34 protein-coding genes and 3 pseudogenes are annotated in these 57,671 nt (G+C 58.3%); 16 read left to right on the top strand and 21 right to left on the bottom strand.

The window, feature by feature from the left end:
• Positions 1-145 precede the first annotated feature (145 nt).
• From AC0L3S_RS30520 to AC0L3S_RS30475, 10 genes are all read right to left on the bottom strand, one after another.
• Positions 146-964, bottom strand: a complete 819-nt coding sequence (locus AC0L3S_RS30520) for a transglycosylase domain-containing protein (RefSeq protein ID WP_259219149.1) — start codon at positions 962-964, stop codon at positions 146-148.
• 885 nt (positions 965-1,849) lie between these two features.
• Positions 1,850-2,014, bottom strand: a complete 165-nt coding sequence (locus AC0L3S_RS30515; RefSeq protein ID WP_259219150.1) for a hypothetical protein — start codon at positions 2,012-2,014, stop codon at positions 1,850-1,852.
• A gap of 791 nt (positions 2,015-2,805) precedes the next feature.
• The gene (locus AC0L3S_RS30510) at positions 2,806-3,120 is read right to left on the bottom strand and encodes a hypothetical protein (protein WP_259219151.1); all 315 of its coding nucleotides are present in this window, start codon (positions 3,118-3,120) and stop codon (positions 2,806-2,808) included.
• Positions 3,121-4,424: 1,304 nt separating this feature from the next.
• Positions 4,425-4,748 (bottom strand): hypothetical protein, encoded by a 324-nt coding sequence (locus AC0L3S_RS30505; RefSeq protein WP_259219152.1) that lies wholly within the window; start codon positions 4,746-4,748, stop codon positions 4,425-4,427.
• Between the two features lie 1,239 nt (positions 4,749-5,987).
• A complete protein-coding gene (locus AC0L3S_RS30500) occupies positions 5,988-7,016 on the bottom strand; it encodes an LLM class flavin-dependent oxidoreductase (protein ID WP_259219153.1) in 1,029 nt (342 codons plus the stop codon).
• Positions 7,017-7,230: 214 nt separating this feature from the next.
• Positions 7,231-8,307: a histidinol-phosphate transaminase gene (hisC, locus tag AC0L3S_RS30495; RefSeq protein ID WP_259219359.1), complete on the bottom strand. Its 1,077-nt coding sequence runs from the start codon at positions 8,305-8,307 to the stop codon at positions 7,231-7,233.
• A gap of 674 nt (positions 8,308-8,981) precedes the next feature.
• Positions 8,982-10,094: a branched-chain amino acid ABC transporter substrate-binding protein gene (locus AC0L3S_RS30490; protein ID WP_204513558.1), complete on the bottom strand. Its 1,113-nt coding sequence runs from the start codon at positions 10,092-10,094 to the stop codon at positions 8,982-8,984.
• Between the two features lie 647 nt (positions 10,095-10,741).
• Positions 10,742-11,461, bottom strand: coding sequence for a MerR family transcriptional regulator (locus AC0L3S_RS30485; protein WP_259219154.1), 720 nt, complete (start codon positions 11,459-11,461; stop codon positions 10,742-10,744).
• A 115-nt stretch (positions 11,462-11,576) separates the two neighbouring features.
• A complete protein-coding gene (locus tag AC0L3S_RS30480; protein WP_204513560.1) occupies positions 11,577-11,780 on the bottom strand; it encodes a hypothetical protein in 204 nt (67 codons plus the stop codon).
• Between the two features lie 2,282 nt (positions 11,781-14,062).
• The gene (locus AC0L3S_RS30475) at positions 14,063-15,007 is read right to left on the bottom strand and encodes a LysR family transcriptional regulator (RefSeq protein ID WP_259219155.1); all 945 of its coding nucleotides are present in this window, start codon (positions 15,005-15,007) and stop codon (positions 14,063-14,065) included.
• Between the two features lie 477 nt (positions 15,008-15,484).
• Between AC0L3S_RS30475 and AC0L3S_RS30470 the strand changes: the two genes are divergently transcribed.
• The 13 genes from AC0L3S_RS30470 to AC0L3S_RS30410 all read left to right on the top strand — a co-directional run bounded on the left by AC0L3S_RS30470 (position 15,485) and on the right by AC0L3S_RS30410 (position 30,933).
• The gene (locus AC0L3S_RS30470) at positions 15,485-15,865 is read left to right on the top strand and encodes a response regulator transcription factor (RefSeq protein WP_473283312.1); all 381 of its coding nucleotides are present in this window, start codon (positions 15,485-15,487) and stop codon (positions 15,863-15,865) included.
• Complete coding sequence (locus tag AC0L3S_RS30465) at positions 15,862-16,494, top strand: NodA family N-acyltransferase (RefSeq protein ID WP_259219158.1); 633 nt, start codon at positions 15,862-15,864, stop codon at positions 16,492-16,494. The genes AC0L3S_RS30470 and AC0L3S_RS30465 overlap by 4 nt, the downstream gene beginning before the upstream one ends.
• Positions 16,491-17,150, top strand: coding sequence for a chitooligosaccharide deacetylase NodB (nodB, locus tag AC0L3S_RS30460; RefSeq protein ID WP_259219159.1), 660 nt, complete (start codon positions 16,491-16,493; stop codon positions 17,148-17,150). The genes AC0L3S_RS30465 and nodB overlap by 4 nt, the downstream gene beginning before the upstream one ends.
• Before the next feature lie 14 nt (positions 17,151-17,164).
• A complete protein-coding gene (nodC, locus tag AC0L3S_RS30455; RefSeq protein ID WP_259219160.1) occupies positions 17,165-18,523 on the top strand; it encodes a chitooligosaccharide synthase NodC in 1,359 nt (452 codons plus the stop codon).
• Between the two features lie 23 nt (positions 18,524-18,546).
• On the top strand, positions 18,547-19,176 hold the full coding sequence (gene nodS / locus AC0L3S_RS30450) for a nodulation methyltransferase NodS (protein WP_204513566.1): 630 nt from the start codon (positions 18,547-18,549) through the stop codon (positions 19,174-19,176).
• An 11-nt stretch (positions 19,177-19,187) separates the two neighbouring features.
• Positions 19,188-20,900 carry a nodulation protein NodU gene (gene nodU, locus AC0L3S_RS30445; RefSeq protein ID WP_259219161.1) on the top strand — a complete coding sequence of 571 codons (1,713 nt, stop codon included), beginning with the start codon at positions 19,188-19,190 and terminating at the stop codon, positions 20,898-20,900.
• A 4-nt stretch (positions 20,901-20,904) separates the two neighbouring features.
• Positions 20,905-21,819: a nodulation factor ABC transporter ATP-binding protein NodI gene (gene nodI / locus AC0L3S_RS30440; protein ID WP_259219162.1), complete on the top strand. Its 915-nt coding sequence runs from the start codon at positions 20,905-20,907 to the stop codon at positions 21,817-21,819.
• 3 nt (positions 21,820-21,822) lie between these two features.
• Complete coding sequence (locus AC0L3S_RS30435; protein WP_204513569.1) at positions 21,823-22,611, top strand: ABC transporter permease; 789 nt, start codon at positions 21,823-21,825, stop codon at positions 22,609-22,611.
• 198 nt (positions 22,612-22,809) lie between these two features.
• Positions 22,810-24,822 carry a carbamoyltransferase family protein gene (locus AC0L3S_RS30430; RefSeq protein WP_259219163.1) on the top strand — a complete coding sequence of 671 codons (2,013 nt, stop codon included), beginning with the start codon at positions 22,810-22,812 and terminating at the stop codon, positions 24,820-24,822.
• 120 nt (positions 24,823-24,942) lie between these two features.
• Positions 24,943-25,962, top strand: a complete 1,020-nt coding sequence (locus tag AC0L3S_RS30425) for a nodulation protein NodZ (RefSeq protein WP_259219360.1) — start codon at positions 24,943-24,945, stop codon at positions 25,960-25,962.
• An 859-nt stretch (positions 25,963-26,821) separates the two neighbouring features.
• A complete protein-coding gene (locus AC0L3S_RS30420) occupies positions 26,822-27,658 on the top strand; it encodes an SDR family NAD(P)-dependent oxidoreductase (protein ID WP_374762390.1) in 837 nt (278 codons plus the stop codon).
• Between the two features lie 247 nt (positions 27,659-27,905).
• Positions 27,906-29,660, top strand: a complete 1,755-nt coding sequence (gene nifA, locus AC0L3S_RS30415) for a nif-specific transcriptional activator NifA (protein WP_456652754.1) — start codon at positions 27,906-27,908, stop codon at positions 29,658-29,660.
• Positions 29,661-30,075: 415 nt separating this feature from the next.
• Positions 30,076-30,933, top strand: coding sequence for an electron transfer flavoprotein subunit beta/FixA family protein (locus AC0L3S_RS30410; protein WP_204513574.1), 858 nt, complete (start codon positions 30,076-30,078; stop codon positions 30,931-30,933).
• A 621-nt stretch (positions 30,934-31,554) separates the two neighbouring features.
• On the opposite strand, the gene tcuC is transcribed toward AC0L3S_RS30410, so the two are convergent.
• From tcuC to AC0L3S_RS30385, 5 genes are all read right to left on the bottom strand, one after another.
• Positions 31,555-32,871, bottom strand: a complete 1,317-nt coding sequence (tcuC, locus tag AC0L3S_RS30405) for an MFS transporter (protein ID WP_259219164.1) — start codon at positions 32,869-32,871, stop codon at positions 31,555-31,557.
• Between the two features lie 336 nt (positions 32,872-33,207).
• Positions 33,208-35,034, bottom strand: a complete 1,827-nt coding sequence (glmS, locus tag AC0L3S_RS30400; protein WP_259219165.1) for a glutamine--fructose-6-phosphate transaminase (isomerizing) — start codon at positions 35,032-35,034, stop codon at positions 33,208-33,210.
• A gap of 229 nt (positions 35,035-35,263) precedes the next feature.
• Positions 35,264-36,226: a GDP-L-fucose synthase gene (gene fcl, locus AC0L3S_RS30395; RefSeq protein WP_374762391.1), complete on the bottom strand. Its 963-nt coding sequence runs from the start codon at positions 36,224-36,226 to the stop codon at positions 35,264-35,266.
• Positions 36,207-37,292: a GDP-mannose 4,6-dehydratase gene (gene gmd / locus AC0L3S_RS30390; protein WP_259219166.1), complete on the bottom strand. Its 1,086-nt coding sequence runs from the start codon at positions 37,290-37,292 to the stop codon at positions 36,207-36,209. Before gmd ends, fcl begins: the two co-directional genes overlap by 20 nt.
• A gap of 347 nt (positions 37,293-37,639) precedes the next feature.
• The gene (locus AC0L3S_RS30385) at positions 37,640-37,816 is read right to left on the bottom strand and encodes a hypothetical protein (RefSeq protein WP_259219167.1); all 177 of its coding nucleotides are present in this window, start codon (positions 37,814-37,816) and stop codon (positions 37,640-37,642) included.
• Positions 37,817-42,255: 4,439 nt separating this feature from the next.
• Here AC0L3S_RS30385 and AC0L3S_RS30380 point away from each other — a divergent pair.
• Positions 42,256-42,720 (top strand): DUF7694 domain-containing protein, encoded by a 465-nt coding sequence (locus AC0L3S_RS30380; RefSeq protein ID WP_456652753.1) that lies wholly within the window; start codon positions 42,256-42,258, stop codon positions 42,718-42,720.
• 427 nt (positions 42,721-43,147) lie between these two features.
• A pseudogene (locus AC0L3S_RS30375) lies at positions 43,148-43,696 on the top strand (biotin synthase BioB); the annotation flags it as partial.
• A gap of 78 nt (positions 43,697-43,774) precedes the next feature.
• Here the strand turns inward: AC0L3S_RS30375 and AC0L3S_RS30370 are convergent.
• The 5 genes and pseudogenes from AC0L3S_RS30370 to AC0L3S_RS30350 all read right to left on the bottom strand — a co-directional run bounded on the left by AC0L3S_RS30370 (position 43,775) and on the right by AC0L3S_RS30350 (position 49,168).
• Positions 43,775-45,050: pseudogene (locus AC0L3S_RS30370) on the bottom strand (IS256 family transposase).
• Positions 45,051-45,288: 238 nt separating this feature from the next.
• Complete coding sequence (gene nolL / locus AC0L3S_RS30365; protein ID WP_259219168.1) at positions 45,289-46,410, bottom strand: nodulation factor fucose acetyltransferase NolL; 1,122 nt, start codon at positions 46,408-46,410, stop codon at positions 45,289-45,291.
• A 1,122-nt stretch (positions 46,411-47,532) separates the two neighbouring features.
• The gene (locus AC0L3S_RS30360; protein ID WP_259219169.1) at positions 47,533-47,805 is read right to left on the bottom strand and encodes a hypothetical protein; all 273 of its coding nucleotides are present in this window, start codon (positions 47,803-47,805) and stop codon (positions 47,533-47,535) included.
• A 199-nt stretch (positions 47,806-48,004) separates the two neighbouring features.
• Positions 48,005-48,400 carry a response regulator transcription factor gene (locus tag AC0L3S_RS30355; RefSeq protein ID WP_085394331.1) on the bottom strand — a complete coding sequence of 132 codons (396 nt, stop codon included), beginning with the start codon at positions 48,398-48,400 and terminating at the stop codon, positions 48,005-48,007.
• Positions 48,401-48,484: 84 nt separating this feature from the next.
• Entirely contained in the window at positions 48,485-49,168 is a 684-nt protein-coding gene (locus AC0L3S_RS30350) for a response regulator transcription factor (protein ID WP_204513581.1), read from the bottom strand.
• A 2,102-nt stretch (positions 49,169-51,270) separates the two neighbouring features.
• On the opposite strand from AC0L3S_RS30350, the gene AC0L3S_RS30345 reads away from it, so the two are divergent.
• On the top strand, positions 51,271-56,820 hold the full coding sequence (locus tag AC0L3S_RS30345) for a trifunctional serine/threonine-protein kinase/ATP-binding protein/sensor histidine kinase (RefSeq protein ID WP_259219170.1): 5,550 nt from the start codon (positions 51,271-51,273) through the stop codon (positions 56,818-56,820).
• Positions 56,821-57,181: 361 nt separating this feature from the next.
• Here AC0L3S_RS30345 and AC0L3S_RS30340 read toward each other — a convergent pair.
• Positions 57,182-57,595 (bottom strand): annotated as a pseudogene (locus AC0L3S_RS30340) (FMN-binding negative transcriptional regulator); the annotation flags it as partial.
• Positions 57,596-57,671: the final 76 nt, after the last annotated feature.

Below are 57,671 nucleotides of genomic sequence, written 5' to 3'. Positions count from 1 at the left end.
GTGGGAGCTCGGGTGTGTTGAGAGATGCAAACGCGATCCAACCGTCCTTTAACTCCTGACCGGGCTAGTGATGCGGCGAAGGTTTATACGTTTGTTGAAGCCACAACGGCCGACGTGCGCTTTGAACGCGCCCAGCTAAATAACCTCACTTTGGACTCTTCAGTGGGGCCTCCTCGGGGTTGTATATCAGGCGTGCCGGATAGTGCTTTGCGCCAAACACCTGGTCATCAGTCATGAATCCGGTCTCGACGAGCTTTTCGAGAACCAGCGTTGCACGCTGACGCGCAGTCCAAACAGCAATGTGCGAAACTTGATCGGGCGGCACATTTACCAGGCCAGCAAGCATGGCCGCTTCGCTAAGGTCGATATCCTGAACCCGTTTTTGGAAATAGAGCCGTGCCGCATCGCTGACGCCGAATATGCCGGCTCCAATCCGCACACGGTTTAAATAGATCTGTAGAATTTGATCCTTCGTGAGTCGAAATTCGAGCCAAATAGCGATAAGTCTCTCGTGAATCCTGTCCTCGAAAGTTCGTCCATTTGACGGGAATAGCATTCTCGCAACCTGCTGGCTAATCGGCGGGTGTACGCCCTCTGTCTCTGGCCTGGCATGGAGCGAACGGGCGATAGCGGCAAGACCGATACCGAAATGGCTGTAGAAGCGATGATCCTGGGTTGCAAGCGTCGCCTTGATTAAGACCTCCGGAAGCTCTTTCAGTGCAATCGTGTTATGTGTCGCGCAAGCGCTGGTCGGACTCGTCCGGCATTCTGCCGGAAAGACTGTGCGATCAAAGCCGTCGCCCCGATCCCGACTCGCGGTTTCACGAAAAGCCGGGATCGCCACGATAAATGACAGTATCAGGCCGACGACCCCAAATGTTAGAGCTTCCGAAAGCGGCTCGACGATTCCCCAACGTAACGATCGGCCAACAAGCCGCGCGCCCCGCATCAGCTCTGTAAGCATAGCGGCAATTGGACGGATACGACTGGCTCTGCCCACTATACGGTCTTGGATCGCGGACGTCCTGCTTCGCGGCATCATCTGACTCACCTGCTTCTTTCATCTATCTGGAGTTCGTGTCGGAAAGGCGTCCCGCTGTCGACATGGCACTCCGTTTTCCTCTTCCAGTGACAGCGCGGTGAAGAAAGGGTTTGGGGGAGCCCCCAGCAATTCTGGACGCGCGAGACGCTGCCACTACGACGCAAAGTAACCGTTACCAATCGCGCGTCAGCTGCACCTTCCCGAGGCCATGAGGTCACCAATCCCGCAGGTAGGAGGGGACCGCGGGCCCTTAATCATTCAGCTCTCACGCGCTATTCTCGAGACCTTGAGTCTGCAACATCCGATACTGGTTGCCAGCACGCGGGTTGCTCGAGCGAGCGTCACCAATCGGCATCACGGCTGAAGTTATCGGTTTGGGTATATGAATGCTCGGCAATCCGGGGACTTTGAATGGCAGTCTCGCAAGAGCAACGGAGTTGGCAGACGCGATGTAAAGCCGCGCACACTCTCGGCGCCTTCGACGACGCCAGCTGTGGACGGCGTAGCCGGCGCAAGAGCCGGCGACAAGGATCAGAGCGAAAACCACGAATGCCATCATCGGGAAATATCCACCTCCGGCGCGGCTCACAGAGCGCAAATGTGCTGTGTAGGAATCATGGTGCAGGCAGGCAATGACTCTGCGGCGAATCGAACTGATAGTTGGTACAACCTGACGCTAGGTGTGATTCAAGTCCGTTTAAGGGGTCTTGAGGGGGATCACCGATCGGGATCACGCGGGACACTCTGTCAGGAGACCAGCCCTCGATTAAATCAGGTGCTCGGTTTTGTAACTAGGGAGCACACGGCCTAGCGTGCTTGCATATGTCCGTTGCGCCAGAGAAGCTGCATAACTCCGGCGTCACTGCCGTAATCGCCGCTAAACTGCGGAAAGCCATGACCGCCGTCCAACTGAAAAGTTTGAGATTGCAGCCGATTGAGAGCGTTCATAGGAATCTGGAAACGAAGAGCCATCCCGCGAAGCTCCTAATAACGGGGCTTGTCAGTCTGCCATCAAGATCGGCCGGAAGTTAATCCTCCGCCGCGATTTGCGGAAGTGGGCCTTCTGTTGCCGGACAAGTCTGCGCCTGCTCACACAATCGATGATTGTGGGTTAAATCCGCAGCCTGCGAATCTGGCCCAGCCCTTGCTCCAGTCAGGGACCAGCGCTGGCTCACCAGAAAATGCGTGAAATCCGATGACTGACTTCAGAAGCGCTGTCGGGAATGATGTCGCTCAGCAGTCGGGCCCGCGCTTTCCAGCAAGGCCGGCGATGATGCTTTGATTTGCGACAGGGTCTATGGACCTGTGAGGATCTTTGCGGATCAGGTTCTAACCGGCCCGCCAAGGTCATCCCGGCAGTTCGAGCTTGAGTCGAAGCCAGCGTCCATTCCGATATAGTAGCTGCTCTATTCGTAGATCGCAGCCGTGACGGCCTGCGGAGGCTTGGTCTATAGACGCTGGACGGCCTGCGCAGGCAGATCAGCGCCGAATGCGGGAGCCACCGCGTCAAGCGCTACAATACTCACGCGAGCAACAATTTGTTCATTTCTGTCCTCACGCCTGGAGTGCCCCGCCCCTCGTGCATCTAAACAACGTCCGCGTGAATTGCTGTACCAGCTTCGAACCAGTTGCGCGTAAAGCAATGTTCGAACCGAACGCTGCGCAAAGTGTCGGACGTTTCAGGTCATCTCCACTGCGCCCCAATGCTTGGTCGCATGCGGGCACAGCTAGCCTTCATGCGGACGAAAAGTGGGCTGCTGATGTCAGCGGATAAAGGACAGCGCAAGCCAGATGATGCCCAGCCAGACTGCAATGCAGAAGAGCAAAGCGCTTTGCAACATCGTCGCTCGTATCTTGTGACGCCATCGAAGGAGTTGCGATGAGCAACCGGTGAAGCGCCGACCGCGTACAACAGCTATTACTTCTTCGTAATCTGCAAACCGAAAGTAAGAGCGATGCTTGCGAATATACGACAGCCGCTCAGTGGGTGAAAGGCACTGTGCCCAAACCTCCCATGCCTCATCATCAAAACACGCTCTATTCTCAAGGACTTCGACGAGGCGTTCGTCACGCTTCATGATGCATCCGCTGTACTGTCTATCGCGGATCGAGTTTTACAAAGGAAGCCTCACCTTCGAAACCTCTCAGGTTAGGTAGGCGAGTTCAGTGAAGCGAGCCCGGCCAAAAGGCATCCGTCACGGCCATCGCAGCGTTGCACGCGAGATGAAAGTCGAAGTCATTGCAAGGGTTCTGGGGGCCCTCTTCTCGTCCAGTGCGGAGGGCAAGCATCGAGGCGCTGTAGATGCCGAAGGAGAGTGAACGGGACTCCTTGTCGGCGCTGCCGCAATCGTGCTCGTCGCGGCATTCAGTTTAAGCGAGCGCCAAACATATCTTCTCCGCGGTTCGCGCCGGCGCTGATTGGATCCGGTTGGGCAGTAGCTTCCGCATATGCGAAGAACACACAGATGTGCGTTGTCACGCCGGGACCGGTTGCGAATTCTCCGCCGCCGATCCCGATGATCGGGGAATGGCCGACGCGCGATCTTCTGCGCAGAAGTCGCGAGTCAAATCGGCTATCAATCTCACGTTCCACGTGCTCTTGAGACTGTTTCCACGTGAGCGCGCGTGCCTTTGCTCTGCCGTGCGAGTCTGCACTGAAAAACTGGCGATGGAGGGGCGTTCGCACTCGCCTGGCGGATCGGCAGTTTCCTTGTTTGAGCAGGGCCGAATGCAGCGTTGGAAACCGCGGCGTGCGGGAACTCGGAGCGGCGGCGGAGCAGAAGTTCCGGAATGAAAGTGAGCACCATAGAACCGGGCGCGTTCACGCCGTTTGCGAGAACGCCAGCTGCGCGCAGCGTAGCCCAATCCAAAGCCGCCGAAGAAGATGATAGTGAGAAAAGGAGTGCTGTTGTCATATCGATGTGTAAACCAGAGGATGCTTTACTGTGGTACGTCACACCGCCGCCATCGGTGGTCGACTAGTTGGCCGCCGCTAGGCGGCTTCTCCCTCGTTCCTACAACGTGACGCAACGTCCGATTCAAGTCCCACTCCAACCAAAATGCATTCTCACTCGAGGTGGCCTGCAGCAGCAGTGTGGGCGAGCCCGGCACATCCTGTCGATGCGCGGAACAGCCCACGCCGTAATCGTTGCAGGAAGCGCCGTTCGTTAGTGCTGATACTGTGGTTGTCAGAGATCTTCGATTCTGCCGGCGGCATTGCCCCATCGCCCCGGGCCGCAACGGAGAAGACCTTCCGTCGGAACTGTAAACGTGGACGAGACTAGAGATCTCACTGCGCAGTCGGCGTGCTGTTACGACGCCTGGACTATTTGCGTCGGGCAGCCGCAGGCGGTCGCGCATCGCAGTGCAAGGGATACCGCATTCATCCTCTGAGATCTCCGCCAAGAGGATCCTGAGTGCGGCGCGGTTCGCTGGTCATGAACATTTTCGTTGCAAAATCGAGCGACCTGTATGCTCGGTCGCGGACCGCCTGCGACAAATCAGGAGTCGCGTCGATCGCGGCGCGCGCGTCGCTCATAATCTTATGCTTTGCAAAAACAAGCTTCGCGTCTAGCATTACATGAAGCGTCTCTCGAACATCAGGTAAGATCAAGCTGTCGCCATCGATCAATTCTCGCAGTTTCCAAAACATGCGCTCGGCTGCTACCAACGACCCGAGGACTGTCATCAGTCTTGGCGACATCATGGACCATCTCCTTCTCCGCCCATATTCTCGCGACCATCCCAGCGAAATGAGATGTGCCTCCGCTTGGCACCGTCGCGCCAGCCGCCCGCTGAAACGCGATGACTGGGATACAATTGTCCTGCTACGCCTCGCGGGCGTGTGACGCCGCCTGCTCAGGGGTGCCCGCAAACCGTGCGATTTGCGAGCAAGGGCATTTATTTTCCCCTGCTCCCCGGGCCGCATTGGGGCGCATGCGCGGGCTCACCTCCAAGACCGACATCGAGGCTGGTTCTGATTACCACAATGCGGCCAGCGCGCATCGGAGTTGGACGTCTCCCGCCAGGCTCTATGCTGCTCCGCTTGTTCACTGGGATCGCTCTGTTAACCAGGCGAAATTGAGTGACTGAACCCGGTCACGCAAAGGTGGTCATTCGATCTCCCGCCGCTCGGCGCGCCCGCGCGCTTGTGATTGCATGAGTGCATCGAGATCGAGCCTCCCGATCTGGCGCGATGGTGTGTCGGTCGCGCGCTACCTTGAGCTCGATCGATTGTTGCCTCTCCATCGGCTGCTTAAACGCACATGCCGTTTCCTTGTGCCGGATCCGTATCTCGGATTCCGTCTCTCTTACTCTTCTCATCACTGCACGGCTATGCTGTGCAAATCGTGCATTTCACCCACCAGCGGCCACCGCGCTTCTCCGCGCGCAACTTGCCGCGGCGAATCCGAGAGAGCACAGCTTCGGGGCTTATGTGGTTCATCGCTGCGAACCGTTGAACAGAGAGGTAGTCCGTATGCAGAAGTGGAGGGGTGCTAATGCCGTGCGCAGCCAGCAGAATGCGCAGCGAAGCCAACTCCGCGAGCACGAGCTCAAGTTTACGCGCGATCTCCTCCGTCTGGTCGGAGCGCTGCCGGGACCGCGTCACGAGCGGCTCGCTCTGGCGATAAGCCACACCTTGGATTCGTGTCGAACGCGATCAGCGAACTGGCGCGCTAAAGCGGGATCGGCGTGAGCTAACTCACCTGTCCAAGCGAGCCGCTGTTGGGGCAATGCCAACGTACGAACATGAGAGTCAGGCCGTTTACTGCCGTTAAGCGTCCCTGTCTGGTGATGTAGTTGAAAGGATCTCATGCGCGTCAAAGACACTTGAACCGTAAGAGTGGCCTGAACGATGCATCCAGCTGCGGGACTCATCGGCCTTGGTGTTGCCATTTGTTGCTAGGTCAAGAGCGAACCTATGGAATCGTAGTTGGGGTCACCATCAGTGCTCGGCCGCTATGAGCTCGGAGTGAATTGCAGTTGCTGTGTTGAGGCAGGCATCCAGTGACAGAGATCCGAAGGCGACCTGACAAAGGAGATAGTTGGCGCCTGCTTCTTCCACATGATCGAGAAGAGTTTGGCGCACCGAAGCGCGCGTGCCGACAACGCACAGTTCACTCTCAATTGCGGCATCCAATGTCAGGGGCAGGTTGGACGGAGGCGGGATGTCATTGAGGTCGTACAGGAACTTAAAGCTCTTGAGCCATGTTTCGTAGGCTGGCGCCGCGAGGGAGCGGGCGACTGCTTCAGAGCCGGAAACTACGACCATGCGGAGCAATGCGAGAAATGATGCTGCGCCGCTGGCAACACCCTTCGCCTCTCGATTAGCGCGATAGACATCGGTTATCTTGCGAACGGCAGAAGAGGGGCCCATGCACGCGAGATTGGCGCCAATTGTCGCAGCCCAGCGGGCTGAATCTGGCCGATTTGTCGCAATCCACGTCGGGGGGCAAGGATGCTGGTGTGGTGATAGCGTCAAAGGGACGTCGCTCAGCGCAAAATGCTGCCCTTCGTATGTGAGCGGGCCGCCATTCATCGCGCCAACGAAGATTTGAGAAGCTTCCTCGTAACGGCTCGAGGCGACATCGGCTCCAATGCCAAAATAGCTCAGTTCGATCGGCAGAGAGCCGCGACCAAGGCCGACCTCAACCCTGCCGCCGCTCAGGTGATCCAACATGCAGATCTCCTCGAATGCACGCAGCGGGTGATAGAGGTTGAGCAGCATGACCAAAGGACCGACGCGAAGTCGCCGTGTGCGTTGTATTACGCTTGACAGAAATAAATTCGGCGACGGACCCAGTCCATGCGGAGTGCAATGATGCTCCGCCAGATGATAGGCATAGAAACCGAGCCGGTCGTAGGCCTCCGCTAGGGTAAGGCGGTCAGCGTACTGCCGGGTGATATCGCGGCCGTCTTCGTCAAGATGATCAAAGATGCCGCAGGTCAGGTTTGAGGGAACAACGTTTCTCACTCAGTTATCTCCTATTTAGACACGACCGGAGTCCGCCGGGTCGGGAGTGCAAGAGGCGCTCGCTGGCAATGCGCTGTATTATTGCGAAGCCGTTCACAAAGGGCGTAATGCGGCGACTGGAGAAAAACTGACTCAGGGCTGCGTCGCGAAGCTGCATCATGTGTGGGTCCGGATCGATTACGACGGAGATCTGTGAGATGAGTGGAAGGGACCACTAGCCACGACATCCCACTTTCCTAAGAATGCTGCCGACGGCCGCAAGAAACGCATCCATCTGACGCTTTGTACCGATGCTAACCCGAATGCACTCTTCCAGGCCGGCATCCGGAAAGAAGGCAACAAGGACTCTCTGGTCTTGCAACGCCGCCTGCCACCATCTGCCACCCTGGCCTACCGGCACACGGGCGAGGAGGAAGTTCGCGTGCGAAGGCGTTACAGAGAACCCAAATTCAGTGAGGGCGGCGGTTACGCGCTGGCGCTCGAGCCTGACGTGGCGATGGTTCTCCTCATATGCGTCGCGATGCGCAAGGACGCTCATCCCCACGGCGTGAGCGACCACATTCATATTGAAGACATTCTGGATGTTGCGAAGCCTCCCGATCAGCTCGGGATGGCCGAAACCGAATCCGACGCGGATGCCAGCGGCGGAATAACTCTTGGAAAATGTGCGCAGGACCACAAGATTCGAATGTTGCTCAACGAGGCGTAGGCCGTCCTCAGGTGCGAAATCGACGTAAGCTTCGTCCAGTACGATCAATCGGTCAGATCGTGTAACGAGGCGTTCGATCTCGGCGAGCGGAACAAAGGTCCCGGTCGGATTGTTCGGATTGGCCAGCAGAATGAACTTGGCATGTTTAGCCGAACCGAAAAGCAGCTCGTCCATCGGCAAGCAGTCCGGTTCAGACCAGGGAATTTCAATGAAACGGGCCCCTTGCAACATGGCAAGCTTGCGATTGAAGGAAAAACCCGGCGACATCATTGCGACCTCGTCGCCCGGAGCAAGAAAGGCTCTGTAAATGAGGCTGAGCAGTTCAGACGATCCATTGCCAGCCATCACGCGATCAGTTGCAATGCCATAGGCAGCTGCGGCCGCTTGCCTCAAGCTGACATTGTCGTCTTCTGGATAGCGGTATTGCAGCTCGAGAGCTGCAATTGCGCTTCGCATCACGACGCCTGGCAAAGGAAAGGGGTTCTCGTTCGTGTTTAGTTTCACGCAATTGTTGTCGGTGGTGGGCCGCCCGGACGGTAGAGCATTCAATTCCCGAGCCACCGGTGAGAGCGCGGAAAGCATAGTCTGCAACTTTGCATCCAAAGTGGTGTCTCCCCTTTTTGTCCACGAGAGTAGTTGAGGGCGTTCGGCGAGCCTACGTGGGTGCGGGCGCTTTGTTCGGACCCGAGAAGCGCGAGGCTCGCGTGAATGTGAGTGTTGGGAGGCGGACTTGGCTCTAAGGGCCGTACCGGATCAGACTCCGTCTCAAGGTCCGAAAGCGATCAGCACGGATCAGGCGTCGCACGGCGTTTTCCGAGCCAATACCTGCTTCCAGGAAAGGGATGGAAGGCCACGTCCCTCGACCGAACAGCGCAGCTAACGATTGGCTCGAACTCGCGCAATCCGCAGACGGACTGCGCGTGACTGACATCGTTTCACGACGTACGTTCGTTCTAAAGAGGTCCTGACAGCTCACTCCCGAGAGCGAGGCGGGCATCAATTTCACTGGCTGGAAGAAGACACCGGTCTTCGTCGGCCTTACGAATGTGGATGTGATGCTCACTGCAGTGGCACTAGACGAATGGGAACGTACTCTTCGGGCGGCCCTGCGAGCGCGCACGATAGCTGTGATAGCATTGCTGCGAGGGTGAGAAATGCTGCGACTGCGGCGATTGCGAGGCACGTGAGGAGCGCGTAATCGATATATCGAGGATGGTTCATCATTCGAACGCTTCGTACGGTGTTGGCACGGGCGGTCAGTTCTGCTCGACCGCTTCGACGGTATTGTCGCGCCAGCGGTAAACGATGAAGCCAGGAGCGGCATTGTCTCCCTTGGAGTCGAATCTAACAGTGCCAATAGCCGTGTCGATTGACTCGGAGCGGAGGGCCGCAGCGACCCGCATAGCATCGAAGGTGCCGGCCCGTTTGACGGAGTCGGCCCATGCTTGAACCGCGGCATAAGCGTAGAGCGTGTAACCTGCGGCGGTTAGGCTCGAACCCTTGAGCTTGGCGACAGCAGCTGCGCCTGCAGCATTCTTCGTCGGGTCCGGCATAAAGGTAAAGAGCGTGCCGTTCGCGGCCTCGCCGGCAATGGCCCAAAAGTCGGTTGTCATCAGCGGATCGTTGGCGATCACGGTCAGACGTGCGCCCGCCTCCGCGGCTTGACGCACGATCAGGCCGATCTCGTTGTAATAGCCGCCGATATAGACGAGCTGGATTCCCTCTCGCTTCAGTCGCGAAACGAGAGCGGTATAATCCTTCTCGCCTGCAACGTAGCTTTGTCGAACAGGATGCTCGCCGGCTGCACGAAGGCGCGATTCAACGATATCGGCGATACCCCTGCCTGCTGTGCTCTTGTCGTCGAGGACTGCGAGCTTTGCACCTTGGTGATGCCGCGCGATGTATTCGGCGGCAACTCTGCCTTGCTGGTCATCGCGGCCGCAAATCCGAAACAGGGTCGTTAGGCCACGCTCTGTCAGACGGGGATTGGTGGACCCAGGTGAAATCTGAATTACCTCGGCTTCGGCGTATATGTCTGAAGCCGGAATCGACGAAGATGAACAGAAGTGACCAACGACGAGCTTGATTCCGTCAGTTGTCAGGCGATTGGCAACAGCGACAGCCTGCTTGGGATCGCATGCGTCGTCGGCGATTCTCAATATGAGCCTTGTGTCAGGCAGCAGACCCGAAGCATTTATCGAATCCACAGCTGCGGCCGCTCCATCGCGTATCTGCGCGCCGAGCGCCGCAGTGCTTCCCGTCATCGGACCCGCTATGGCAATGTAAACATCTTTTGCCCTGGCGCTCGAGCTCAGGGCCACGGAAAGGAGCGCGGCAGCTGCAAGCCTGTGAATGCGAAGGATCGTCATATATGACTCCCGTTGTCTCGCGAGACGACTTGGTCTGCTTCGCCATTCTGGTATGACGCGGCGGCCAACAATCTGGCGCAATGATGTTTGGATCGAACTCAGGTTGCGTACGAATAGGCTCAGGTTGTTGTCAGGTTAGGCCATAAGCTTCGGGCGGGCACGGACGAGCAGACGTTCCGACACTGGTCAGGAGAAGCGGTCGTCTAGGGGCTGACAGGACCAATATCGAACATTCTGCTGATACCCGGTAGATTCGCCAGTCTCCCGTGCTCGACAGGCGTGTGCCGAGGAGGCGCTTGGAAGGCGCGTACGACCATCCATCGACTTGTTCTCGTCGAGAACTCTCACCGAGAACTTCCGAAACTAATGCCGATCATTGGAGTCTCCCTCGTTTAACCGGCGCTCTGTCTGTCGCCCCGTCGCTGCGTCGATGCTTTAGAAGGTACAATGTGACGCTACGTACGAATCAAGTACTTCGAAGCGTGCTCGTTGGGGTTGATTGCCAAGATCGACAGAGTGAAAGACCCAACCGACAACGCAGAGTCCGAGGCGACTGCTAGGGACAAACCATCCGCGGTCAGACAGGATCACCATCACCTCATCCGGTTTAGAGACATTTCAGTAATAGGGCGTCGCAACGGGTGCGCTCAACTCTTTCCCAGCTGGTCCTCCAGCGCGGCGAGGGCGAGATCGAGGTATCGCATGAGGCTCGCATCCCAGCCGGCGAGATTGTGTGGTTCGGTCAATCGCGTTAGCACCTTAAGTATCATCGAGACAGTCGAATCAACTCCTGCGATCTCAGTCAGCAGCGAACGGGCCTGACGCGCGATTGCATTTGCCCGCTCGCAGCACGGAGGCTCACGCTGGTCCATGCAGCTTCGCAGCTCGTCCCGGATCTTTCGCCACCGATCTTCGCGGCTAGCGTTAGAGGCGCACGTGCAGATGGCAGAGGGGGTACGCTCCTCAATCCGCGACATGGCATCTAGCGTCGCCGGCAGCTCGTCGACACTGACTTCTGTCTCACCTTGCGTCGTCATAGTGCGCAATCGATCCCGCAATAATGTCGCGCGCGCGACTTGAAGCTCAATCCGCTCCAGATGGTTTCGCAACAGGTCCGTGAGAGATGTCCGCCCCTCGATCGCCTTGCGGATCTCAGGAAGCGAGAAGCCGAGCTCACGTAGAGCGCGAATCTGGGAGACGCGTTGTAGGCTTTCCCGATCGTACATGCGGTGACCGCCACAGGTACGTTCCGACACCGTCAATAACCCGGTATGTTCGTAATGATGCAGAGTGCGTACGGTTACACCGGTCGCCTCTGCAAGTTCTCCAATGCGCCATCGGCGCCGTCGTGGTATGGCGTTTGTCATGATCCTCAATTTGCAAGCCTACAACCTGACGTCACGTGAGAATCAAGTTATTTCAATGATCTAGATGACGCGTCTCTTGCTGCAGGCCCCAGAAGGTTAGAGTGCATGCCGGTGCTCAAGCGGCCGAGACAAGTGCAAGCATCAAGTGCGCGAGCGACGCCAATTCGTCCCTCGCCGCGCGTTGCATCACCAGTCTGGCGATCGCCACGCGATTCTCGCTGGTTCGCATGCATGACGGTAAAGACGCGATCGCTTGATCGAACAGCCTTCCCAAGCTCGCGAGATCATCCGGATCGTAGACTCCGCTCGGCGTTTCCAACAGAAACCTCCTTTGGTGATTGCACTCGCGCCGCACGTGACGAAGCCGTTTGGCTGTGGTGGGGCAAAAAGGAGACGGAGCGGCGACGTGCGTGAAAGAATGTGACAGGTGCGTCCACGTGATGCCGTTGTGCAACATGGCGTTTGCTTCCTCTGCCCGACAGTGCGCTAACCCAAAGTGTGCAATGTCTCCTGATCCTGCAGCAGCGGTGGCTATTCTGCGGCCTGATCATCAGGAAAGCGAAAGCATGTGCGTGACAGCCCGCTGAGACACTGCCTCCCGAAACGGCGAACCCAGACACAGCACTGATCTCATCGGATGGCTCTCTTTCAGTCGCAATCCTTGCCGTGACGTCTATCACCTCGGCGCGCGGTGCGGTTGATTGGGTTGATCATCGCGGATCAGTCGCACCACCAGTCGTGGCGCGGTGGCGGGCTTGGCGCCTAACAGCTTTTTCGATCGTCCGCTAGTCCTGTTGTGGCACTGTGGGCTCAAAGGCGTTGCTCGCGTGATCGCTGCCCAGGTTTTGAGTGCCGGAAGAATGACGGCTGCTCTTCAACGGCGCAGGTCCGCCGCCGTGAACGTCGGGAGTATGACGGAAGGCGAGGTCAAGCCATTCCTGAAGGCATCATCTCAACGCAGGTGCACCTCAAGCGTCTGGCAAAACGTTGCTCGCAATTAAGGACCGGGTCTCGAACGATCCTGCCATATCCGTTGCATGTGGCGGCACTCAAACGCGTCTAGGGCGCCCCAGGCGCCACGCGCTCGCGCAAACACCTGACATAACTCGTGCAGCAATAACTTGCATATTTAGGCGTGCGCCGGATCAGTGTCGCTGAGCGCGTACATCGGACAGCGTCGGGAGATGCAATGCACTCGAAGTGCAAAGATCCGTAGCGGCTTTGCCTCTGTACAATCACTTGGCGAACCGCTGGCCGCCTCGCTATACGGGTCCGCAATAGCAAGAGACGATGCTACAGTGTGGTTGAGAGTTTGATGCACGTCTTAAGGCCATGCTCAAGTCGAAGCTACTCCAAAATCTGGGGGGCCACTGTCTGGCGGAGTCGCAGCAAATATCCCATCGAACACAAGGCTCGAGCGCGATCTGTCACGGTATTGGCTTGCTCGTGCGACCGCTCACACCTCAATTCCAGCCTCTAACAGTATCGCTTTGGCATGCGCGCTGGACATAGATGCTTCGGGTAAGATAGGCAAATTATCTTGCCGCAGCAAAGGAGCCCTTCGGGGTCAGCGGTGCGAGGCAGCAGCTCGAGATGGACGGCGGTGGCGCGGTGTGAGTCACGCCGCGATCTTTCGAAAAACGCGATTGTCGCGACATCGGAAAGAAGGACCCGGCACCGAGCATCCGATTTGGCTGGGGATGTCGGCCGAAATGATCGAAAGCTGGAGGAGGAGCAGGCTTGGCGAGTGGGAGCGGCGAGCGCTTACGCGGCCGCACCTTGGCTCAGTTGCGGTCCTCTCATCATGAACACTCCTCACCGCAACACGCGCGCAGCTGGAAAAAGTGCCGCCAGCTGATGCCACTTGATCCGGGTTGATCCTGCGGTCTGCAAGCTTGCAGTTGCACTCGATCACGCCGCATCGCGCGCGTCGAGAGGAAGATAAGCGCCGTCGAGAGAGGAAGTGTTCCGAATTTCAATTGTGACATTGTGCAAAGACACGCAGTCTTCCCCGCCCATCCGGGTTTGCGCGAGCTGGCGGCTGGCTTTGGGGTGCGCGATCGTGGGCGGCGTTTGCGTTCAGCTTTTATGTTGATTCGACCCACACGAGCAGGAAGCGCCTCTGCCGGTCATCAGCCATTTGTATCTAGTGGCGCGCTTCGGGACTAACTCCATCGCTGTTGAAGGCAATGAGATCCACCAATTCAGGCAAACAGCGATGCGGGTTCGCTACCAGGTGAAGCCTGCAACTTCGATCGCAGGTGCTGGCCTTGAACCTGACGCGGCGTGCGATTCAAGCGAGTTTGGTGCTGAGGCCGAACATTGTTCGCCGTACAGGCCACATAATTGTTGCGTACTCTGAAGCTGGCGCATGCACCTGTGATGCGGTCCCGTCCGAATCAGCGGAAAGTCCTTAGCCGCCAAGCGAGCTGTGTGATGCGCAGGATCGTCACGGCACCGCGAGTCAATCGGCTGCGACCCGACCAAACTACGCTTAAGCGCGCTTTTGTGCACTATGCCAAACGTCCCTCAGAGGACCGGGGCTTCGAGCCTGGCGTAGGTCCGGTTAGCGAGAGCTGGCCGCAACCGGCCCGAACAGTCCTAGGACGGGCCGTGACATTGGCTGATCTCGGACGGAGAGACCATCGTGGATGCCTGCTGCAAGAATATGTTGCGCAACCACATGCTTGCAGGATCAGTATTATGAATGGCGGGCCATTGGACGGCCTCTGTGAATGTGAGAAGTCGCAGGGGAGGTTCGACAACCCGCAGCGGCATCGTCTGTGCGAAATGGCTGACCAATCTTGAGGGCATGCTCGCTATACGGTTGGTGCCCAATAACATAGGCGGAATCATGCCAAAACCCTGCACCGCGACCTCGGTGCGTATCTTGAAGCCATGCTCGAGCAAGAGCCATTCGTGGAAGGAGGGCCTCAGGGAGCGCCCGAACTGGGCTTCCACGTGCCCGATCGAGATGTATTTCTCGAACGTGAGACGCGAAGTGAGCTGCTTGTTCATGGGGCAGCCCACGCAGACGAAAGTGTCCTCGAACAGAGCCGCCTTCGGATGCGCGCTCGACATGAACATCTGCGGATACATGAGAAAATCGACTTCACCGCGCCGGAGAAGCTCATCAGGTTCCTCTGCGGGCGGCAGCAACTCGAAGCTGATTGTTGGTGCTTCCCGCGCGACGCGGTCCACGACCCCTCGAAGAAACACGACAGTCATGAAGTCGGACAGGATGATCCTGAATCGCCTATTCGATTGAGACGGATCGAAGCCGTCTGGAGAAATAATGGAGAGCTGAATGTGAGCGAGAGCCTCGCGAACCGGGGCTGCGAGCGCTTCAGCCCGCGGCGTTGGGACAAGCTTCCGTCCTTTCATGGTGAATAGCTCATCGCGAAAGTAAGTGCGAAGCCGCGCGACGGCGGCACTCATGGCAGGTTGACTGAGGTTGATGCTTCTTGCCGCCGTAGTGAGATTGCCTTGCGTCACCAGGGCGTCGAACGCGACGAGGAGATTCAGATCAAGGCCCTTGAAACGCATAATCCTGAGCGATCCACGCTGTGAATGTGTTCTATCGATATAATCGATTTTACCATTTGTACCGAATGAGGATAGCAAACGATAGTTTAGCGAGATGTCAGATCCATCAGAATGGTTAGAAATCGTTGCGCGTCTCAGCCCCGCGCTAGGTATCAATCAAGACGTCTCGATCGTGGGGTCGCAGTTTCGCGCGTGTTGCGCAAGCCATATCGCCGTGAGCTAGCACGATCGGAATCCGCAAAGTTGAGTGGGCGTATACGACGAGCAAACCATCGTATGGCTTCGCCAACCCATTCTATATCCACCGTGTACCGCCGTAGAATTGAGCGAACCCTCAACCTGGCCGTAGATTGCCGTCCGGTCGCACCCCTCCGGTTGCGGGTGCCAAATGTGCCTTGGTCGCATCCAATTGGATTGCGTCCTTGCGACGGTGAAATCGTGCGGAACATGCAAGCGAAGGCGTCCTTGGCGAATCTGATGAAAGTTGCGCGCACGCTCGACGTGGTCGCGATTGTGAATGCAGATCAGTCAGTGCGTGAAGCTCTGACGGATATGGTGTTTTCCGCAGGTTACGTGCCTGAACCATTCGAGAGCGCAGAGGGGTTCTTGAAATCAGGCCGCCGTTCGATCACGCCGCGCTTGATCGCGGACATGCAGTTGAGCCCGATGAGTGGCCTCGCGCTCTTCGATCATCTGGTTGCATCCGGAGGCGCGATCCCCACCGTTCTGCTCACAGGCCACTCCGAACATGATGTGAGGCGAGGCCCTGGACTCGAGTTCTCGAGCAAGCCTTTCGAAGGTAGCGAACTGCTGGCCTGCGTCAGGAGCCAGATAACGAACAGGAATGACGCCCTATGAACATTATCGCGCCCGAATCCACACGAGGTGTTTCGGCGCGCCCTCCAGTCCGTTGGAGGTTGTGCTGGGAGAATGACCTTGAACTTGCTGACCATATCGAATTATCCGACTTCTTCCGGAAGACCTATGGTCCGACCGGGGAATTCAATGCAAAGCCCTTTGAAGGTCATCGAAGCTGGGCCGGCGCACGGCCTGAGATTCGGGCTATCGGCTACGATGATCGTGGCGTTGCGATTCACATCGCGGCACTACGCCGCTTCATAAAAGTTGGTCAGAGCGATCTGCTCGTGGCTGAACTCGGATTGTACGGGGTTCGCCCGGATCTGGAGGGGCTTGGAATAACCCACTCCATCCGAGTGATGTATCCCGTATTGCGAGATCTTGGCGTGCCGTTCGGCTTTGGCACGGTCCGTGCTGCCCTGCAGAAACATATTACCAGGCTGCTCGGGCGACAGGGATTGGCGACTGTTCTGCCAGGGCTCCGCGTCCGGTCCGCTCGTCCGGACATCTACCTCACTGTGCCTCCGACGCGCGTGGAGGACGTGGTCGGCCTCGTTCTGCCGATTGCGAGGCCCATGAGCGAATGGCCGGCGGGTGACACGATCGAACGGAACGGGCCAGAACTGTGAGCTCCTCAAACGACTTGACTGAAGCGCGGAGCGACTACACCGAGGCCGGCGGAGAGCCCTGCGTCTATCTGAGCTTTGATGATGGTCCCAACCCGCTTTGCACGCCGGCTATCCTGGATGTGCTGGCGCAGCATCGGACGCCCGCCACCTTCTGCGTGATCGGTGCATACGCGGCGGCCCAGCCGCAGCTGATCCAGCGCATCATTGCAGAAGGGCACGAGGTCGCAAACCACACAATGACGCACCCGGACTTGGCCAATTGCATAGCGGATGAGGTGGAATACGAGATCCTCACGACGAATAAGGTCATCGGAATGGCCTGCCCCGGAGCCTCTGTGCGGCACATGCGTGCGCCGTACGGGATCTGGAGCAAGGAAGCCTTCGCCGCGTCGGTGAAGGCCGAACTGGCAGCCCTGCACTGGTCAGTCGATCCGCAAGATTGGGCTCGTCCCGGCGTCGAGGCGATTGTTGCCGCAGTGTTGGCCTCGGTCAGGCCAGGCGCAATCGTGCTCCTGCACGACGGCTGCCCTCCCGACGAGTTGGGACGCTGCCCTCATTCTGGTCAGCGCGACCAGACTGTGACGGCGCTCGCCCAACTCATTCCAGCACTGCATGACCGTGGATTTGCAATCCGGTCGCTTCCTCAACCTCACTGAATAGATCGATTCCCATGAGCCTGCTTGCCACCATCAGCACCGCTGCTGTTGCCTCCTACGCGTTGCTCTCCAGCGTCCACAAGAGCGCGCAGGCGCTTTATGCGCTGCGAAGCGACGCTCCACTGCCACCGTGCGACCCGGTCGACGCCGATGCTCTGCCCAGCGTCGATGTCATCGTGCCCTGCTTCAACGAGGACCCGCGCACGCTGGCGGCCTGCCTGAAGTCTATCGCAAGTCAGGATTACCCAGGGCGATTGCAGGTCTACGTGGTCGACGACGGCTCTGCAAATGTCGGCGCAGTGGCCGCGGTCCACGCGAGCTACGCGTATGACCCGAGATTCACCATCATTCTGCTGCCAAGCAATGTTGGAAAACGCAAGGCGCAGATCGCAGCGATTCGCCGCTCATTCGGCGATCTCGTGCTCAACGTCGACTCCGACACGGAAATCGACAGCGACGTGGTCAGCAAGCTCGTGCGCAAGATGCAGAATCCTGCCGTCGGCGCGGCCATGGGCCAATTGAAGGCCAGCAACCGAAACGACAGCTGGCTGACCCGATTGATCGACATGGAGTACTGGTTGGCTTGCAACGAGGAGCGTGCGGCACAGACGCGCTTTGGCGCCGTCATGTGCTGCTGCGGGCCGTGCGCCATGTACCGCCGCTCCGCGCTGCTGCTGCTGCTCGAGCAATACGAGACGCAGTTCTTCCGGGGAAAACCTAGCGACTTCGGTGAGGACCGTCATTTGACCATCCTCATGCTCAAGGCAGGGTTCCGAACCGAGTACGTTCCGGACGCCATCGCCGCCACGGTGGTCCCGGACACGCTCTTGCCGTATCTGCGCCAGCAGCTCCGTTGGGCACGCAGCACCTACCGCGACACCCTGCTCGGTTTGCACCTGCTGCCCGGCCTCGACCGGTACCTCACGCTGGACGTGGTTGGACAGAACCTAGGGCCGCTGCTGCTCGCAATCTCATCGATTGCCGCGCTCGCTCAGCTTGCGCTCACTGGCACCGTGCCCTGGTGGACCGGTCTGACCATCATTGCGATGACGATGATAAGATGCAGCGTGGCAGCCGTTCGTGCCGGTGAGCTTCGATTTCTCGGCTTCTCGCTGCACACCCCCATCAACATCTTCCTACTGCTCCCGATGAAAGCCTATGCGCTCTGTACCTTGAGCAACAGCGATTGGCTCTCTCGCAAAGTAGCGAAATCACCAGACGTTGATGAATCGAAGGGCTCGACCGAAGACGCGACAACTGGACCAAGCCTTAACCCCGGATCGGAAATGCCTGGCGCAATTCGCAGGGCAGGTCTTTCGCGCGCTCCATCGCAGCTGATCGCGCCGGATGGCATTGCGGCCGAGACTGAGTGAGCAGCTTTGTAGGAGATTAGGTCGTGAACGTGCATCAGACATATCAATCGTTGGAACGGGAGCTGTCTAATGAGGATCCGTGGCGGCTCGACGACAATCCGTTCGAACGTGAGCGTCACACCCAATTGCTGCGGCTGTCGCTGTCGAACAGCGCCGTCTCAAATGGCCTCGAAATCGGGTGCGCGGCCGGTGCGTTTACAGAGAAGCTTGCTCCTCACTGCAAACGGCTCACGGTCATCGATGTTATGCCGCGAGCGATCGGTCGAGCGGTCCAGCGGACCAAGAGGTGGTCGCATATCAGCTGGGCGGCGACTGACATTCTGCAGTTCTCGGCCGCAGAGCGGTTCGATCTGATCGTGGTCGCCGAAGTTCTCTATTATCTCGAAGACATGACACAAATGCGTACTGCAGTCGACAACATGGTCAAGATGCTTGCTCCGGGTGGTCATCTGGTCTTCGGATCTGCACGTGATGCGACCTGCAAGCGATGGGGGCATGTCGCTGGCGCCGAGACGGTCATCACGATTTTGACTGAAGCGCTCATTGAGGTCGAACGCGTGCAGTGCCAGGGGCAGTCGGCTGACGAAGACTGCCTTTTGGTCCGCTTTCGGAATCCGGAGCCATCTTCGATCCCACCCAACGGCCGAGGCTGAGAGGAGCCACTATGCGTATCTGCGGTATCAAGTTGACGCATGACGGGGCCGTCGCTCTGATTGAGGACGGGCAAGTGGTGTTCTGCGTCGAGCAGGAGAAGCTGAACAATAATCCGCGTTATCAAACCATCGACAACCTGGATTCCGTTGTTAGCGCCTTGGCGGAGCACGGGCTAGATCCGAGCGATGTCGATCAGTTCGTCATTGATGGCTGGGATGGAGAGTTCGAATCCCAGTTTGAAGTCCTTAGTGGGACGACGACCGTTAAGCTCAAAGGCGCGCCGTATGTCGAACGCCAAGGCGATAGCCCCCTCGCGTCCCGCGATCGCATCGGCCTTATGCTTGATGGGAAACTATATCCCTATCAAAGCTATCCGCATGTCACCGGGCACGTAGCATCCGCATACTGCACCAGCTCGTTTGCCAAATCCGCACAATCTGCTTTCTGCTTGGTGTGGGACGGCTGCATGTTTCCGCGCCTCTACTATGTCGAGCCGCACGGCATCCGGTTCATCGAGTGCCTGTTTCCGATGATAGGCCACGCCTATGCGACGGCAGGACATCACTTTGGACCTTACAGGCGGGCAGACCGGACCAGCTGGGATCTCGGCATCGCCGGCAAGCTGATGGCCTATATCGCTCTCGGAGCTCCCGACGAGGAGATTATTGCGACGTTTCAGGAGCTTTATCAGGCGCACTTTGCCACGGATGCTGATGGCACCTGCCATAAGCTTGCACAGATCAACAGCCCAAAATCGCCACTTGAAGCTCTGCACGACTTCTTCGATGCGTGCGCACTGCGGTTGAAGGCCAAGCAGGCCGAAGACGTCCTGGCGTCATTTCACGTCTTTCTAGAGCGTCTGCTGGTTCGCACAATTGCTGATGTTGTGCAGCGACATTCGGATCTTGCGGGGGTGCGTAACCTCTGCATAACCGGCGGCTGTGGCCTGAATATCAAGTGGAATAGTGCATTTCGTGCGACCGGTCTGTTCGACGACGTGTGGGTGCCGCCCTTTCCGAACGACAGCGGCTCAGCGATCGGTGCTGCTTGCTCTGCACTGGCGGCACAGCAAGGCTTTAGAGCTCTGGAATGGACGGTCTACAGTGGACCGGCCGTTCGTCCCAGCGAAGTCCCGCCCGGATGGGACGGCGCGCCCTGCACTATGGGCGAACTTGCGGCAATCCTCGCGAGTGACCAGCCCGTGATCTTCCTTGCCGGGCGTGCCGAGCTCGGACCACGTGCGTTGGGTGGCAGAAGCATTCTCGCGGCTGCGAGCTGGGAGGGAATGAAAGACCATCTCAACGACGTCAAGCTTCGAGAGCATTTCAGGCCGGTAGCGCCGATATGCCTGGAGGATCGTGCGGCAGAGATTTTTAGCCCTGGAGTACCCGATCCGTACATGCTGTTCGATCACCAGACGCGACCGGAATGGCGGGACAAAATTCCCGCCGTCGTGCATCTCGATGGATCTGCTCGCCTACAGACCGTTTCCAGAACATCTCAGCATAAAGTGGTCGAGCTTCTCATCGCGTACGAGAAGCTCACAGCCATTCCGCTGCTTTGCAATACCAGCGCCAATTTGCATGGACGCGGCTTTTTCCCGGATGCTGCCGCCGCCTGCCAGTGGGGACGCGTCGATCACGTGTGGTGTGACGGCCTGCTTTGGACGAAAAAGCACGCAACAAAGGACGCGGTGCGAACAACGTCCGTCGCGATCGCGTAAGCAAATGTCAACCCCGGCAATCGACCTTTTTGAGGTGAGCAAGTCCTACAAGGACCGGACCGTCGTGGACGCTCTTTCGTTTACGGTCTCGCCCGGAGAGTGCTTCGGTCTGCTGGGACCAAACGGCGCGGGTAAAAGCACGCTTGCGCGATTGATCCTGGGTGTTGCATCGCCCGACGCAGGTAAGATCCACGTGCTTGGCGAGCCGGTGCCGGCACGTGCGCCCTTGGCGCGTCGGGGCATCGGGGTTGTCCCACAGTTCGATAACCTCGATCTTCAGCTCACCGTGCGCGAAAACTTGCTCGTTTTCGGTCGCTACTTCGGCATGAGCGCGACAGAGGTCAAAACGGTGACTCCGTCACTGCTCGAATTCGCCCGCCTGGAGAACAAGGCGGACGCGCGCGTCGCGGAACTGTCCGGCGGCATGAAGCGGCGACTGACGCTGGCACGTGCCCTCATTAACGACCCGCAGCTCTTGGTGCTTGACGAGCCGACGACTGGCCTCGATCCGCACGGCCGGCATCTCATCTGGGAACGCTTGCGCTGGCTATTAGCGCGCGGCAAAACGATCCTTCTGACCACCCATTTCATGGAAGAGGCGGAGCGATTGTGCGATCGCCTGTGCGTGCTTGAGCACGGCCGCAAAATCGCGGAAGGGCAGCCTCATGTCCTGATCGAGCAGCAGATCGGCTGCCAGGTGATCGAGATCTACGGTGGTAATCCCCATGAGCTGCTGCCGCTGGTCAGAACCACAGTGCAGCACGCCGAGGTGAGCGGGGAGACACTGTTCTGCTATGTCACGGATCCCGAGCAGGTGCGTCGCCGACTTGCCAGCCGTACGGATCTCCGCCTTCTGCAGCGTCCTCCAAATCTGGAGGATGTCTTCTTGCGGCTAACCGGGCGAGAGATGAAGGACTGAACGATGTGGCAACGTTTTGCGCCCGCGCTTCCTGCTAATCCATGGAACTGGATTGCGGTATGGCGCCGCAACTTTCTGGTCTGGCGGAAAGTCGCTCTGGCATCGATTCTTGGGAATCTGGCCGAGCCGATGAGCTCTCTGTTCGGTCTTGGTTTTGGCCTTGGAATGATCGTAGGTGGCGTTGAGGGGACTTCATACATCTCGTTTCTGGCAGCTGGGATGGTCGCCACAAGCGCAATGGTCTCCTCAACCTTTGAAACCATCTATGGGGCTTACGCTCGCATGCAGACAGGTTGCACGTGGGAGGCGGTGCTCTGTACGCCTCTTACGCTCGGCGACATTGTTCTAGGTGAAGTGGCGTGGGCAGCGAGCAAGGCCTTGCTCGCCGGGACGGCGATCACGATTGTTGCCGTCGCGCTGGGGTATGCAGAGTGGTCGTCCATTCCCTATGCGTTACCAGCCATCGCCCTCACTGGCGTTGCTTTCGCGAGCCTCGCAATGGTCGTTTCAGCTCTTGCACCGAGCCACGACTATTTCATCTTCTACCAATCACTTATCCTCACCCCCATGATGTATCTGAGTGGCGCGATCTTCCCAATCAGCCAGTTACCGGGTTCATTTCAACGCATAGCGGCCTTGTTGCCCCTGACACATTCGGTCGATCTCATTCGTCCAGCAATGCTCGGTCGGCCGGTCGACAGCGTCGGTTTGCATGTGGGCGCACTTTGCATCTGCGCAGCGTTGCCCTTCATCGTCTCGGCCGCGCTGCTTCGGCAACGCCTGATGCGGTAAGAGGAATAAGACCTAAAGCGAAGCGTCGCGCGTGCGAGATCAGATACCGGACGTAACGAATGTTCGAGTCGCGGCCGACGCTTATATGAGCCTCGTTTCGTTGGCGATGACTGCGGCCCCGCGGCGACGTGCGGCCTACTCGCCAAGCGAGCGATACGAAATAGGTCAACAGACCTCTCAGAATGAACGGAGAACAACATGCTGTGTCTAGGATTGAGTGGCGGGCTTGACAGGGTCTATGAAAACCCCCTGCAACTACCGAACACGTTTCTGCACGACGGCGCCGCGGTGCTCGTCAAGGATGGTCGCGTGATCGCTGCCGTCGAAGAGGAGCGTCTCAACCGAATCAAACATTCAAACAAGCTTCCGAGTAGTGCGATAGAATACTGTCTAGCAGCCGCAGGCGTGGAGCTTCGCGACGTCGATCGTATTGCGTTCTACGCGACTGAAGCCTACTGCAATTCGATGCTCGAACGGTTGTTTATCTCACAGCCTGAGATCTCAATTCCGCTGGATGCGAATCTCCTGTTGCGGCACCTTCTCGCGGCAGAGTTCGGTACCCAAGTTGACCCTTCGCGGGTGTCATTCGTAGGCCATCATCAGGCCCATGCCGTAAGCGCTTTGGCAATGTCCGGCTTTGAAGAGAGTCTGGTTCTCGCGATCGACGGCTGTGGCGACTTCCTCTCGGGTCTGTTGGCGGTGGGGTCGGGCACCGAAATGACCGAGCTCATGACGTTTCCAGAGACCAACTCTCTCGGACTGTTCTATCTGGAAACGATCCGATACCTCGGCTACGGCCTGTTCGACGAATATAAGGTCATGGGATTGGCTCCTTATGGAGATCCCGCTCGCTATCGCGAGCTTTTCTCCCAATTTTATGAGCTCTCCCCCAACGGTGCCTACCGCGTTCACCTTGACCGTATCGGCCCGGCATTGCTGCGCAATATCGAGGTCCGGCGAAAGGGAATGCCGTTCACGCAACAGCACCGAGATGTGAGCGCTTCGTTGCAGGAGGCGCTGGAGCGGATCGTCTTTCACATTCTTCGGCATTATCGTGAGCAGACCGGAATGAAACGGTTGTGCCTGGCTGGCGGGGTGGCCCACAACTGCACGCTAAACGGAAAACTGCTGTACTCAGGCCTGTTCGAAGACATTTTTGTCCAGCCGGCCTCGCATGATGCCGGATGCGCATTGGGTGCGGCGCTGATGGTATCGAACGAGGCCGGGCAGGCTCCGCCCCGCGAGCGACTACAGGCGGTTTATTGGGGGCCCGATGTCGGCAGCGACGACAGCATTGAACAGGAACTGAAGGGATGGGCCGGACACCTCGAGATTGAACGGACCGCTGATGTCGCAGCCAGAGCAGCCGAGTGGATCGCTGATGGCGCCGTGATCGGGTGGGTACAGGGCCGGTCCGAGTTCGGACCTCGTGCGCTCGGCAACCGCAGCATTCTTGCGGACCCGAGGCCCGCGGCAAACAAGGACCGGATCAATGCGATGGTCAAGAAGCGCGAGAGTTATCGACCGTTTGCGCCATCGGTTCTCGAGGAGGATGCGGACGCGTTCTTTGAGTTGCCAGATGGTCGCGCAGAATATCCCTTCATGAATTTCGTCGTGCGCGTGCGCGAATCCATGCGTGCATTGCTGGGCGCGATCACGCATATCGATGGTACGGCTCGGCTGCAAACGGTGTCCCGCACGAGCAATGCCGACTATTGGGAACTTATCAATGCGTTCAAAGCTCGAACGGGTGTCCCGATTCTGCTTAATACGTCGTTCAACAATAATGCCGAACCGATCGTAGATTCCGTTGCCGATGCGATTACGGCGTTTTTGTCGACCGAGCTGGATGGCCTTGTGGTCGGGTCATTCCTCATCAAAAAGCGGGCAACAACGCTCGAAAATTGGACCGCGCTCGCTGTATCACTGCCGCCCCATGTATCTCTTTACCGGGTTCGCGCTCATGCGGGCCGAGACCGCCAGGAGACAATCTGCGAGATCCGCATGGGTCACTCCAGCCATGACAGCGTACGCGTCTCGCATGACCTATTCGACATGCTGATGCAAATCGAGAAGGAAGCTGTTCTGGCCGATCTTCTCGCCAGGGTCACCTCTGACAGGACCAGGCGCGAAGCTCTCCTGAACGAACTGCGCGGGCTGTGGGATCAGCGTCGTATTCGGCTGCATCCGTCACAGACTGGGCCGTCGTAAAAGGTGCGTAATGTGACACCTCTAGCATGACCTGCCAATCGCAGTGCCGTGCAGAATGAGTTTGCGGGTTGGGTGACTTGCGTCCAGGTGACCAGCGCCCGGCGTGGATCGGCATCGCAGATGAGTTGGTGCGCCACACTCGCGCAACGAGAAGGGTTTGATAACGTGACGAAGGAACGCTTTGTTGTTTCTCGGAGGCGCACCGGCTTTGGTGATTGCCTCTGGTCGTTGGCATCAGCCTGGTCGTATGCGCAGCGGACCGGGCGAACGCTCGTTATTGACTGGCGCGGTTCCTGTTATGTCGGCCAACCGTTCAGCAACGCCTTTCCGGTGTTCTTCGAGCCGGTTGAGGAGATCGCTGGCGTGCCGGTGATTTGCGATGACAGGCTCAACCAGCTCTCGTTTCCCGGCCCGTTCTTCCCGCCGTGGTGGAATAGGCCATCGATCGACTGTATCAATCGTCCGGACGAGCAGATCTTCCGAGAACGTGACGAACTGACTGAGCTGTTCCAAGCAGGAGACGATAACGAGGCCAACACCATTGTCTGTGACGCTTGCCTGATGTGGCGTTGTGGTGAGGAAGCCGAACGACTGATCTTCCGAAACATCAAACTCAGGTCTGAGATTCGAGCGCGGATCGAGGACTTGTATGAGCAACACTTTAGCGGCCATAGTATCATCGGCGTTCATGTTCGGCACGGCAATGGCGAAGATATCATGGGGCATGCTCCGTACTGGGCCGATTCGGAGCTCGCTCTTCGTCAGGTCTGCATGGCAATCCGTAAAGCCATGGCTTTGCCATATCCAAAGCCTGTTAAGATCTTCCTGTGCACGGATAGCGCACAGGTGCTCGATCACATATCGGGTCTGTTTCCCGATATCTTCGCCGTACCAAAACGGTTCCAGGCCGATCTGGCAGGGCCGTTGCATAGTGCGGAAATGGGAATTGAAGGTGGAGCTTCCGCGCTCATCGACATGTATCTTCTTGCGCGATGCGCCACCGTGATCCGCTTTCCCCCCACCAGCGCCTTTACGCGCTATGCCCGTCTGCTCGTGCCACGCATTATTGAATTCGATCTGAGCAATCCGGAGCAGTTGACCCTGGTCGATAATCCATACGAGCATTTCGCGGCTTCATGAGGTGCCGCGAATCTGAACCTGAGCAATCGTCGCCTAGATCGTCGGCCTGATACTGCTGGCTTCCACAGCATCGGGTTTCGCAACGTGTCGCAGAAGCGGTTGATGGCGAGTTCTGTCCGCAGGCGAGCGCGCTGACCCGCGCACTATCCGGGATGCAATGCGGCTGGTACGGCGAACGTCTGGCGAAGCGTCGGCCAATGCCGGCGAGCCTCGGGGCCTTGTCCCGCAGTGCGTCGGCCAGCCACGTGTAAGTCGACTGGCGCGGAAAAGATGATCGTCCTGTCATCACCGGGCCCTAACCGCCATCGCTGGCCAGGCGGTGAATCGGATGGCGATGGTGGTCCGGGCCGCTGAGGAAATCTGACGTAGCAGACGGTCACGTCAGAATGTCCCAGCAGCAAGGACGCGCGTCAGCGTAGACGTATCGCCGTTTCTGCGTTAATCCTTTCGCGGTCAGCTCGTCTTCTGGACGACGGCCTTGTTCATGCGCTGGTTGCGAAATACTTTCGACCGCAGCTGATCAACGGCACGAGCCCCAGCCCATAGATATCGAACCAGAGCCGCATCTGCGGCGGCGCGTCCAACCGAGGAATTTGAACGAACTGGCCATCGATCCTGATCTCCGCACAAGGCAGCTAAACTATCTCCGCCAGCTCGAATGAGCCACAGACCACGCCTGGAGTGCGACGCGGTCAACGCGCCCGGGCGCTTGACGCGGCGTTGCTGTTGTCGAAAAGCAAACAGGCCAGATGTTCAGAACCTGCCATTTGTCGCAAAAGTGCGCCCCTTATGACCTGCGTCGCTTTGGCCCGGATCCTGCACCAGGTGCACAGCCGATGGGAGCGGAAGGGAGCCGCGTGTGAATCTAGATCTACCAGATGACAAAGCGGTCGTACCTCAATCGTCGGAAACGGACCCTAGCGGTCCAATTCACGCCGATCGAGCGGGCCGCCCGCTGCGTGAGCGAAAGACGCTGGTATTGACCGGGGCATCGCGCGGTATCGGTCGCGCCACCGGAAAATTGTTTTCGAAAGCCGGTTGGCGCATCATTTCTTGCGCGCGCCAACCATTGGACGCGGCGCGTCGTCCATCAGACTCAGAGGGCGACAGCTTTATCGAAGTCGACCTGGGCGATCATCGGATGCTGCCGCGCGTGATTGCCGAGATCAAGGAGCGCCTAGCTGGCGCACCGTTGCACGGACTGGTAAACAATGCCGGAAACTCACCAAAAGCTGCAAACGGTACCAGGCTGACATCGCTGGCGACCTCAGTCGACACCTGGATGAGCGTGTTCCACCTCAATCTGGTGGCACCGATCCTACTCGCTCAAGGCCTGTTCGACGAATTAAAAAGGGCGTCAGGCTCGATCGTCAACGTGACCTCGATCGCCGGCTCGCGGGTGCATCCATTTGCAGGCTCGGCATATGCGACTTCGAAAGCTGCGCTCGCTTGTCTCACGCGCGAAATGGCGCACGATTACGCCGCACATGGCATTCGCGTCAATGCGATCGCGCCCGGCGAAATCAAGACGGACATTTTGTCGCCTGACACGGAAGCGCATCTTGTGCCAAAGATCCCACTCCGCCGAGTGGGTACACCCGAAGAGGTCGCCAAGGTCATTTTCTTCCTATGTTCCGATGCGGCAAGTTATGTCACCGGCGCCGAAGTGCCGATCAATGGCGGGCAACACTTATAGTACAATCCGCCCCTAAGGAGCCCCGGCTGTTCTGAGCTTCATCGCTGGAAGTCATGTTGGTTGGGGTGAATCCGCGCAGCGAGTTGGAAAGAAAAAAGCGGCAAACCTAGTCACTCTAAGTGCTGCCGACGTGCCATGAAGAGGGGTAATCTCTCGTCCCGCCCTGAGAACTAGATGTCAGATCGGCATGCAACACGAATCCAACAAGTCCGATGGGGAGGATAGAGAAAGGAACGGAGAAGTCGTCATGCTAGACAGCATTTCCCTGCGCGACAAGCCAAACTCAACCTCCGACGCGGACGCTTCCGCTTGTATTGTGCGGTCGCAAGAGAAATCGCTAAGCACGATTGTTGAAATAGCGCACACGCTCACTGGCCTATGTCGGCTCGAGGCTAAGCTGGCGACCGTCATCGAGCGCCTAGGATCGCTCGTGCGGATGCGGCGCGGCATCGTATGTCTGTTCGAGCATGACGGCGGGCCGGAGATCATCGTAGAGGACGGCAGGAGCGAAGACCGCGATGCGCGCTGCCGGGTGCGCTTGCCGCAAGGAGCAATCGATCAAATCGTCGCGTCGGGGCAGCCGCTCATCGTGGAGAATGTAGCGCTGCATTCGGCCTTCAGTTCTTTGGAGGTCGATATACTAAATGCCGGCGGTCAGACGCGTGTTGCGTTCATCGGCGTTCCCATAGACGTTGACGGCAAAGTTGTGGGTACGCTGAGCATCGACCGCATCGCGGACAATGGGACGCGTGCGCAGCTCGAGGACGACCTCGGCCTTCTGACGATGGTCGCCAGCCTGCTGGGCCAGACGACCAAGCTGCATTGCTCGTTTGTGCGCGATCGCGGGCGCCTTATGGACGAGGAGTTCCGGCTGCAGAAGCAACTCTCCGAGCTCAAGCCTCAAGGGCGGGACCGTAAGAAGGTCCAAGTCGAGGGAATTATCGGCGACAGCCCGGCGCTGCGCGCGCTACTTGACAAGATCGAGGTGATCTCAAAATCGAATAGCACGGTTTTGTTGCGTGGCGAATCGGGTACCGGCAAAGAGCTGGTCGCGAAGGCTATTCACGAGTGTTCAGCGCGCGCCAAACGCCCCTTTATCAAGCTGAATTGCGCAGCCCTCACAGAGACGGTGCTGGAATCCGAATTGTTCGGACACGAGAAGGGGGCGTTTACGGGCGCATTCAACGCGCGCAAGGGGCGCTTCGAGATCGCCGACAAGGGAACGTTGTTTCTGGATGAGATTGGAGAGATCTCGGGCTCGTTCCAGGCGAAGCTCCTGCGCGTGCTTCAGGAGCAGGAATTCGAGCGGGTGGGCGGCAATCAGACGATCAAAGTCGACGTCCGCGTGATTGCGGCCACGAACAAGAATCTTGAAGAGGCGGTGGCCAGGAACGAGTTTCGTGCCGATCTCTATTACCGCATCAGCGTGGTTCCTCTGCTATTGCCGCCGCTGCGCGAAAGACGCACTGATATTCCGCTTCTCGCCGCTCGTTTTTTGAAGAACTTCAACAATGAGAACGGCCGTGCCCTGGTATTCGATTCAAGTGCGATTGAGGTCCTCATGAATTGCGGATTTCCCGGCAACGTCCGTGAGCTCGAAAACTGCGTGCAGCGGACCGCGACGCTAGCGCTAGGATCGTCGATCGTAAGAGATGACTTTGCGTGCTGCCACGGGCAATGCCTGTCGGCCTTGCTATGGAAGTGTGGACCGGCGGAAATGGCGCGACAGCCGCGCCCGACAATCGCACCGCGCGCGAGGCTGAGCACGCCGGCAACGGAAGCCGCGACACCCGTTCAGCCGGTGAGCAGCGAGCTGACACCGCTAGGGCCGCCTGGGCGCCCCGTCGTGGGGGCCGCGAAAGTCACCGATCGCGAGCGCGTGATCGCAGCCATGGAAAGATCCGGGTGGGTACAGGCGAAGGCGGCGCGCCTGCTTGGACTGACCCCGCGCCAGATTGGCTATGCCTTGCGAAGACACGGCATCGAGATCAAACGCTTCTGAACAAAGCGTCGGGCTCGCTCCTCTCTCTCGCTCGGCCGACTGAGATAGGAAAGCGTGGAAAGGGCGGTCGCCAGCTCGGATGCATGACGAGGATACTAGCCTCATGCCTTCGGTTGGGATTCCCTCGCCGGCGAAGCGTAGGGCGTCTTCGCATCGGCCAGCCTCGTCATCTTCTGTTCGCGGCGTGCTCGTCCTGAAAATGGATTGGCGTCGAACCGGCGCGTGATCACTGCGGTTCCGTTGCTGCCCGTGACTCAGATCAGCTTGAGATGACGCCCGTGCGCAAACTGTCGCAGTTGCGACAACCAGCTCGACGTCAGGCGTCATTCATCGCATTGCGTTCTAGTTGCCGGAATGCCCGGGGTGGTATGACATTTGCTGCATCGGCAGTCGGCTCGGCATTTAGGAGAAGTACATGCACAGCATCGTCTGCATCAAACAGGTCCCCGACTCCGCGCAAATCCGCGTGCACCCTGTTACGAATACGATTATGCGCCAGGGTGTGCCTACAATCATCAACCCATATGATCTCTTTGCACTGGAAGCTGCGCTCGAGCTAAGAGATAAATTCGGCGGCGAAATCACCGTCCTGACAATGGGGCCACCGTCGGCCGAAGAATCTCTCCGAAAGGCACTAACATTTGGTGCCGATCGCGCTGTCTTGCTCACCGACCGTAGCTTCGCGGGCTCCGATACGCTGGCGACGAGTTACGCGTTGGCCTGCGCGATTCGCAACATCGAGAGAGAATATGGCCCACCGGACGTCATATTCACTGGCAAGCAGACGATCGACGGCGATACGGCGCAGGTGGGACCTGGCATTGCAAGGCGGCTCGGAGTCCAGCAGCTTACTTATGTTTCCACAATCAAAGCGTTAGACTTCAAGCTACGCACCATCGAGGCCGAACGACGCTGCGAAGGAGGCGTCCAGGTGTTGCGTTCGAAGCTGCCGTGTCTCGTCAGCATGTTAGAGGCAACAAATCAAATTCGTCGCGGCGCAATGACAGATGCTTTGCGTGCCGCCCGTACCGCAATCGTGAAATGGAGCGCCCAAAGCGCCGGCGTGGATGACATGACCAATTGCGGTCTGAGGGGTTCGCCGACCGTCGTCAAACGTGTTTTCGCGCCCTCCGCGCGAGCGGAGAAAGCGACGTGGGTGGAGGCGGCCGAGCAGCCGGCGCAAGCATTGATCGACGCTATGTTCAAGCGCAACCCTATGCTCGAAACGGAGCTCGCACAGCTCGCCTCATCTGCGCAAGCACGCGGTGCGTGAAGTCACGGCTGATCGAGCGCAGCGAGCAACAGCCTGGGTCTGGTTACGCATTGGCCCATCGCTCGTTGTACAGGCACGACCAAACTTCTCGACCACTCCCCGCCAGATGCGACAAGAAGGTGAGCCTTCAACCTGCGTATCCGAGCGCCGAGAGGTCGGTATCGGACCAGGACACAAGACGGCCCGCTACGCTAACGTTTGTCGCGTACCTGCGAGACGACCAGTCCGCTGGGGAATTCACGCAGCCCGACGATGTGCGCGTTCGAGTTTTGTGGCGGCCGCACAGAATATCAGAGCGTGGAGCTCGCGCGAGGGATCCCAGTCCTCGCGCGAAATCCGCCGTGTTTCACGCGACTGCAAGTGCGGGCAGCGCACCGTCCGACCACAGGACGGAACCGAGGTTGGCTGATAAGCTCAGCCTTTCCCGGTCAACATCACCGCCAGCTCGTCCCTATACTGCCCCAGATCACATAGGAAGAACGGTGATCGGCAGAACGGCCGCGCACCATCGTGAAAATCACCGCAGGGATAGTCGCGCACCAACTTCAGTTCAGCCTTGGGCCCCCAACGTCCCGCGGGCGCGCGTGCTAACGCGTGGTAAATTGCGCGCTTGCCGCCGGGTTAGGCCGCTCGGGTCGCAACGGCTTTCGCAACTCTCTTGGTGTTTCCTGGATAAATCGTGAGCGCGGCGATAATGCCGAGCAAAGCCGCAAACATCAACCAGAAACCGGGCGACGCCTTGTCATCTGTCCGGTCGATCAGCCAGGTCGATGCAAGCGGCGTAAACGTGCCAAACAGAGCCGCGGCGAGTGCGAACGCCAAAGAAAAGCAAGTTGTGCGAATGTGCTTCGGCACGATTTCGACCAGAGCGCCCAACATGGCGCCGCTATAGGTGCCAAAGTAGAACGAGAACATCATCTCAACGATCAGCATCTTGCCAAAGCTTGGGTCCGTTACAAGCCAAGACAACGCTGGATATGCAGTCACCAAGGCAACGCCGGCAATGGTCAGCAGGACCGGTTTCCGGCCGATTCTGTCGGAAATCGCGCCGCCAATTGGGTTCCAGATGAAGTTCGTCACCGCGACCAAAAGCGTCACCAAGAGCGTGTTCTGCGAGGACAACTGCAATACGTGCCTGCCGAACGTAGGCGTGTACACCGTCACGAAATAGAATGTCGTGGTCGTCAGCATCGCGATCATCATGCCGAGAATGACGATGCGCCAGTTCGCAACTGTGGAGGCAAAGACCTCGCGGGCCGTTGGGTGGTTCTTCATGACCAGAAACTCCGGAGTTTCCTCAAGCGTCCGGCGCAGGAAGAAGATAAGCGGTACGATCAAGCAGCCAAGGAAGAAGGGGATCCGCCAGCCCCAAGCGGCAACCATTTCGGCCGGAAGTGCTTCGCTCAAAAAATATCCGATAAGAGCCGCGACAAAGATCGCAACCTGCTGGCTCGAGGACTGGAAAGATGTGTAAAAGCCGCGGTTGCCCGGAGTGGCAATCTCGGAGAGGTAAACGGAAACACCACCAACCTCAACGCCGGCAGAAAAGCCCTGCAACAGCCGTCCGAACAGCACGATCGCAGGTGCGGCAATGCCGATCGTCGCATAGCCCGGACAAAAGGCGATGATGATGGTGCCAATGGCCATGATCGAAAGCGTGATGATCAGGCCTTGCCGACGGCCAATCTGATCAATATAGGCTCCAAGCACGATCGCACCAACAGGTCGCATCAAGGCACCCAACCAGAACACACCGAAGGTGTTAAGCAGTGAAGCGGTTTCGCTTCCTGATGGAAAGAACGCGTTTCCGATCGCACTGGCGTAGAACCCGAACAAGAAGAAGTCGAACTGCTCGAGGAAGTTGCCGCTCGTGGCACGTAATATGGCGCCAATGCGCGATTTGGCATTTGAGGCGTGCGCAATGGGCGCTGGTGACATGCGAGTTTCCTCTCGATTTTGAAATGGCCGCTTCCGGAGAAAATCTCACGGCAGCCGCGTGCAGTTTCATGGCCGCGAATCGGCCATCAGGGCACTATCGACCAAGCCGTAAGCGCCTGACGTTTCCGGCATATTTTCGGCAATTGCCGCCAAACTCTCACAATTTCGCTCGTTATTCCGCTCGTGCAGCAGGAGTGACTCTCAAGCTACTGAAGCCTCGGAGCGGTTTCGGTGACAGGCTTGTTGTCTGTGGCCTAGCCGAAGTTCTCATCGAGCGCACCGATATGCAGTAAAAGGGGGGAAGGACGAGATGGGACCAGGTCGCATCACCTTGCCTTATTCGACGGTTACCGATTTCGCGAGGTTTCGGGGTTGGTCGACGTCCGTGCCCATGAGGATGGCCGTGTGGTAGGCCAGGAGCTGCACCGGAATCGCATAGACTATCGAGGTAAATGTCGCACCCATCTCCGGCAGCACAATGGTCGCGAGCGAATCCATGGACACCTCTGCGGCTCCCCTGACGTCCGTTATCAAGATAATCTTGCCACCGCGTGCGGCGACCTCCTGCATGTTCGAGAGGGTCTTTTCGAACACCCGGTCGGAAGGAGCGATGACGATTACGGGAACACTCTCGTCGACCAAGGCGATCGGGCCGTGCTTGAGCTCTCCGGCCGCATAGCCCTCGGCGTGAATATAGGAAATCTCCTTAAGCTTGAGTGCCCCTTCCAGGGCCAGTGGAAACGACGTGCCGCGACCAAGATATAGCACGTCACGCGATTTGCTGATGTCGCGTGCGAGCTTCTCGATCTGTGGCTCGCTGGCAAGCGCCGCGCTAATTAGCCGAGGAAGTTCGATCAGCTCGCGTACAAGATCGATGCTGGCGCTCTCCGACAATTCACCGCGCGCCTCACCCGCAGCGACCGCAAGCGCCGCCAGGACGACCAGCTGGCATGTGAACGCCTTGGTCGAGGCAACGCCAATTTCGGGCCCCGCGAGTATCTGCAATACTGTCCCGCTTTCGCGCGCAATGGTCGAACTCAGTACGTTCACGATCGAGAGGGTATGCAGACCTTGCGATTTGGCATAGCGGAGCGCAGCCAGCGTATCGGCCGTCTCGCCGGACTGCGAGATGAAGATAGCAAGATCTCCCTTGCGCATCGGCGCCTCACGATAGCGAAATTCGGAGGCGACATCGAGCTCGACCGGAATACGAGCCAGCCGCTCGAACCAGTATTTGGCGATGTGGCCGGCGTAGCCGGCCGTACCGCAAGCCGTGACCGAGATATGTCCGATCTCATTGAAATCGAACGGAAGCTCCTGCGGCAGTACCACGCTCTCGGTGGCACTATCGACGTAATGGGCAAGCGTATGCCCGATCACCTCTGGCTGTTCGTGGATTTCCTTCGCCATGAAGTGCCGGTAGTTCGCTTTATCGACGAGAGCCGACGACGCGCCAGAGTTCACCACATCCCGGCGGACGACTGTGCCTTGTGCGTCGTAGACCACGCTGAAGTTGCGGTTGAGCACAGCCCAATCGCCATCCTCAAGGTAGGTGATCGAGTCGGTAAGGGGCGCGAGCGCGATAGCATCCGATCCGAGATACATTTCGCCTTCGCCATGCCCGATCGCGAGTGGTGAGCCCTTGCGCGCACCGATCATGAGGTCGTGTCGACCCTTGAACAGGATTGCAAGCGCAAACGCGCCCACTAGCCGTGGCAGCGACGCTTTTACTGCCTCCTGCGGCGAGCAGCCATTCTTCAGATAAGAGTCGATGAGATGTGCCACCACCTCCGTGTCTGTTTCAGAGGCGAAACAAGCGCCATGCTGTTTCAGCTCCGCGCGCAGCTCGCGGAAATTCTCGATTATGCCGTTATGGACGACCGCAACATTGTCCGTTGCATGCGGATGAGCATTGTGCTCGGTCGGCTTGCCGTGAGTAGCCCAGCGCGTGTGCCCGATCCCGACATGGCCTGAGGGTGGATGGCAGCGAACGCGCGTCTCAAGGTTCCGCAGCTTCCCCTCGGCGCGTCGAAGTTCGATATGATTTCCTTTGAGCGTTCCGATGCCTGCTGAGTCGTAGCCGCGATACTCCAGCCGTTTTAGTGAATCGATGAGTCGATCCGCGACCGGACCGCGCCCCAAGATGCCAACAATTCCGCACATGCTAATCAGTTTACCTCAAGTTCAACACAGAGCGGGCCGGAAGGCGCGCCTGACCAATTCACTCGCTAGTATCGGCCAAGCTAGCCGTGCCTGCCCTCCATCGGGCCTGCGTCACCAGCAGGCGCGCGAGCTCCAAGCAAAGCGTGGAGCCCTGTCGAATTCTCCGGGAGTATCCTAAAGCAACTTTCTGGACGGACAATGAGCCCCGTCAGCGGCTAGCAGCGCATGATTACTCCGTTTGTCCCGATGTAGCCGATAGCGACAAGAAGGTCTCGTAGGTCTGCCGCATTCCATCTGCAAGCCATGTTCTCGCGCGCCAGCCGAGTTTGTCGAGACGGCCGACATCGAGCAGCTTGCGCGGTGTGCCGTCGGGACGCGAGGTATCGAAACTGATTTCGCCCTGGTAGCCGACGATTTCGGCAACGACACGCGCGAATTCGGTGATAGTGATGTCCTCACCGGTGCCGATGTTGATCAGCTCGGCACTCGAATAGGTCTTCATCAGGTGCACGCAGGCATCCGCCATGTCGTCGACATAAAGGAACTCGCGCCGCGGCGTGCCGGTGCCCCAGACCACGACATTCTTCGCGCCAGAAACCTTGGCCTCGTGGAAGCGGCGGATCAGGGCGGCGACCACGTGGCTATACTCGGGATGATAATTGTCGCCAGGGCCGTAGAGATTGGTCGGCATCACGCTGATGAAGTCGGATCCATACTGCGCGCGATAGGCCTCGATCATCTTGATGCCGGCAATCTTGGCGATCGCATAGGGCTCGTTGGTGGGCTCCAGCGGACCGGACATCACCGAGTCCTCGCGCAAGGGCTGCGGAGCCAGCTTCGGATAGATGCAGGAGGAGCCGAGAAACATCAGCTTCTCGGCGCCACTCAGATGCGCGGCATGGATCACGTTCGCCGCAATCGCGATGTTGTCATAGATGAATTCGGCGCGCAGCGTGGCGTTGGCGACGATGCCGCCGACCTTGGCAGCGGCTAGGAAAATCACCTGTGGCCGCACGCGCGCAAACCAGTCGAACACGGCCGCTTGATTGCAGAGATCGACCTCGCGCCGGTCCACCGTCACGAGATTCACGTCCTCCCGTGCGAGCCGGCGCACAACCGCACTGCCGACCATGCCGCGATGACCCGCGACGTAGACGCTTTTGCCCTTCAGCTCAAACCGTGCGTTTGCCACCGGCCCCATCCCGTTTGGCGTCCGCCAGGTCGCTCGCCATCATCTCCGCGACGAGCTCTGCAAAGCTCCGCTTCGGCGTCCAGCCGAGCACCTCGCGCGCCTTGCTGGCGTCGCCGACGAGGAGATCGACCTCGGTGGGGCGGAAATAGGTCGGATCGATCTTCACCACCGTCTTGCCGCTCGTCTCGTCCACGCCGGTCTCCTCGACGCCTGCCCCGCGCCATGCAATGCGGCGGCCGAGCTGGGCGAACGATAGCTCGACCATCTCGCGCACCGAGTGCATCTCGCCGGTGGCGAGCACGAAATCGTCGGGATTGTCGGCCTGCAGGATCTTGTGCATGCCCTCGACATAGTCGCGCGCATGGCCCCAGTCGCGCTTGGCTTCGAGATTGCCGAGATAGAGCGTCTCCTCCAGCCCGACCTCGATACGGGCGACTGCGCGCGTGATCTTGCGGGTCACAAACGTCTCACCGCGGATCGGGCTCTCGTGATTGAACAGGATGCCGTTGCTCGCAAACATGCCATAGGCTTCGCGGTAGTTCACCGTGATCCAGTAGCCGTAGAGTTTTGCCACGCCGTAGGGCGAGCGCGGATAGAACGGCGTGGTCTCCTTCTGCGGGATCTCCTGGACGAGGCCGTAGAGCTCGGAGGTCGAAGCCTGGTAGAACCGCGTCTCCTTCTCCATGCCGAGGATGCGGATTGCTTCCAGCAGGCGGAGTACGCCGATGCCGTCGGCATTGGCCGTGTATTCCGGGCTCTCGAAGCTGACGGCGACGTGGCTCTGGGCGGCGAGATTGTAGATCTCGGTCGGCCGGATCTGCTGCACCAGGCGGATCAGATTGCTCGAGTCCGTCATGTCGCCGTAGTGCATCAGGAACGGCACGTTGCCGACATGAGGGTCCTGGTAGAGATGATCGACCCGCGCGGTGTTGAACGAGGACGAACGCCGCTTGATGCCGTGCACGACATAGCCGAGCGACAGCAGGTATTCGGCGAGATAGGCGCCGTCCTGGCCGGTCACGCCGGTGATCAGAGCGACCCGCCGTTTGCTCTCGTGGTTTAACAAGTCATCTCTCTGCGCAGGTTAATGTCGTTCCCCGATCGACGACGTCAATCGCGTCTGGCTCTTCCAATGCGGAAGCGTCACGCTCTCGATCTGCCGAAGTGTGGACCCTCTACAGGCATTGCGCCGATTGCTCAACTGTACTGAGGTAAACCTTCCACGGCGAAAGGGTTTTGAAGGACTATACGAAAGTTTGTAGTCCGGCAGATCTCGTCTGGCCTTCGTCAGGCGCTTCTCTATCGTTTAGGTGCGACCATTGCGGCGCAGCTAAGGGGTAAGCAGACCGTTTGGCCGTGAAGCTCCCACAGTCGCTCGGTGCTCAGCTCGCGCGTCAAGCCAGGGAGTTTCCCTCATTTCTTGTCCTTACCTGAGAGCTTACCAGTCTTGCTGTTCATCCAGTGCAACTGCGAGCAAACCGGGCCAACAAAGCCTAGAAATTCGCTCTCTGTCGCGCAGCCCTTATCATTATCGATCCATTTCTGAACAATCATGTTGGCAATCGGGCAAGCAAAAGTGAAGGCGCGCATATTGGCTCTGTGCTGTTTGAGTTCATAGCAAATGCATGAATGAGGCAGGTGCACCTGCTTTACCAAACCTCAAGGGAGATTATCGCGACTAGCCGTGTGCTCTGCCCCCCTACGACGAATACAGTTGCGGAAACAATCTGGCGGTTCATTGCGCGCGAGTGCGTCTCGGAGTGGACAATAATGGTGCGTGTAGCGCGCGGACGACGGCGGTACTATGGACAGGCGAAGACCGGATGTGCGTGAACAAGCCGGCTTGAGCGCAGCCGGTGTCATTGAAACGGTTAGCTGATCCCGAGCGCCCCTTCTGTTATCGATACGGCGGCAAGGTCCCGGTTCTTGAGCCCGCTTTCGGGGAAACCACCCGGAGTGACGGATCAATCGCGTTCTATCTCAATTATCGCACTTGATTTGCAGCCCCTCCGAGAAAGAGTTGGGATGAGCTGCGCGCGAAGGACGTCGAGCTGGGCCATTTAACCACGCGCCGCCTGCTCGAATGCGACAAAAGCAGCGTAAGCTTAGAGGCACACCCTCGAAGTGGATCGCCCGCTTATTGAGTTCGAACGCCGCGTTGCGCTCAATCAAGGCCGAAATCTTCGGTCGCTCGCGGGTCTAGACTTGCACATCATTTCCTTTCCGAGGCGCTCACATGAGCTCTCAACACTCGTTCGTCAGGTCTCATTGCCTAGAGCGGCGCTCGGCCTTGGGGCAATTGTCGGGCCTGCATGTGGAGCAGATCCAGCTCGCGGAGTACCGGCAGCTCTCTTGCTGCCGCAATAGGCGCTGCCGAAGGCCAGCAGCTGCGCGCGCTCCTCTTGGTCATCTAGTCTGCTTTCTTTCAAGGACGCCGCGTCCGTCCGACCATGGCATGACGTGCATTCGGGCATGGTGATAAGCGCACCATGATGACAGCTTTTGGCGCGGTCCCCTCACAACGGGTTCGCCGCACATATACGCCGTTCCAGGATCGCCATTCTTGAAGCCGACAATGGCCCGGCATTGGCCCTCACAGTGATCGACGAGCAAGACCCTGTTGGATTTATCGGGTCTTCTCACATTACCGCTCCGGGACAGCGCACAATCTCCCGGCGGCTCGTTGGGCACTCGGTGCCCGCAAAAGTCTTTCGAAGCCTCCAATGGTGGATTGGTCCTTCTTACATGTGAGCGATGGTGTCTTCATACGGCTCGGCCAGTTTCGTTGACAGAACAGAAATAGCGTCCTTCGCACTCAGCGCGATCCTCGAGCCGCTTTGGCAGAAGACCTCTCATCGCACGCGATCGCGCTCCGCTTTAGCCCACAGGAATTCTGAAGCGGCCGAAGATTGATGCTACCTAGCGGCGCACTCTACAATCTGACGCTACGTGCGGTTCAATCCCCCTGGGGCTAATCGCGTGAATATGTCAAACTCGTATTTGTTCGCCGGCAGCCAGCCGCGAAGCGAGGCAGGCGCTTTACCAGATCAGCTGGCTTTCGATATTCGTGGTCTGCGGAATCGCGCAGCTCAGGTCCGCTGAGTTGTGCGCGCATAGCGACGCCGAGCTGTGAGGCTGCTCATCGCTAGACGACGAGTGACCAGCGAGTCCCTGAAGTTCTTGGAACGTCCATGGGATAGGAGCTGCCTCGCCGCCGGAATCAATCGTCCATGGCGAGAAGGCTCTCTCTCGCGTGTGTGCGAATTGGCTTCGGCCTATCCAGCCGAGCTTCCGCTCTCACTGTTCCCGGGACTTTGTGGAGCCGCGGCGGCCGGGCGGAATAGGAACCAAGATTAAACGGGAGCGCGCTATTCTCGTGTGAGCCGAATTCTGGGCACCAACAGTGACTTCGCCGTTCTCGACAAGTTTGAGCTATCGACCTCGAAAGGCACGTCAGGTCATCGATCATTGAGGGTTCGATACCTGTGGGAAGATCTGCCTGGCCGTCATACGTTTGGAAAGGCCACCAAGCGGTGCTCAGCCCTGGTCCCGTTGAGTATCGCGGCTTGGGTCCAGATTGGCGTGTTTGCTACAATCGTGGTTGGTACCAGAGAGTTGCTATTGGGATCTGCAACTTCAGATCGGCCGAAGCGAAAGACGACGGTTCTGGAGGCAATCAGACGTCTCATGGAACGAGCAGCGTAGTTGGCCATCCTCTCTGATGGGCCGCCAAGGCCTTCGTAGGGGGCGCCGATCGGCGTTCCCGCCACTCATCTTGAGGCGCGAGCGATTGTTAGGCCGGCATTCTCTAGCGCATCCAAAATCCTATCAGCCGCCGCCCGCGGGTCGGGCTGCTCCTCTCCGCTCACGTTACAGGCCAACGTAGCAGCGATGATCTCGTGCGCCGTTTTGCGCTGGAGGCAATCGTACTCGGCATGCTCACCACAAGCATTGCAGGTGATCACTGGTCGGCCAGTCCAGGGATCGTGCATTGCGACCTCGCACCAGCTTTCTGTATGACATTTCGGGCAGAGCATAGATCGAGAGTTCCCTTGAGGTCAGAGCTCGCGCGCTACGTGGTCATCACTTGAACGACTACTTGGTAGCCGTTGCTGCAGAAGCATTGATACTCCGAAGGCCGTGTCGCCTGTCCGCGAAACGAAAACCACGATCGAGACCAGCCCGGAGGCCGCCCAGGCACCCGAAGGGGTTCCGGCGTGAGCGACCAGTTGACGCATCTCTGGCGACAATGCCTTCGATCGCGCCGCCTCGGTGCGCTTCTGGAACCGACGTCGGACGGATCACGGCGAGCATCGGCACATGAACGCTGAGAGACGATCGTCGAGCGCATCCGGCAAAGGGCTCTCAGTCGCGATCTTGACCGCGGCTTCACGAAGCGCCGGCTCATCCGGCCACTTGCTAAAGCCGTTCTCCAACTTTCATTCCACTCTGAGCAGCAAGGCGCTGATCTCCGGACGGCGACCTCCGCCGTGAGCAATATCTCAAATCGGGCAATCGCCACGCGGCGATGCTGTTCGATCTTAGAAACCAGTTCTGCCGGTTCCCGAGATCTTGCAGCGAGTCGCCGAGGCCGCCTCAACTGAGGCGTTTGGGGCCGCCGCGGGCGTTCTCAAATCTGAGCTCCAAATCACACATTCCCAATTTTGTCGCCCGGAAGCTGTTGTACGGCTAGGCGCGCTCGCCAGCGGCATGAAGACCTTACAATCTGACGCTACGTCCGATTCAAGCCCTTATGTTGAGAGTCGGCCATTTGGCACGGGGACCTGACGCGAATCCAATCTCCATTATCATTTTGCGTTGGCGCGATGTTTTCAAGTGGGCGTTCTCAACTGAGAAGACCGTAGTGAAGATTACTCGACTCGCTTGGGCCTATTGCGAGTGGCTTGGTCGCATCTCAGACATCGACAGAGCGGACGGTAGATGAAGGCGAATGAGGTGCGTTTGCGAAAGCGAGCCTACGGGATCTTACGTAGGTCATGTGTCGCATTTTCTTGATCTAAATATTGCATCGTCTTTTGCATGAAGCAGAAGAAGCCATTCTCCGACGCCAAACATTGGCGAGGGCGTGCGGAAGCGACGCGAGTAAAAGCGGAGTCGCTCGAGGACGACACATCCAGATGCAGGCTCCTCAAGGTCGCTGAGGAATATGATAAGTTGGCCCGCCTCGCGGAGGGGCAGCAGAGAAATGGGGTTGACGGGCAGTTCTGATCGCCGCCGGAGCGATCGTTGCATCGAAGGTCAATGCGTCGCGATCGCGGCGCGGAAGCCTCTCCGTGGGACGGCTCTCGGGTTGAACTGCGAAACGCCCTCATACGGTAACGCCGATGAGCGAGGCTGTTCAAAAGTGCGGTCCGCGCGTCCGAGCCTCTGGCCGTGAATCAATTGTGAGTAAGGTTGGTCGGCCACATAGATGACGCATTGACGGTGTCTCAGGCGACAAGCCGGCTAACCCTGGACATGAGAAGGAATGAGATGAAGCCCACCGTCAGATCGTCGCAAGAGCGAAATTGCAAGCCTCTCGCTCGACGAACTGTCGAAGCATCGGCCTCGCCTTGCATCATCTGCTGAAGCCGGCCACGTGTCTTTGGGTGACAAACTAGCGGATCCCCGGATCATGCCACGCGAATTGGCTTCCGCCGCCATTTTGGCTATGAAGCGTTTCAGTCGAATTGTGGCATCTTGCACCAACACTGTTAGCTCAACGCCATAACGTTACTTGCTAAGGCGAAGAGGCGAGCGGAAGCTCCTGCTGGCAGCTTGCGTAGCCAAACCGGGCGTAGATTGTCTGCGCGGATCGTGTGAGTCAGGCAAGTTCGCAGCAAGTCACGCATGACGTGAAAATACAAATGATAATTACGGTCGAAAGACCAACCACAACAGAAATCTTCGGTGGACGATTCCGGACAGAACCGATGTTCTTCATCCAGGTAAGTTGGTGCGGGTGATCAGGAGTATCTGGGACGGGCCATGCCGAGTAGCAGCCGCACGATGGAAGTGTCGGACGACACGTGTGGTGCCGGAGTCAACTCTGTCGGTCGAAACAAGGAGAACGCGTGAGGAAACAAATTGCGGAAAGACTCGAGGCGGGGCGCGTAAGCGATGGCCGATTCGCCACCGCACCGGGATCTGGTCCTTCCGGTCTCTTCTACGTGCAGGGGCCTTGTGGCTGTCAACTCAAGATCATCGGCTTCGTCCGTCCGGGATGGGAGCATGTCTCAGTGTCGACGCCACGGCGTTCTCCAAATTGGGACGAAATGTGCCTCGTCAAAGATCTGTTTTGGGATCAGGAGGAATGCGTGATGCAGCTGCATCCTCCTCGTTCGCAGTATGTGAACAATAGTCGCTATTGCTTGCATCTCTGGAGGCCGACACGTCAGGTTATTCCGATGCCTTCCGCAGCTTTCGTGGGCATCGTCGGGCTCGGGCCGTCTGAAGCGGCAATTCTGTTTGGGCAGGTGAGTGCCGGGTCATAACGGATCTCGCCGCGTCGGTGTAAAGTCGAGCGGCGGTAAAGTACTCTGCTGTTTCCCGCAGATCATCTTGGAGAGTCCAGGGGGATGTGCGCAGCGGGCGACGAGCACACGGTCGGTGACGAATTAAATTAGATCCGTCGCTCCGTTATACATGTGGCGCGGCCAAACCACATTTGTATCAGGAAACGATCCTATGGGGCGCAACCACGCATAGGCTGGTTGCCTTAGTGAGGCGTGTCGGGGAATGTTGTTGCGCGTGCCTCGATCTGCGAGGAGGTCCTGCATGAGAGGGCGGCTATTAGGCTGATGCGGGCGCCATCCCGGGTGCAACTCGGCGATTATTCTCGTTTAATCCCGGGCAAGAGTGTTGCTTTGCGGAGCTACGCACGACGGTATCGTCTGTATGATCGAGCGAAAGTCTCGGGGGATGCTGTGGAAGGCGAAGGCAATAGCGGCCACCAGAGCGCGCCGGTCCACCTGGCAACGTGCCGCGGTGGAAGGGTTTACGCGCTTCTATTTGCTGACCTTCTATTTCAGGCCCACACCGTTCATCGCGGCGATTTCCACCCAAATCACGTCGAAACCGCAAGCCTGCTTAGCATTAAGACCGGCGGTTGTCCTGAAGATTTCGCCTACTGTGCACAGAGCGTGCCTTACGACACTGGGCTGAAGGCAACTCGCTTGATGGATCGCGTTGATGTGGTCGCCGCCGCGCAGCGCGCCAAGGCCGCCGGCGCGACTCGCTTCTGGCTGGCTGCGGCCTGGCGCAGTCCAAAGGACCGCGACCTCGATCAGGTCTGCGACATGATTGCTGCCATTAAACGTGTTGATATGGAGAGTGCGCATCGCTCGGCATGCTCACGCCAAAGCAAGCCGAACGGCTCGCCGACGCCGGCCTCCTCCGGAGTTCTACCGCAGCATCATCACTACCCGGACCTTGCAGGATCGCAGCGACACTCTTTCACGCGTGCGTGGGTAGGGCACCAAAGTCTGCTGCGGGGGGATGTCCCGATCGGTGTTGAACTACGTCGGGCCGACGTTGCCGGGATGAATGTTACGCGGCCCTCGAGACGTGGGCAACGGGCTTGATCGTCATGCGATCGTGGTGAGCTTGAAGGGCTGCACGCAGAACCGACAATTGCTTATGCGCCTTCAATCGTCGAAAGCCCTTGTTGGCCTCGATCATGCCGGCCGCGACCCATCGCAAGGCCATACCGGCATCCCGCCAGCGTTTGACGTTGCGCGTGACGCGGCGAATGGTGCCCATCATGTTCTCGGCGATGTTGGTACAGGCGAGCGATCGACGAAGCTCCTTCGGCAGCTTCAACCGGACGACAGTCAGGATTTCGTCGAGGCCTTCGAGGATGCTGGCCGCGACGCCGGGCCATTGCTGGTCGAGGCGACGCGCGAGATTGTGGATCAATTTTTCAGCCTTGTCGGCGTCATCGAGCTCCCACGCCTGGCGCAGCACCCGACGGGTGGGCGCATGATGCTCTTTCGGCAGGCGTTCCATGATGTTGCGCGCCTTGTGGACCTGGCAGCGCTGGATCGCAGCGGCCGAACCGAAGGTGCGGCGGATCGCCTTCGACAACGCTTTCGCGCCGTCGGCGATGAACAGTCTTGGCATCGTCGGGTCGAGCCCGCGCGAGACCAGGTTGTCCAGCAGGGCCTGAACCGTTGCGGCATTCTCGGTCGCCCCTTCCACCAGCGCCAGCGGATGCTTGTTGCCTTCGCCGTCAACTCCGATCGCGGCGACCAGCACGAGATCGTCGCCGAGATGCAGCCCGTCGATTTGGACCACCAGAAGGTCGAGCGCGGACAGATCGGCAGCCATGAAGTCAGCCAGCCGCGCCGCCGACAGCGCTACGAACCTCCGCGAGGCCGCCGACTTCGAAACCCCCGATCCGGGCGGTGCCGGCACGTCACCTTCGGGCAGCCGGACGGCGCGGCCGAACCGGCGCGTCGACACATTGATCAGCATCAGGTTCATCGCCCAGCGACCGAGCCAATCCTCCTGCGCCGCCGTTTCCCAGCTCGGGATCGTGACCTCGCCGCCATCCACGCCCCGGACCCGCGGGCGCTCGACCTCGATCTTGCCGCCGTGGAAGCCGATCCGTCCCCGCGTTCGGCCCCAACGGTGCGCCCGCCGCGCCGCGTCGCGATCGTGGCGCGGCCCCGCAGGCCGCCGTGACATCCGCCTCCATCATCGTGCCGAGCGCCTCGATCCCTGCCGCAAGGCAGAACCGATCGAAGCTCGCCCGCACTTCTGCAAACGCTTCGTCCACAGCCCCGGTCGCCGGCGAACCAGCCGGTGTGATATCTCTCGTCATGGCGTTGCTCTCCTTTGTGGAATCAGCACCCCGAGCCTACCGGCTCAAGGTGGGCAACGCCGACCTCTTCAGAAATTCAACAGAACCCGGGACATCCCCTGCTGCGGCGGCATTATTGGTATGGGTGAGCACGTCGAGGACCGTTTCGGCATGCTGTACTGCTGGCCAATCTTCGCAACCATCCGGATTAGTCGATGACGTCGCAACACTCTGCCGCACTCAAACAAAAAAAGTACAGCTAGTTCATTGCAGGTTTGGCTTGCGGGAGACCCGCGCGTGGTGGCATTCCAAGGACCAGCTGAGACAGATATGGAACGCCGCGAACGATGGAGCGGACCGTTAGCGCGATCGCAACGATGGCGGCCCCGAGCACACCCGCGATGATCAACCGCGTCGTGAGATCCCAAAAGCCTCCGAACTGTATGAAATCCATGAGACGGAACACGGTACCCTGGACGAGATAGAGCAGCAGCGTGGTCTGACCCAGCTCCACAGCGATAAACCGGGCAATTCGATTTGAATGGCCGAAGCTCCAGCATTGCAGCAGGAGTTCGATAGCGATTGCCGAGGCAGCCGCAGCGCCAACAAACATCAGAAGCACGTCTTTGGCCGACCGAAAATCGTGAATGACCCCAAGATTATTGTACACATAATTGTCCTTGCCCCAAGCTAGAAAGGATACGCAAGTCACTATCGAAAGAAAGAAAATCAGGAGCAGCTTGTGATTTCGCGATGTGCTCGTCCATCGTTCTCTCGAATCGGCAAGCAAGAATCCCAAGCAGAAGAACGGGTAAGTGAATCTGATCAGGGGGGATATGGAGAACGTCAGAGGCGCGAGTGCGACCAGTATGGCTGAGCCAGATACGGCCCAAGATCGGTGGCTGAGCTTGGTAAAAATCTTGAGGAGAAGGTAGGAAAAAAACGTGGCCCAGATGAACCAGTATGTGCCGGCGAGATCGTCTACAAGTTCCCAAAGTCCGCTCGTTAGGCTGGTCGCGCGCCACAATGCCGCTAACTTAGCTGTCTCCATTAACGCCCACCAAAACAGCATCGGCAGCAAAAGCTGCTTCGCACGGTCGCTGGCGGCTCCAATGAAGGACTTTTGCACGAGCGATCGAAAAGAAAGATATCCGCTTATCGCCATGAAGAGTGGCATGTGAAACATATAGATCGATTTGTAGTAGGGCGAATACCAAAACCCGTCGTCTCGATAGATGACGTACTGGATCAGGTGCCCAACGATCACCAAAACAATGAGCGCACCTTTCGCGAAATCTAAGCTTAGATCTCGATCGTTTGCCTTTGTCGCGCGCGAGCTCGGGGCGATCGTTCCAGTTACGGGTAGCAATGTATCAAACATCTAAATATCTGTTGTTGACGAGCCGGCGGCCCATTGTTCGCTTCTTCTGCCTCATTTTCGATCCAAGCGAAAGGTGATGGCGGGAGTTTTTGGGAGGGAATAAGCCCAGCGTGTTAGGCTTTGAAGAATTAGCTGTGGGCCGAGCGTGTCTGTCGCCTCAGGGAACTTTGCGGCAGAGAAAAGATATCGGATTTGGAAATGCTGGTGTAGCAGAACGGGCGCGGCATACTACTTGCAGACGCGGTTCTGGGAGGAAGACTGTCGCGCTCAGCCTCCCACTCAGCCCGACGCATCTCAGACCCGGCTTCTTCTGTTGGTCCAGAACAATCGACGTTTGGTCCGTCACCTTCTTGACGCCGAGGTGCTTACGCGAATGGGGGCTTCTAAAAACTGAACTCGGGCACGCCAAGATGGGGCGCTATGCGCGCATGCGGATAGCGGTGCTCAGCAGTTCTAGAGCAAAAGCCGAGAACGAACGCTTCGTGATTGAGATGCTCGTTCGGTTTCGCGTAACTCACGCCGTGAACCGCCGGTCCCGAGACGACTTTCCTCGCAAGCTCCGCCGGAGTGATTCCTGCTGCACCTTGTAAACGGCTCGGCCCGGATTGCTGCTGCACAACTGCGGTCCTCACAAAGTCCGCTCCCGTGTGATGGGCACAGGCTCATCAGGACCAGGCGTGCAACCGCCTGCGCGAGTGGAGTGCCATCTCTTGCTGAAGCTCGTTGATTGGTGTGCATCCGGCGAAGGCCCTACTTAGATCGTACTTGGTCGGATGACCAATTGCGTTCAAGTGAGCGATGTTCAGAGAGCGCAAGTTTCCGCGCCAACGAGGTCGCCTTCGGCGGACCTCATTCTGGAACTGAGATAAGCAGCTCGATCAGAGTCGCTCCCGACCCCAGGATTGCTCAGTCGCGCGCGATCGAAGAATTGGCGCATACCACCCGGTTAGCTTTGGAAGCGGGAAGGATGTAGGCCGAAAAATGTCATCGTGACCAGAGGCGCGGACGCGCTCCCGGCGACAACGCAGCCCGCCAGCCGGAAGCGTGTACTGCATGCTCACGCTCACGGTCGCGGCGAGTAGAAAGGACACCGCCGCCGCGGATCTGGTCCGGCACGCGGGCTCATCGCGCGTCCAAGCCGAGCGCTTTGGGGGACCGGGCCGTTGTGTCGGCGGCGCGAATGCGTTCGGTAGCAAAGGCATGGCTTGAGATCGCATCGGCCAGCCGCAACGGATGCGTAAGTTTCGGGTGCTTCGGGTTGCTGGGGTCGGACACAGGTTGGCGAATCTGTCGGTGCAAACGTTCGACCGCTTCGGAAACCGTCCTGCCGCTGCGAGGGTGGTGTGCACCGTCAGAAAGGGAAGGGGGCATCGCCTCGTCGGATTGCGCGATCATACCAGGGGCTTCTTGTCAGGAGACCGATGTTGCAAGTGCTTCAACCGGGTTTCGAAAGCGGAATAACAGCGATATGAATGCGGCAAGATGGAAAGGCGTTGGTTGCCACTGGCACGCTGTAAGCGCTGGTAATCGCCCATTGATCGACATCGAAAGCGCCGTGCAGGTTGCGGCTTGGTCCGGATTGCTTCCCCATCTTTCAGGCGTCCGTTCCGTCACGATGCTCGTGCAGCGCTTTATCGAGGCAGGCTATCAACTCCAGACCGGCAAAGGGTTTGGGAAAAAAGCCAGTCACGCCGGCTTTCAACGCGCGGGCTCGCGTGCGATCGTCCGCGAAGGCAGTAATCAAGATGAATGGCGCAGCGTGGCCCTGGGCCCGCATCCGTTCCAAAAGTTCAAAGCCGCTCATCATGGGCATCTGCACGTCGGTAATGACACAGGACGTATCGTTCAATTGAGACGACCGCAAGAAATCCTCAGCCGATGCAAACGTATGAACGATGTGGCCCTGCGATTTTAAAAGATTGTTCAGTGCGGCACGAATTGAAGGATCGTCGTCGACGACGGAGATAGTTGAATACTTAGACAAGACCACCCGTCCTCGTTCGGCGAAGGCACTGGCCGAAGCATAGCGGCCAGCTGAAGGGTGCGCGTGTACGACGAAATTGTAAAATCATACTTAGGTTTGTACCTTGAGACGGTCGGTCCCAATTCCCAGCCTCTCAGCCATCCTAATCAAATCGGCTAGCGATCGAGCGCCCATCTTCCTCATCACGTGCCCGCGGTAGATTTTGACCGTGATCTCGGCGAGCCCGAGTTCCGCGGCGACCTGTTTGTTCAATAGACCGGTGGCGACAAGTCTCAACACATCCTGCTCCCGTGGACTTAGGGCCTCAAACAAGGACTGCAGCCTCTTGATTACCTTGTCTACACCTCGTCTTTTGCGATCCTTTTCGATAGCAGCGATGACGCCATCGAGCAGTTCCTGATCGCGAAACGGCTTGCTGAGAAAATCGATTGCTCCACCCTTCATCGCTTTGACGGTCATCGGAATATCGCCATGAGCGGTGATGAAAATGATGGGGATATGAACCTTCAATTTGGCTAACTCATTCTGGAGCTCAAGTCCGCTCAATCCCGGCAGTCTGATGTCAAGCACAAGGCAGCTAGGAACATCAGGAAGTTCGCTGTGGAGCAGTTCCTGGGCGGATCCGTAAGCAACGACATCTAGACCGATGGAACGAAATAGGTTGACCAACGATTCGCGCATCGAGAGGTCGTCGTCGACGACGAACACGCTCGGTCTCACCTCCGGCCCTTCGACAATTGCGGCTTGCGTCCGCGGTTCAGTGCGCTTGGTCACGATAAGAGCCTCACTTTTGCAATTATAGTAGAAATACCGTGCTAGGACGACCGCTGGTTGATCACCCTGGCCTGCCTAGGAACTTTCGCGCATTGCAAATCTGTGAGACTTTCCCAGGGATGTGACCGGGGCAGCCGTTCGCAGCGCGTAATGCATTACCAAGAAAGTCTAACAAAAAGCGCCCGAGTGGTCGAGAACTGGCTTTCGGGTCTCTCCGCCGTTCCGTGGGAACAGGCCCGCGGCATCGATAATCAATCAGCAGCCGTTTGAGAAGCACCGAATCCAGAAAGTGAGGCGTTCGCTCTTGCATGGGGGCGCGTCCCCGCGGGCCACTCGCGAGTGGAGGCTGCATGAGGCGGCGGATCCTCACTATGCGGCTGGATTAGAATGCCCGCCGTCGTGGTAGTTGGATGCGCGGCCGTGAGCTGAGCGAATTCGCGCGATGTTGCCTATGCATGCGCCGAGCTCGCCGGCATACGGCGTAGACTATCGCGCTTGTACTAAGGAAAAAGGAAATTAGAACGAGTAGCAGCGGCATCAGCACATGAACTCTTTTGCTTCGTCAGAGCGCCTGTGAGTTGCGTCTTTAGCGAGCTTGGGAAGGCATCTTGCATCGGCTTCGTACAACCTCACGCAAGGTGCGATTCAAGTCCTTTCGGTCGTGCTTGTAGGAAATATAGTCATCTCGATTTGCAGAGGTGCCTATGTTCCTTCGTCCCCCTGTTTCCTTCTAAGCGCCTGTCCCAAGATGGGTGGTGAATCTAACTAGAGAGGCCCATTCGCTGCCCGGCTGTCTACCGCTTCGGCAAAGCCAGTGCAATTGCCCTCCTACCTCAGCTCAACAAAGGCTCGTCCAGCAAAGGTATCGTTCTGTTACCGGTTTGGCGGCATCATAGGTTCGTGGCGAGCAGGCTGTTCGAAGCTTATCTAGTCAACCCGGCAAGATAGCACAGAATGCGAGCCGAGCGGTCAGCCGAAGTACTCGCCCCACTAGCTCATTGATCTTCCCACGCAGCTCATCAAAGCGGCCCGGCGCACTCCTTCGAGAAGAAGTGCGCAGGGTTCGCCCCCACATCGCCAGTACATCCGTGGCGATGCTGCCTCCAATGAAGCAATCCACATGGCAAAACTGAGGCTCGCTCCGCAGCCAAACTCAATAGTGGCCGGCTGCTACTCCACACCGAGGGCGACGAGCTTGAATTGTACGTAGCGTCACGTTGTGCGATGTCGAGTTGGCAAAGTCCGACAAGGTGCAGTGCGGAATTGGCAGGGAATGCGATAAATATTGTTACGTTGGGCGTGGCGAGGAGAAGGCGTTCCGCTGTTCTTCATCTTCGTTGCAATTCTCTTGACCGTTGTGGGATAGCTTCCGCCGCGCTTGAACGCCGGTTTAAGTATGGGAACTCTCCCTGCTCTCTCGGCTTCGACATGGCCGGCAATCCCCTCCTGCGAACGGCGGCGCCCGGCATTCCGATGAGTGAGGGCCTGTACGGGCTCTGTATCAGCATAAGGAGTGCCTTGTCGCGGGTCAGTTGCTTTCGAAAAATGGAAGCAGGAATCCTCAGAACAGCTATCGGCACGGTTTGGCTCAAACTGGCTCGCATATCTGCCGCTTGATGCTGCGGTTCAGATTCGATGACTGCATTGCACCTAACGAAATGGGCTTAGAATGATTGTCGATCTCGCAAATTGCACCGCGCCTGTCGGCGGCATTTCTCTTGCCTGGACTCGCGCGTTGCCTCGATCATGGGCAAACCGATCGGCTTTCACATGTCATGGCCTGATCGAGAGCGGCTATCCGGAGCCCTGCGGCATGTCGGTCAGCGGCTCGCTGGTGGCAGGTAACGGCCACGAGCCGGTCTATATTTCCGAGCGCACACGCTGCGTGATCGGGAGCCGCCGCCCATGCTGGGGGCCCCAGCCTGGGGGCAGGATTGCGGTCGATCGACATGATCGGGCTCTGTGCGTCCGTCGTATTTTGCCTGCTACGAATTCTTTGGCGGCCTTGATCCGGACCTGTGGCGTTCTTTGTGAAGCCCCTTCACAATTGCGTTCCTTATGTGTCAGATTTTGACTCGCGTCTTCCTAGTCTGGGTGGCCAAATGCCGCGGGACCCTCTCAGTCGGACTTTGTTCGGCTCAAATCTCGACAGCGACTTCCAGCCCCTGTGGGAGGATGGTGATCGCGCGTTCTGCCGTGCGTGGCGCCAGCTCATCCATGGCAGCAGAACTGTCGTGCTTGTCGTGCGGCCGATCACGGAACACCCAGCGACGCTCGACCGCCTCGTCCACGAGTGTGAGCTGAGGGAGGAGCTAGACGAGGCATGGGCGGTGCGCCCATTGGAACTGGTCCGGGAATCTGGTCGTACCATGCTGGTCCTGGAGGATCCATGCGGCGAGCCGCTTCTAAACTTAGTTGGAGCCCGCATGGAGCCCCAGCGCTTCCTGCGCCTCGCCGTTGGAATCGCGACGGCCGTGGGCAAGCTTCACCGGCACGGCTTGATCCACAAGGACCTGAAACCCGCTCACATTCTGGTCAATTGCCCGGACGAACAGGTGCGGCTCACTGGGTTTGGTCTGGCTTCCCGTCTTTCGCGCGAGCGGGTGCCGCCTGAGCCTGCCGAGTTCATCGCCGGCTCGCTGCCCTACATGGCGCCCGAACAGACCGGACGAATGAATCGCTCAGTCGACTCTCGCAGTGATCTCTATTCACTTGGCGTGATATTCTACCAGATGCTGACCGGCGCGCTGCCGTTCACGGGCTCAGACCCGTTGGAGTGGATTCATTGTCATATTGCAAGAAAAGCAACACCGCCCCTCGAGAAATCGCAAAATGTCCCGGAGCCAATCTCTCAAATTGTGATGAAACTCCTCGCGAAAACCGCCGAGGAACGCTACCAGACTGCCGCTGGCCTTGAACACGATCTGCAACACTGTCTGGCAGCATGGGCCAACCATGGTCGCATCGAGCCTTTTGAACTTGGCGCAGACGACACACCTGATCGGTTGATCGTCCCCGAGAAGCTCTATGGGAGAGCCCGCGAGATCGAGACCTTGCTTGGCTCTTTCGATCGAGCGGTGAAGAGCGGCGCGCCGAGGTTGGTGCTGGTTGCCGGTTATTCCGGCATCGGTAAGACTTCGCTCGTTCAGGAGCTACACAAAGTACTCGTGCCCTATCGCGGGCTCTTGGCATCAGGCAAATTCGACCAAGTGAAGCGCGATGTGCCCTATGCGACACTAGTGCAGACCTTTCAGAGCCTTGTGCGTCCTCTTCTCAGCAAAAGTGAGGGCGAACTCGCGACCTGGCGGCAAGCGTTCCGGGAGGCGCTCGCTGGGAATGGACGGCTGATCGTCGAATTGATCCCCGATCTGAGCCTGGTTATCGGCGAGCAGCCCGCGGTTGCTGAGCTTCCAGCCCGTCAAGCACAAATCCGTTTCCAGCTCGTGTTTCGTCGCTTTATTGGCGTGTTCGCCCGGCGAACCCATCCATTGGTGCTCTTCCTCGATGATTTGCAGTGGTATGACGCCGCAACACTCGACCTGATCGAGGATCTGCTGACCCAGCCGGATCTGCACCTGCTGCTTATTGGAGCTTACCGCAGCAACGAAGTTGATGCAGATCATCCGCTCAAACGCAAGCTCGAGTCCATCGGGAGAGCCGGCCTAAATCTACAGGAGATCACGCTATCGCCGCTCAGCGCAGAGGACGTCGGGCAGTTGGTCGCGGATACCCTTCGCTGCGGACCAAAGCGCGCTGCCCCGCTTGCGAAGTTGGTGCATCAGAAAACGATGGGCAATCCGTTCTTCGCCGTTCAATTCTTGTCCGAACTAGCCGGAGAGCAGCTGTTGACGTTCGATCACGTGTCGGCGCGCTGGCGTTGGGATCTGCAGCGAATTCACGCAAAAGCGTACACCGAGAACGTCGTCGATCTGATGCTCGGCAAGCTCATCCGGCTGCCAAAGGAAACGCAGGAAGCGCTGCAACAGCTGGCCTGTTTCGGCAACATCGCCGGGACGGCGGAGCTTGCGATTGTGCTCGAAATTTCAGAGGAACAGGTGCACGCGACCCTGTGGCCGGCAATCCGGCTGGAACTGATCGTGCGGCATGGGACAGCCTACCGCTTTGTCCACGATCGCGTTCAAGAGGCGGCCTACTTGCTGATGCCGGAATCCTCGCGCGCTCCTTCCCATCTGCGGATCGGTCGGATGCTCGCGGCACACATCCCTGCGCACAAACGCGAAGAGGCCATCTTCGACATTGTCAGTCAGCTCAATCGAGGCGTCGCGCTCATCGCTTCCGGTCAGGAGCGAGAGCAGCTCGCCGAGTTGAACTTCATGGCAGGGCAGCGTGCCAGGGCGTCGGCGGCCTACGCCTCGGCGCTCACATATTTCACCGTCGGTGCTGCGCTGCTCGCGCCCAATTCTTGGCAAAGGCGCCGCGAGCTCGCGTTCGCACTCGAGACCAGCCGGGCCGAATGCGAACTCTTGGTAGGCCAGCTGGAGATTGCAGAGCGTCTCTTGTCCGCACTGTCGAAGCGAGCTTTGAACGGGCCACAACGAGCAACGGTCGCATGTTTGCGGGTCGATCTTTACTTGACGCTAGGTCAGCACGGCCGGGCAGTGCTCATAGGTCTCGAATATCTTCGCGACGTCGGGATCGAGTGGTCGCAGCGTCCGACAGACCAGGAAATGCTGGCCGAATATCAGCGGATGTGGTCACAGCTGCCCGACGCAATCGAGGATCTTGCTGGTTTGCCTCGAATGACAGACCAGGCCACGCTTGCCACGCTCGCCGTGTTGACGCGGATTCTTCCGGCTGCAGGTTTCACGGACGCCAATTTATCCGCTTTAGTGATCTGCCGAGCGGTCAGCATCAGCCTCGAATACGGCAACACTGATGCTTCCTGCGCCCATTACGCATGGTTAGGCCGAATCTCGGCCGGACGCTTCGGTGACTACCAAGCGGCCGATAAATTTGGTCGTCTTGCTTGCGACCTGGTTGATCGCGGTGAGTTCTCTCGTTTTCGGGCTCACGTCTATTTGGCCGTCGGAGGCACCGTGATCCCGTGGACGAAGCCGCTTAGAGACGGCCGAGTTTTGATCCGGCGAGCCCTCGAAGCCGCGGTCAGTAGCGGTGATGTCATTTATGAGGCGTACAGTTCCGTCCATCTAACCGGAAGTATGATGATGGCCGGAGATCACCTGAAAGAGGTACAGAACGAGTTAGAGAAAAGCGCTGCTACGATCCGGAACAGAAAGGTACAATTTGCTGCTGAGGCGGTAGCCGCTCAGCTCGCAATCGTCAGAACCATGCGCGGCCTCACGCGCTCGCTCGGTTGCTTCGACGACCAACAATTTGACGAGCTAGACGTTGAACGATCGTTGGCAGGAAGTCCGGAGTCACCTAGCGAAACCGTTTACTGGATCCGCAAACTTCAGGCGCGCTTCCTATCCGGCGATTATGCTGCGGCTGTTGAGGCTCGCTCGAAGGCCGAGCCCAAACTATGGACCATACCAACAGAGCCCTTGACCGCGGAGTTTCACTTTTATGGTGCGCTGTCTCACTCGTGTTATTGCGACAGGCTGGGCGAAGGCGAACAACAGCCGCACCGAGATATCATTGATGCCCATTACAGGCAACTGCAGACATGGGCGACGAATTGCCCCGACAACTTCGAGAATCGGGCTGCCTTGGTCGGCGCTGAAATTGCGAGGTTAGAATGCCGGGATGCAGACGCAATGCGACTGTACGAACACTCAATCCAAACCGCAGGACGTAACGGTTTCCCCCACCACGAGGGGATCGCTTGTGAACTTGCAGCGCGCTTTTATGCTGCACGCGGTTTTGGCAGGATCTCCCGGGTTTACCTGCAGGACGCGCGGCGCGGCTACCTTCGTTGGGGAGCGGATGGTAAGGTGCGTCAACTCGAGGAGCTGCATCCGCATCTCATGCATCAGGAGGCCCCTCTCGCCGTGAATGGCATGACGATCGGAGCTCCGGTTGAGCATCTTGATCTGGCGACGGTGATCAAAGTGTCGCAGGCGATCTCCGGCGAGATTGTGCTTCAGAAGCTAATTGACAAGCTTATGCGGACTACCATTGAGCAGGCCGGCGCCGAAAGAGGTTTGTTGATTCTGCTGCATGGCGGCGAGCCACGGATCGAAGCGGAAGGCAAAACGGTAGCAGATGCCCTCGTTGTAAAGGTGGATGAACAGCCCGTAACTCCGATGGCTCTTCCCGAATCCGTGCTGCATTTCGTGCTACGTGTCCGCGAAAACGTGGTTCTCGAAGATGCTGTCGCCCAGCCTTCATTTGCCGAAGATCCTTATATCCGCGAGCGCAAAGCACGTTCTATTCTTTGCCTGCCACTGATCACGCAGGGCAAGCTGATCGGCGTACTTTATCTGGAGAATAATCTCGCCCCGCGCATATTCTCGGCTGCCCGAACGTCATTGCAGAAAATGCTTGCCTCTCAAGGTGCAACAGCCCTGGAAAACAGCCGGTTGTACAGCGAAGTTCACCAACGGGAGGCGAAAATCCGGCGCTTGCTGGACGCTAACATCATCGGAATCTTTATCATTCACGAAGGGGGCGAGATCATCGAGGCAAATCAAGCGTTCCTCACGATGGTTGGATACGACCAAGAAGATCTCCTCGCAGGCCGAGTCAACGGTCTCGACCTGACGCCTCCAGAATGGCACGAGCGCACATTGGGTGCTCGGACAGAAGCAAAAAGAACCGGAGCTGTTCAGCAGTTCGAGAAAGAGTACGTCCGCAAAGATGGCAGTCGCGTGCCAGTGCTAATTGGCCTCGCCACGTTCGATGCGCAACTCGACCAAGGTGTTGGCTTCGTCCTGGACCTGACAGAGCGAAAGAGAGCGGAAGCGGAAGCCCGTGAGAGCGAACGGCGTTATCGCGAGACTCTGATGGGCCTTGCACACGCCAATCGGATCACGACAATGGGGCAGCTGGCCGCCTCGATCGCCCACGAGGTCAACCAGCCGATTGCCGCGATCAGCAGTAATGCAGGGGCAGGGCTAAATTGGCTCGGTGCTCAACCGCCGAATCTGGAAGAGGTTCGGCAGACCTTCGGTTTGATTGTCCGTGACAGTATGCGCGCAGGAAACGTGATCCGTCGGATCCGCGCTCTTATGAATAAAGCTCCTATGCAAACGGAGCTTCTTGCGATTGACGAATTGATCGTAGAGGTGCTGGCCCTAGTCCACGCGGAACTGGCAAAAAATGATGTGTGGGTGCAGACCCTACGGCCTGAGGCTTTGCCGCTCGTTCGAGCGGATCGCGTTCAGGTGCGGCAGGTGATCCTCAATCTGATCACGAACGCCATCGAGGCCATGAGCGTGATCAAGGAAGGCGACCGCGAATTGCTGATCAGTGCCCGGACGGATGGTGCGAATAGCGTATTGGTCAGTTTTCGCGATACGGGTCCAGGGCTCGATCCAAACAGCGCAGACCGCGTGTTCGAGGCTTTTTACAGCACCAAATCCGAGGGCATGGGCATGGGACTGGCCATTTGCCATTCTATTATTGAGGCGCATGGGGGCCGGATGTGGGCGGGCCCGAATGATCCTCGCGGGGCGATCTTTCAGTTCAGCATGCCCATTGCGCCGGAGGGCGTGAATCGGGTGGAATAGGTGTCTTGAACGTCTTAGGCTCGATTTCGACGTCGAGCAGGGGTGCTCCGGGAGGCAATGTGACAGAAGCGAGCCGCGTGACGTTCGTAATGTGAAACATTCGCGTTTCTTGCTGTCCCGTCGGCGAGTGTGGGAGCGACCGCAGATTGTCGCGAATTGTCAGAAAATCTGAATCTGACCGCAGCGGCCAGATTCAAGACGGTTTGAGGGCTCTTTGCGACGTCGTGAGCCTTGCAGGGCGTCAATCGGAATCAGAGGAAGGCAGTAGACGGAGTGTTCGCGAGAATGACGTCAATGGCCATAGAGGAAATGGAGAAAATCTAAGTGATAAGGGATCGTTTACAACCCGTCGTGCGGTTGGTTATCCCTTCGGAATGAGGTGAGCCACTCGACGAGATTCGTCACGGTCGCTCTTGGACAAGCCCTCAATCACGCCGGCGCGATCCGCTGCTTTGCGGTTCTGACTCATCTTCCGCGTGCCTTCGAGCCGTGTAATTTGCAATCGCGGACCGACAATCCCCTTAAGCTGCGCTTTGATGAAGTCGGCAGGGGCGTCGGAGACGGCCCAGCGGTCTTTGCCCGCCGAGTGGTCATGCGCATCGGTCACTCGCGTGACTACCTCCAGCAGTCGATCGGCATCATCGAAGAAGTCGACCGGCCCGTAGGCATGCACCGCGACTTAGTTCCAGGTCGGTACGGCCTCGCCTCTCTCCTGCTTCGTCACGTACCAGGAAGGGCTGATATAGGCTCGCGGCCCAGTGAAAATAGCCATCGCTAGACTGTATGTCCCCCCACAAAATGAGGCGACTCACCCTCGATGTTGCGACGAGGGTTGCCCGGATGGACCGGGT

The organism is Bradyrhizobium sp. Ken01 (assembly GCF_055807355.1).
The sequence above is the reverse complement of the archived record's forward strand: the minus strand, read 5'-3'. Positions and strand labels throughout refer to the sequence as shown.

Coding starts and splice junctions, on each gene's coding strand:
- AC0L3S_RS30520 (WP_259219149.1), bottom strand. CDS start 964: ATGCTTACAGAGCTGATGCGGGGCGCGCGGCTTGTTGGCCGATCGTTA.
- AC0L3S_RS30490 (WP_204513558.1), bottom strand. CDS start 10,094: ATGACGATCCTTCGCATTCACAGGCTTGCAGCTGCCGCGCTCCTTTCC.
- AC0L3S_RS30505 (WP_259219152.1), bottom strand. CDS start 4,748: ATGATGTCGCCAAGACTGATGACAGTCCTCGGGTCGTTGGTAGCAGCC.
- AC0L3S_RS30475 (WP_259219155.1), bottom strand. CDS start 15,007: ATGCGTTTCAAGGGCCTTGATCTGAATCTCCTCGTCGCGTTCGACGCC.
- AC0L3S_RS30425 (WP_259219360.1), top strand. CDS start 24,943: ATGAGTTGGTGCGCCACACTCGCGCAACGAGAAGGGTTTGATAACGTG.
- AC0L3S_RS30345 (WP_259219170.1), top strand. CDS start 51,271: ATGCCGCGGGACCCTCTCAGTCGGACTTTGTTCGGCTCAAATCTCGAC.
- nolL (WP_259219168.1), bottom strand. CDS start 46,410: ATGTTTGATACATTGCTACCCGTAACTGGAACGATCGCCCCGAGCTCG.
- AC0L3S_RS30465 (WP_259219158.1), top strand. CDS start 15,862: ATGAACATTATCGCGCCCGAATCCACACGAGGTGTTTCGGCGCGCCCT.
- AC0L3S_RS30385 (WP_259219167.1), bottom strand. CDS start 37,816: ATGCGCGCCTTCACTTTTGCTTGCCCGATTGCCAACATGATTGTTCAG.
- AC0L3S_RS30485 (WP_259219154.1), bottom strand. CDS start 11,461: ATGACAAACGCCATACCACGACGGCGCCGATGGCGCATTGGAGAACTT.
- glmS (WP_259219165.1), bottom strand. CDS start 35,034: ATGTGCGGAATTGTTGGCATCTTGGGGCGCGGTCCGGTCGCGGATCGA.
- tcuC (WP_259219164.1), bottom strand. CDS start 32,871: ATGTCACCAGCGCCCATTGCGCACGCCTCAAATGCCAAATCGCGCATT.
- AC0L3S_RS30430 (WP_259219163.1), top strand. CDS start 22,810: ATGCTGTGTCTAGGATTGAGTGGCGGGCTTGACAGGGTCTATGAAAAC.
- nodU (WP_259219161.1), top strand. CDS start 19,188: ATGCGTATCTGCGGTATCAAGTTGACGCATGACGGGGCCGTCGCTCTG.
- AC0L3S_RS30360 (WP_259219169.1), bottom strand. CDS start 47,805: ATGATCGCGCAATCCGACGAGGCGATGCCCCCTTCCCTTTCTGACGGT.
- nodI (WP_259219162.1), top strand. CDS start 20,905: ATGTCAACCCCGGCAATCGACCTTTTTGAGGTGAGCAAGTCCTACAAG.
- nodC (WP_259219160.1), top strand. CDS start 17,165: ATGAGCCTGCTTGCCACCATCAGCACCGCTGCTGTTGCCTCCTACGCG.
- AC0L3S_RS30410 (WP_204513574.1), top strand. CDS start 30,076: ATGCACAGCATCGTCTGCATCAAACAGGTCCCCGACTCCGCGCAAATC.
- AC0L3S_RS30470 (WP_473283312.1), top strand. CDS start 15,485: ATGAAAGTTGCGCGCACGCTCGACGTGGTCGCGATTGTGAATGCAGAT.
- AC0L3S_RS30515 (WP_259219150.1), bottom strand. CDS start 2,014: ATGGCTCTTCGTTTCCAGATTCCTATGAACGCTCTCAATCGGCTGCAA.
- nifA (WP_456652754.1), top strand. CDS start 27,906: ATGCTAGACAGCATTTCCCTGCGCGACAAGCCAAACTCAACCTCCGAC.
- hisC (WP_259219359.1), bottom strand. CDS start 8,307: ATGCTTTCCGCGCTCTCACCGGTGGCTCGGGAATTGAATGCTCTACCG.
- AC0L3S_RS30435 (WP_204513569.1), top strand. CDS start 21,823: ATGTGGCAACGTTTTGCGCCCGCGCTTCCTGCTAATCCATGGAACTGG.
- AC0L3S_RS30510 (WP_259219151.1), bottom strand. CDS start 3,120: ATGAAGCGTGACGAACGCCTCGTCGAAGTCCTTGAGAATAGAGCGTGT.